The 55998-nt window shown below is 68.0% G+C and carries 51 protein-coding genes and 2 tRNA genes (1 of these 53 only partly in view); 3 read left to right on the top strand and 50 right to left on the bottom strand.

Going from position 1 to position 55998, the window contains the following annotated elements; all coding sequences use genetic code 11:
- The 6 genes from dnaE to TSB10P1A_RS10955 form a co-directional block, all read right to left on the bottom strand.
- On the bottom strand, positions 1-1110 hold the 5' portion of the coding sequence (dnaE, locus tag TSB10P1A_RS10980; RefSeq protein WP_186387965.1) for a DNA polymerase III subunit alpha. 2331 nt of this gene lie to the left of the window's left edge; the window shows 1110 of its 3441 coding nt (coding positions 1-1110); its start codon is at positions 1108-1110; the stop codon falls past the left edge of the window.
- A 1460-nt stretch (positions 1111-2570) separates the two neighbouring features.
- A complete protein-coding gene (locus TSB10P1A_RS10975) occupies positions 2571-4343 on the bottom strand; it encodes a tetratricopeptide repeat protein (protein ID WP_244293077.1) in 1773 nt (590 codons plus the stop codon).
- A 516-nt stretch (positions 4344-4859) separates the two neighbouring features.
- Entirely contained in the window at positions 4860-5585 is a 726-nt protein-coding gene (locus tag TSB10P1A_RS10970; protein ID WP_186387964.1) for an ABC transporter ATP-binding protein, read from the bottom strand.
- 2 nt (positions 5586-5587) lie between these two features.
- The gene (locus TSB10P1A_RS10965) at positions 5588-6886 is read right to left on the bottom strand and encodes a lipoprotein-releasing ABC transporter permease subunit (protein WP_208987075.1); all 1299 of its coding nucleotides are present in this window, start codon (positions 6884-6886) and stop codon (positions 5588-5590) included.
- Positions 6887-6976: 90 nt separating this feature from the next.
- Positions 6977-8305 carry a proline--tRNA ligase gene (proS, locus tag TSB10P1A_RS10960; RefSeq protein ID WP_186387963.1) on the bottom strand — a complete coding sequence of 443 codons (1329 nt, stop codon included), beginning with the start codon at positions 8303-8305 and terminating at the stop codon, positions 6977-6979.
- A gap of 948 nt (positions 8306-9253) precedes the next feature.
- Complete coding sequence (locus TSB10P1A_RS10955; protein WP_244293076.1) at positions 9254-9901, bottom strand: hypothetical protein; 648 nt, start codon at positions 9899-9901, stop codon at positions 9254-9256.
- 141 nt (positions 9902-10042) lie between these two features.
- Here TSB10P1A_RS10955 and trmFO point away from each other — a divergent pair, with 141 nt between their 5' ends.
- The gene (gene trmFO, locus TSB10P1A_RS10950) at positions 10043-11455 is read left to right on the top strand and encodes a methylenetetrahydrofolate--tRNA-(uracil(54)-C(5))-methyltransferase (FADH(2)-oxidizing) TrmFO (RefSeq protein ID WP_186387962.1); all 1413 of its coding nucleotides are present in this window, start codon (positions 10043-10045) and stop codon (positions 11453-11455) included.
- A gap of 21 nt (positions 11456-11476) precedes the next feature.
- Here trmFO and TSB10P1A_RS10945 read toward each other — a convergent pair whose 3' ends face one another.
- The 5 genes from TSB10P1A_RS10945 to yajC all read right to left on the bottom strand — a co-directional run bounded on the left by TSB10P1A_RS10945 (position 11477) and on the right by yajC (position 15859).
- Complete coding sequence (locus TSB10P1A_RS10945; RefSeq protein WP_371515091.1) at positions 11477-12355, bottom strand: phytoene/squalene synthase family protein; 879 nt, start codon at positions 12353-12355, stop codon at positions 11477-11479.
- Positions 12356-12427: 72 nt separating this feature from the next.
- Positions 12428-12826 (bottom strand): Mth938-like domain-containing protein, encoded by a 399-nt coding sequence (locus TSB10P1A_RS10940; protein WP_186387961.1) that lies wholly within the window; start codon positions 12824-12826, stop codon positions 12428-12430.
- Positions 12827-12846: 20 nt separating this feature from the next.
- Complete coding sequence (gene secF, locus TSB10P1A_RS23735; protein WP_186387960.1) at positions 12847-13818, bottom strand: protein translocase subunit SecF; 972 nt, start codon at positions 13816-13818, stop codon at positions 12847-12849.
- An 18-nt stretch (positions 13819-13836) separates the two neighbouring features.
- Positions 13837-15447 (bottom strand): protein translocase subunit SecD, encoded by a 1611-nt coding sequence (secD, locus tag TSB10P1A_RS23730; protein ID WP_186387959.1) that lies wholly within the window; start codon positions 15445-15447, stop codon positions 13837-13839.
- Positions 15448-15523: 76 nt separating this feature from the next.
- Positions 15524-15859, bottom strand: a complete 336-nt coding sequence (gene yajC / locus TSB10P1A_RS10925; RefSeq protein ID WP_186387958.1) for a preprotein translocase subunit YajC — start codon at positions 15857-15859, stop codon at positions 15524-15526.
- A 254-nt stretch (positions 15860-16113) separates the two neighbouring features.
- On the opposite strand from yajC, the gene TSB10P1A_RS10920 reads away from it, so the two are divergent.
- Positions 16114-17010: an ATP-binding protein gene (locus TSB10P1A_RS10920; RefSeq protein ID WP_186387957.1), complete on the top strand. Its 897-nt coding sequence runs from the start codon at positions 16114-16116 to the stop codon at positions 17008-17010.
- Positions 17011-17028: 18 nt separating this feature from the next.
- Here TSB10P1A_RS10920 and TSB10P1A_RS10915 read toward each other — a convergent pair whose 3' ends face one another.
- The 5 genes from TSB10P1A_RS10915 to TSB10P1A_RS10895 form a co-directional block, all read right to left on the bottom strand.
- Entirely contained in the window at positions 17029-17562 is a 534-nt protein-coding gene (locus TSB10P1A_RS10915) for a DUF2155 domain-containing protein (protein WP_186387956.1), read from the bottom strand.
- A gap of 28 nt (positions 17563-17590) precedes the next feature.
- Complete coding sequence (locus TSB10P1A_RS10910) at positions 17591-20440, bottom strand: valine--tRNA ligase (RefSeq protein ID WP_186387955.1); 2850 nt, start codon at positions 20438-20440, stop codon at positions 17591-17593.
- 143 nt (positions 20441-20583) lie between these two features.
- The gene (locus TSB10P1A_RS10905; RefSeq protein ID WP_371515090.1) at positions 20584-21120 is read right to left on the bottom strand and encodes a PopZ family protein; all 537 of its coding nucleotides are present in this window, start codon (positions 21118-21120) and stop codon (positions 20584-20586) included.
- 397 nt (positions 21121-21517) lie between these two features.
- Complete coding sequence (locus tag TSB10P1A_RS10900) at positions 21518-22900, bottom strand: TolC family outer membrane protein (protein WP_371515089.1); 1383 nt, start codon at positions 22898-22900, stop codon at positions 21518-21520.
- A 585-nt stretch (positions 22901-23485) separates the two neighbouring features.
- Positions 23486-24151 (bottom strand): protein-L-isoaspartate O-methyltransferase, encoded by a 666-nt coding sequence (locus TSB10P1A_RS10895; RefSeq protein WP_186387953.1) that lies wholly within the window; start codon positions 24149-24151, stop codon positions 23486-23488.
- 413 nt (positions 24152-24564) lie between these two features.
- On the opposite strand from TSB10P1A_RS10895, the gene TSB10P1A_RS10890 reads away from it, so the two are divergent.
- Complete coding sequence (locus tag TSB10P1A_RS10890; protein WP_186387952.1) at positions 24565-24906, top strand: hypothetical protein; 342 nt, start codon at positions 24565-24567, stop codon at positions 24904-24906.
- Here TSB10P1A_RS10890 and TSB10P1A_RS10885 read toward each other — a convergent pair.
- From TSB10P1A_RS10885 to TSB10P1A_RS10720, 34 genes are all read right to left on the bottom strand, one after another.
- Complete coding sequence (locus tag TSB10P1A_RS10885; RefSeq protein ID WP_186387951.1) at positions 24852-25121, bottom strand: DUF1467 family protein; 270 nt, start codon at positions 25119-25121, stop codon at positions 24852-24854. The genes TSB10P1A_RS10890 and TSB10P1A_RS10885 overlap by 55 nt on opposite strands.
- 48 nt (positions 25122-25169) lie before the next feature.
- Entirely contained in the window at positions 25170-25574 is a 405-nt protein-coding gene (gene mce / locus TSB10P1A_RS10880) for a methylmalonyl-CoA epimerase (RefSeq protein WP_186387950.1), read from the bottom strand.
- 91 nt (positions 25575-25665) lie between these two features.
- Entirely contained in the window at positions 25666-27348 is a 1683-nt protein-coding gene (locus TSB10P1A_RS10875; RefSeq protein WP_186387949.1) for a ribonuclease J, read from the bottom strand.
- A 169-nt stretch (positions 27349-27517) separates the two neighbouring features.
- Positions 27518-28324, bottom strand: a complete 807-nt coding sequence (locus TSB10P1A_RS10870; protein WP_186387948.1) for a biotin--[acetyl-CoA-carboxylase] ligase — start codon at positions 28322-28324, stop codon at positions 27518-27520.
- Positions 28325-28326: 2 nt separating this feature from the next.
- Positions 28327-29781, bottom strand: coding sequence for an NADH-quinone oxidoreductase subunit NuoN (gene nuoN / locus TSB10P1A_RS10865; protein WP_186387947.1), 1455 nt, complete (start codon positions 29779-29781; stop codon positions 28327-28329).
- Positions 29782-29803: 22 nt separating this feature from the next.
- On the bottom strand, positions 29804-31315 hold the full coding sequence (locus TSB10P1A_RS10860; RefSeq protein WP_186387946.1) for an NADH-quinone oxidoreductase subunit M: 1512 nt from the start codon (positions 31313-31315) through the stop codon (positions 29804-29806).
- Positions 31315-33276 (bottom strand): NADH-quinone oxidoreductase subunit L, encoded by a 1962-nt coding sequence (gene nuoL, locus TSB10P1A_RS10855; protein WP_186387945.1) that lies wholly within the window; start codon positions 33274-33276, stop codon positions 31315-31317. The genes TSB10P1A_RS10860 and nuoL overlap by 1 nt, the downstream gene beginning before the upstream one ends.
- Before the next feature lie 7 nt (positions 33277-33283).
- Positions 33284-33592, bottom strand: coding sequence for an NADH-quinone oxidoreductase subunit NuoK (nuoK, locus tag TSB10P1A_RS10850; RefSeq protein WP_067215325.1), 309 nt, complete (start codon positions 33590-33592; stop codon positions 33284-33286).
- An 84-nt stretch (positions 33593-33676) separates the two neighbouring features.
- Entirely contained in the window at positions 33677-34291 is a 615-nt protein-coding gene (locus TSB10P1A_RS10845; protein WP_186387944.1) for an NADH-quinone oxidoreductase subunit J, read from the bottom strand.
- Positions 34292-34417: 126 nt separating this feature from the next.
- Entirely contained in the window at positions 34418-34906 is a 489-nt protein-coding gene (gene nuoI / locus TSB10P1A_RS10840; protein WP_158192388.1) for an NADH-quinone oxidoreductase subunit NuoI, read from the bottom strand.
- Between the two features lie 144 nt (positions 34907-35050).
- Positions 35051-35290 (bottom strand): hypothetical protein, encoded by a 240-nt coding sequence (locus TSB10P1A_RS10835; RefSeq protein ID WP_186387943.1) that lies wholly within the window; start codon positions 35288-35290, stop codon positions 35051-35053.
- Positions 35291-35324: 34 nt separating this feature from the next.
- On the bottom strand, positions 35325-36383 hold the full coding sequence (gene nuoH, locus TSB10P1A_RS10830; RefSeq protein WP_186388036.1) for an NADH-quinone oxidoreductase subunit NuoH: 1059 nt from the start codon (positions 36381-36383) through the stop codon (positions 35325-35327).
- Positions 36384-36395: 12 nt separating this feature from the next.
- Positions 36396-38495: an NADH-quinone oxidoreductase subunit NuoG gene (nuoG, locus tag TSB10P1A_RS10825; RefSeq protein ID WP_186387942.1), complete on the bottom strand. Its 2100-nt coding sequence runs from the start codon at positions 38493-38495 to the stop codon at positions 36396-36398.
- An 87-nt stretch (positions 38496-38582) separates the two neighbouring features.
- Entirely contained in the window at positions 38583-39887 is a 1305-nt protein-coding gene (nuoF, locus tag TSB10P1A_RS10820) for an NADH-quinone oxidoreductase subunit NuoF (protein ID WP_186387941.1), read from the bottom strand.
- 15 nt (positions 39888-39902) lie between these two features.
- Positions 39903-41147, bottom strand: coding sequence for an NADH-quinone oxidoreductase subunit NuoE (nuoE, locus tag TSB10P1A_RS10815; RefSeq protein ID WP_186387940.1), 1245 nt, complete (start codon positions 41145-41147; stop codon positions 39903-39905).
- On the bottom strand, positions 41147-42331 hold the full coding sequence (locus TSB10P1A_RS10810) for an NADH-quinone oxidoreductase subunit D (protein ID WP_186387939.1): 1185 nt from the start codon (positions 42329-42331) through the stop codon (positions 41147-41149). Before TSB10P1A_RS10810 ends, nuoE begins: the two co-directional genes overlap by 1 nt.
- 8 nt (positions 42332-42339) lie before the next feature.
- Positions 42340-42945, bottom strand: coding sequence for an NADH-quinone oxidoreductase subunit C (locus TSB10P1A_RS10805; protein WP_371515088.1), 606 nt, complete (start codon positions 42943-42945; stop codon positions 42340-42342).
- A gap of 65 nt (positions 42946-43010) precedes the next feature.
- Entirely contained in the window at positions 43011-43589 is a 579-nt protein-coding gene (locus tag TSB10P1A_RS10800) for an NADH-quinone oxidoreductase subunit B family protein (protein ID WP_186387938.1), read from the bottom strand.
- Positions 43580-43945 carry an NADH-quinone oxidoreductase subunit A gene (locus tag TSB10P1A_RS10795; RefSeq protein ID WP_186387937.1) on the bottom strand — a complete coding sequence of 122 codons (366 nt, stop codon included), beginning with the start codon at positions 43943-43945 and terminating at the stop codon, positions 43580-43582. The genes TSB10P1A_RS10800 and TSB10P1A_RS10795 overlap by 10 nt, the downstream gene beginning before the upstream one ends.
- Positions 43946-44177: 232 nt before the next feature.
- Entirely contained in the window at positions 44178-45059 is an 882-nt protein-coding gene (locus tag TSB10P1A_RS10790; RefSeq protein ID WP_186387936.1) for a class D beta-lactamase, read from the bottom strand.
- A 224-nt stretch (positions 45060-45283) separates the two neighbouring features.
- Positions 45284-45360 (bottom strand) — tRNA-Asp (locus TSB10P1A_RS10785).
- Positions 45361-45404: 44 nt separating this feature from the next.
- Positions 45405-45481: transfer RNA gene (locus TSB10P1A_RS10780), tRNA-Asp, on the bottom strand.
- 214 nt (positions 45482-45695) lie between these two features.
- On the bottom strand, positions 45696-46925 hold the full coding sequence (locus TSB10P1A_RS10775; protein WP_208987074.1) for a M23 family metallopeptidase: 1230 nt from the start codon (positions 46923-46925) through the stop codon (positions 45696-45698).
- A gap of 209 nt (positions 46926-47134) precedes the next feature.
- Positions 47135-47857 carry a protein-L-isoaspartate(D-aspartate) O-methyltransferase gene (locus TSB10P1A_RS10770; protein ID WP_186387935.1) on the bottom strand — a complete coding sequence of 241 codons (723 nt, stop codon included), beginning with the start codon at positions 47855-47857 and terminating at the stop codon, positions 47135-47137.
- A 49-nt stretch (positions 47858-47906) separates the two neighbouring features.
- Positions 47907-48668, bottom strand: coding sequence for a 5'/3'-nucleotidase SurE (surE, locus tag TSB10P1A_RS10765; protein WP_186387934.1), 762 nt, complete (start codon positions 48666-48668; stop codon positions 47907-47909).
- On the bottom strand, positions 48668-49948 hold the full coding sequence (gene serS / locus TSB10P1A_RS10760; protein WP_186387933.1) for a serine--tRNA ligase: 1281 nt from the start codon (positions 49946-49948) through the stop codon (positions 48668-48670). The genes surE and serS overlap by 1 nt, the downstream gene beginning before the upstream one ends.
- A 61-nt stretch (positions 49949-50009) precedes the next feature.
- A complete protein-coding gene (gene tatC / locus TSB10P1A_RS10755) occupies positions 50010-50795 on the bottom strand; it encodes a twin-arginine translocase subunit TatC (RefSeq protein WP_186387932.1) in 786 nt (261 codons plus the stop codon).
- On the bottom strand, positions 50792-51286 hold the full coding sequence (tatB, locus tag TSB10P1A_RS10750) for a Sec-independent protein translocase protein TatB (RefSeq protein ID WP_186387931.1): 495 nt from the start codon (positions 51284-51286) through the stop codon (positions 50792-50794). The genes tatC and tatB overlap by 4 nt, the downstream gene beginning before the upstream one ends.
- Before the next feature lie 96 nt (positions 51287-51382).
- Positions 51383-51613: a twin-arginine translocase TatA/TatE family subunit gene (locus TSB10P1A_RS10745; RefSeq protein WP_186387930.1), complete on the bottom strand. Its 231-nt coding sequence runs from the start codon at positions 51611-51613 to the stop codon at positions 51383-51385.
- Between the two features lie 88 nt (positions 51614-51701).
- Positions 51702-52829 carry an ABC transporter ATP-binding protein gene (locus tag TSB10P1A_RS10740; RefSeq protein ID WP_186387929.1) on the bottom strand — a complete coding sequence of 376 codons (1128 nt, stop codon included), beginning with the start codon at positions 52827-52829 and terminating at the stop codon, positions 51702-51704.
- Positions 52813-53481 carry an SMC-Scp complex subunit ScpB gene (scpB, locus tag TSB10P1A_RS10735; RefSeq protein WP_186388033.1) on the bottom strand — a complete coding sequence of 223 codons (669 nt, stop codon included), beginning with the start codon at positions 53479-53481 and terminating at the stop codon, positions 52813-52815. The genes TSB10P1A_RS10740 and scpB overlap by 17 nt, the downstream gene beginning before the upstream one ends.
- Positions 53482-53572: 91 nt before the next feature.
- Entirely contained in the window at positions 53573-54442 is an 870-nt protein-coding gene (locus TSB10P1A_RS10730) for a ScpA family protein (protein WP_186387928.1), read from the bottom strand.
- A 27-nt stretch (positions 54443-54469) separates the two neighbouring features.
- The gene (gene nagZ, locus TSB10P1A_RS10725) at positions 54470-55492 is read right to left on the bottom strand and encodes a beta-N-acetylhexosaminidase (protein WP_186387927.1); all 1023 of its coding nucleotides are present in this window, start codon (positions 55490-55492) and stop codon (positions 54470-54472) included.
- A 139-nt stretch (positions 55493-55631) separates the two neighbouring features.
- Positions 55632-55998, bottom strand: a 367-nt coding sequence (locus tag TSB10P1A_RS10720) for an SPOR domain-containing protein (protein ID WP_186387926.1), incomplete at its 5' end; no start/stop codon positions are given.

The raw sequence follows: 55998 nt of genomic DNA, 5'->3' as shown, positions 1-55998 counted from the left end.
CGGCCCGACCGGAATGTCCTGCGCCTTCGCCCACTTGATGAAGTCGGCGACGATCAGGAAGTAGCCGGGAAAGCGCATGCGCTCGATGACGCCGAGCTCGTAGTCGAGCCGGTCCCAGTAGTCCTGCTCGCCGACGCCGTCGGCAAGCCCATGCGCCTCCAGCCGGCTGGCAAGGCCCTCGCGCGCCTGCCGGCGCAGCTCCTCGACCTCGGCGACGAAGGCGGCCTCCGGATCGACCGAGGCGGCGGCGAATTGCGGCAGGATTGGCGAGCGCTTCATCGGCCGGGCGTGACAGCGCCGGGCGATCTCGACGGTATTGGCGGTCGCCTCCGGCAGATCCGCAAAGAGATCAAGCATTTCCGCGCGGGTCTTGAAGCGGTGCTCGGGCGTCAGGCGGCGGCGGTCGTCCTCGGCGATCACCCGCCCCTCGGCAATCGCGATCAGCGCGTCATGCGCCTCGTAATCGTCGGCGGACGCGAAGAACGGCTCGTTGGTGGCAACCAGCGGCAGGCCGAGATCATAGGCGAGCGCGAGGGTCTCGGCCTCGCTGGCGATCTCCTCGGCCATGTCGTGGCGCTGCAGCTCGACATAGAGACGGTCGCCGAACGCCGCGGCCAGCCGCGTCAGCCGCGCCCGCGCCTTGTCGGGCTCGCCCGCGACCAGCGCCTGGCCGATGGGCCCGAGCACACCGCCGGTGAGCAGGATGACGCCGGCCGAGCGCTCCTCCAGCCGGGTGATCGGCACATGCGCGCGCATCGAGGGGTCGGTGTCGAGATAGGCGCGGCTGACCACGTCCATCAGGTTGCCATAGCCCTCGTCGGTCGCCGCGAGCAGCACCACGTCGCCGAGATGCTCGCTGCCCCGCCCCTTGCGCACGCCGCCATCGCCGAAATCGACGGCAAGCTGCACGCCGGTGATCGGCTGGATGCCGACGCCCCAGGCCTTGTCGGAGAATTCCAGCGCGCCGAAGAGATTGGCCGTGTCGGTGATGGCGAGCGCCGGCTGGCCGTCGGCGCTGGCGAGCCCGACAAGCTTGCCGATCGGCAGCGCGCCCTCCAGCAGCGAATAGGCCGAATGCACCCTGAGATGGACGAAGCCCGGATCGCTCATCGTCTGCCCTGTCGCTCCTGCCGGTGTTGGGGGCCGGGCCGCCCGCGCGGAAGGCTCAAGCCTCGCGCAGGATCGGGTCGGGCCGCCGGTGAGCCGGCAGTGTTCCGCGTCCGCCGGTCAATGTCGACCCGCCCTGCCCGCCGATCCCCAGATATGGGCGCATCCTGCACAGAAGACTGGCGCGCGCCGCGCCGGCGGGTCGCCGCGCCGGCGGGAGACGCCGCGCGTCAGGAGGTCAGCAGCTCGGCGATGGCGCTGCTCCACAGCAGCATGGTGGTGCCGAACAGGGTCAGCGCCGCCAGCGCGGCCAGATCCTGAAAGTGATCGTGAAATTCGTCGAACATGGGTCCCTCCCTTGCTCAGATCCTCTCGATAATCCAAGTATGTTCATGTTTTGTTCTTTTTGCAACCCCCGTCATTCTGACGGCACGCCCCATGGTTAGCGCAGGGTTAAACCGGGGGCAGCGCAAGGTCGGGAGCGAAGGCGCAGAGGAGCACCGGCGGGCATGAGGCGGGATGCCTTTGCCTGGCGTCGTCCCGGACGAGGCCGAAGGCCGAAGATCCGGGAACCATTGGCACCCTCGACAGGTGTTTGTCGCTCCAGCCTTTCCTCGGCGTCTTCCCGGACGGCGCGTGAGCGCCGAGCCGGGACCGGGGAGCCACGGCGGTGTTGTTCTGGAGCGTTTCCGACAGGCCCTCGGCTCGCCGATCCCGGATCTCCGGCTTCGACTCCGTCCGGGAGGACGAAGGAGAGGCTGCGTCCGGGAGGACGAAAGAGAGGGCGGAGCGCGGGAGGACGCGGGGAGAGGTGAGTGCCGGATGCAACCGGGGTAGGCGCGGGAGAGGCTCGGCCGGCGCGTCCTCGCAACCGCTCTGGAAACCAATAGCCCCCGGATCTCGCGATGCTCGTCCGGGGTGACCTCGGAGGGTTGGGCAAGGCCGTGCCACTCTCTCAGGCTGTCGTCCCGGACGAGGCCGAAGGCCGAAGATCCGGGAACCACTGGCACCCTCGGCGGGTGTTTGTCGCTCCAGCCTTTCCTCGGCGTCTTCCCGGACGGCGCGCGAGCGCCGAGCCGGGACCGGGGAGCCACGGCGGTGTTGTTCTGGAGCGTTTCCGACAGGCCCTCGGCTCGCCGATCCCGGATCTGCGGCTTCGGCTCCGTCCGGGAGGACGAAGGAGAGGCTGCGTCCGGGAGGACGAAAGAGAGGGCGTAGCGCGGGAGGACGCGGGGAGAGGTGAGCGCGAGAGGCAACCGGCATAGGCGCGCGAGAGGCTCGGCCAGCGCGTCCTCGCAACCGCTCTGGAAACCAATAGCCCCCGGATCTCGCGATGCTCGTCCGGGGTGACCTCGGAGGGTTGGGCAAGGCCGTGCCACTCTCTCGAGGGTCGTCCCGGACGAGGCCGAAGGCCGAAGATCCGGGAACCATTGGCACCCTCGGCGGGTGTTTCGTCGTCGGCCTCAAGGCTCCCTTTGCCGCTCGTCCAGCAGTGTTTGGGCGATAGCAAGGTTTTGCGTCGTTCCGTCGTGATAATACGGCGCGGTCTCGGGGGTGAATTCCTCCAGCGCCAGCCGGTAGGCCTCGACCGCTTCCTCCAGCCGCTCGGTGCCGGCCTCGCGCGTGCCCAAGACTTGCAGCGCGTTGCCGAGATTGTTCTGCGTCGCGGCCCAGTCGAGCGGCGCGCGCTTGCGCGTCCGCTCCTCCAGCGCCAGCCGAAAGGCCGCGACCGCCTCCTCCAGCCGCGACGTGCCGGCCTCGCGCCTGCCCAACTCGGCAAGTGCGGCGCCGAGATTGTTCTGCATCATCGCCCATTGGAGCGGCACGCGCTCTCGCGTCCATTCCTCCAGCGCCAGCCGGTAGGCAGTGGCCGCCTGCTCCAGCCGCGCCGGGTCACCCTCGCGCGTGCCCAACTCTTGCAGCGCGTTGCCGAGATTGTTCTGCGTCATCGCCCAGTCGAGCGGCACGCGCTCCCGCGTCCGCTCCTCCAGCGCCAGCCGGAAGGCCTCGACCGCCTGTTCCAGCCGCGACGTGCCGGCCTCGCGCGTGCCCAACACGGCAAGGGCGATCGCGACCCCGAGATCGAGATTGAGCTCCTTGTCGCGGCCGCGTTCGTACCAGTCGTCCTGGACGGCGCGCAGATGATCGAACAGGCTCGCGCCCTCGGGACGCTCGATCTCCGCCTTGCGGACAAGGCGGGCGGCGGCGCTGTCGGCATCGCGGCGCAGCAGATCCTGTTCGATGGCAGCGTCGAGCAGGCGCAGGCTGCGGGCGCGGGACTCCTGCCGGCGCTCCTCCAGACGGCGGGCTTCCTCCGCTTCCCTGGCGAGAGCGGCGTCGATTTCGGCCGTCGCCTCGTCATAAGCGCCGGTGGCGGCGAGCGTCGCGACGCGGGCCAGCACCTCGTCGACAAAGGCGCCGAGATTGGAGCCCTGCCGCCCTTCCTGCTGGACGCGAATGGCGATCTCGACGGCGTTTTCCAGCTCGCGGAAGGCCTGTTGCGGGTCGGAAACGTCGGCGGAGACGCGGCGGGCCAGTTCGATCAAGGCTGCGTCGGTGATGCCGCTGGCAAGGGCGGTCGCGGCCTTGTCGCCCATGGCGGCGAGCAGGGCCTTGATGTGGTTCAACTGCTCGTCCTGCGCGCGCTGGCCGGCGAGCAGCTTTTCCGTGTTGCCCTCGATCCGGCCGGTGCGCTCCAGGAGTTCGCGCCACAGCGACGGGCGCAGGTCGTCGATGAACTCGGCATCGGCGAGCAGACGCGCGCAGGCGCGTTCGATCGCCTGAAGCAGAAAGCGGCGGGCAAGCTGATTGGCCGGGTCCTTCGCGCCCTTGTCCTTGTAGATGTGGGGTCGGGCCGCTTCGGCACGCTCCAGCACCAGCACCGCGATCCCGTCTGGCTGCAGGTTCCTGCCGACGAGATCGGCTGGCGCCGGCATCGCCTGCGGCAGCACGTCGATGAAGGAGGCCTTCGCATGAGCGAGGTCGCCCATGTCGGTTTGGGAGGATCGAGGCACCCAGGCCGCCATCTCGGCCTCGACCTCAAGGGCCGTGCGCTCGATAACGCGCTCAAGATCGCGGCGACGGGCGCTCGACAGCGCGCCGAACCATGCGCCGCCGGCAAAGATCGCCTCGACCGCGCCGGGAGGAACAGGGAGCAGGTTAATGGCTCCGCCCGTCGCGATGAGACAGCCGGCGGCCATCTTCACCGCTTCGCGGATCGCGGATGTTTCCCCCAATGCAGCCCCCAACTCTCATCCCCTGCCCGCCATCCTAGCAAGGCGGGAGGCAATCACAAGCGGGATGCAACCGAGGTAGGCGCGCGAGAGGCTCGGCCAGCGCGTCCTCGCCGCCGCTCTGGCAACCAATGGACACCGGGTCGCGGCTGCGCCTTGCCCGGTGTGACGGCAGAGAGGATGCAAGGCCGTGCCACCCTCTCGAGGGTCGTCCCGGACGAGGCCGAAGGCCGAAGATCCGGGAACCAGAGGTGCCCTCAGCGGGTGTTTGTCGCTCCGGCCTCTCCTCGGCGTCCTCCCGGACGGCGCGCGAGCGCCGAGCCGGGACCGGGGAGCCGAGAGCCTGTCGGCGGCGTTGTCGGGTGTACCCGTAGACGCCCTGGCTCGCCGATCCCGGATCTGCGGCCTTCGGCCTCGTCCGGGAGGACGAAGGAGAGGTGCGTCCGGGGGGACGAAAGAGACGCTGTGTCTGGGAGGAGGAGCGAAGACGCCGCGCCCTGCCGAGCCCCCGTGGCAGCATCAGAGCTCGATGATCTGCTGGTCGCGCAGGGTGATGCGGCGGTCCATGCGGCCCGCCAGCTCCATGTTGTGGGTGGCGATCAGCGCGGCAAGGCCGGAGGCCCGCACCAGCGCCACCAGCGCGTCGAACACATAGCTGGAAGTGCCGGGATCGAGATTGCCGGTCGGCTCGTCGGCCAGCAGGATGCGCGGCGCATTGGCGACGGCGCGGGCAATCGCCACGCGCTGCTGCTCGCCGCCCGACAGTTCCGAGGGGCGGTGGCTCGCCCGGTTGCCGAGGCGCATATAGTCGAGCAACTGGCTCGCCCGCTCCTCCGCCTCGCGCTTGTCGAGGCCGCGAATGAGCTGCGGGATCACCAGGTTCTCAAGGGCGGTGAACTCGGGCAGCAGATGGTGGAACTGATAGACGAAGCCGAGTTCGGTGCGGCGGATGCGCGTGCGGTCGGCATCGTCCATGCTGCCGCAGGCGAGCCCCCCGACATAGACCTCGCCGCTGTCGGGGCGCTCCAGCAGCCCGGCAATGTGCAGCAGGGTCGACTTGCCGGCCCCGGACGGGGCGACCAGCGCCACGAGTTCGCCCGGATGCAGCGCCAGATTGGCATCGACCAGAATGTCGAGACGGCCCTCGCCCTCGCGAAAGCCGCGATTGATGCCGGCAAGCACCAGGGGCAGGTTCTCCAGCCCTTCGAGATGCGGCGGCGGCTGCTGCTGTTGTTTCCGGGCCATGGTCATTCGTATCTGAGCGCCTCGACCGGATCGAGCCTGGCCGCCCGCCAGGCGGGATAGACCGTTGCCAGCAGCGACAGCACCATCGCCATCGCCACGACGGTGATGGTCTCGCCGGTGTCCATGTCGGCCGGCAGGCGGCTGAGGAAATAGAGCTCCGGCGAGAACAGCTCGGTGCTGGTCAGCCAGGAAATGCCCTGGCGGATGCTCTCGACATTGAGGCAGACGACGAAGCCGAGGGCAAAGCCGGCCAGCGTGCCGACGATGCCGATGCTGGCGCCGGTGATCAGGAACACGCGCAGGATGGTGCCGCGCGTCGCGCCCATCGTCCGCAGGATGGCGATGTCGCGGCCCTTGTCCTTCACCAGCATGGTCATGCCGGAAATGATGTTGAGCGCCGCCACCAGCACGATCAGCGTGAGAATCAGGAACATCACGTTGCGCTCGACCTCGAGCGCGGAGAAGAAGGTCATGTTGCGCGCCCGCCAGTCGCTGACGAAGGCGGGCCGCCCGGCCCCCTCCTCGATGGCGGTGCGCATGGGGCCGACCCTGTCCGGATCGGTGGTGAAGACCTCGATGCCGGTGACGATGCCCTCCTGGTTGAAGAAGAGCTGCGCCTCGTCCAGCGGCATGAAGGCGATGGTACCGTCATATTCCGACATGCCGATCTCGAAGATCGCCCGCACCGGATAGCCCTTGACCCGGGGCGTGACGCCGAGCGCGGTGACATTGCCGCGCGGCACGACGAGGGTGACCATGTCGCCGACGGTGACGCCGAGCTGGCGGGCCATGCGCGTGCCGATGGCCAGTCCCTCGCTCTCGTCGAAGCCCTCCAGCGTGCCGACGCTGACCGTGCTGGCGACCAGCGGCAGGCGCACCAGATCGCTCTCGCGCACGCCGCGCACCAGGGCGCCGAACGCCCCCGAGGGACCGGAAATCAGCGCCTGCCCCTCGACGAAGGGCAGCGTGAAGGTGACCCCGGTCAGGTTCTCGATGCGCGCGGCGACGGCGTCGTAGTCGTCGAGCTCGCTGCCGATGGGCTGGACCAGCAGATGGCCGTTGATGCCGAGGATCTTGGTCAGCAGCTCGCCGCGAAAGCCGTTCATCACCGCCATGACGATGATCAGCGTGGCGACGCCCAGCATGATGCCGAGGAAGGAGAAGCCGGCGATGACGGAGATGAACGCCTCGCGGCGGCGCGAGCGCAGATAGCGCCCGGCCAGCATCCACTCGAACCGGGCGAAGGCCGGCGTGTCGGACGACTTCGCCGGTCTTGTCCCTGGCTTTGCGGCTGCGCTCATTCCAATACCCCGTGCCGATCGTTTCCCTGCGCCACTCGCCCCTGCGCCACTCGTCCCTCCGCCGCTCCGTTCCCGGTCAGCCGGACCGCCTCAGGATGCCAGTTCGCCGATCAGACGCGTGACAGCCTCTTGTGGCGAAACCGTGCTGCGCTCGCCGCTCGCCCGGTGCTTGAGCTCCACGACCCCCTCCTTGAGGCCGCGCGGACCGACGATAAGCTGCCACGGCAGGCCGATCAGGTCCATTGTCGCGAACTTGGCGCCCGCCCGCGTGTCGACGTCATCCACAAGCACCTCGACCCCGGCGGCCGCGAGCTGGCGCTCCAGGTCGGCGCAGGCCGCATCCGCGTCCGCATCGCCAGGCTTCAGGTTGATAAGGCCGACATGATACGGGGCGACCGAGGCCGGCCACTTGATTCCTGCCTCATCGTGATGCGCCTCGATGATCGCGCCGAGCAGTCGCGACACGCCGACGCCGTAGGAGCCCATGTGCACCGGCACCTCGACACCGTCCGGGCCGGCGACCTTCGCCCCCATCGGCTCGGAATACTTGGTGCCGAAATAGAAGATGTGGCCGACCTCGATGCCGCGCGCCGACATGCGCGCCTCCTCCGCGATCGCCTCGTAGGCGCTGGCGTCATGCATCTCGTCGGTCGCCGCGTAAGGCGTCGTCCAGGCGTCGATGACCGGGGTCAGGTCGGCGTCGAAATCGGTGTCCTCGCCCGGGATCGGCAGGTCGAGAATCGCCTTGTCGCAGAACACCTCGCTCTCGCCGGTGGAAGCGAGAATGATGAATTCGTGGCTCATGTCGCCGCCGATCGGGCCGGTGTCGGCGCGCATCGGGATCGCCTGCAGGCCCATGCGGGCGAAGGTGCGCAGATAGGCGACGAACATGCGGTTGTAGGCATGGCGCGCGCCTTCCTTGTCGAGGTCGAAGGAATAGGCGTCCTTCATCAGGAACTCGCGGCCGCGCATGATGCCGAAGCGCGGGCGCACCTCGTCGCGGAACTTCCATTGGATGTGGTAGAGGTTGAGCGGCAGGTCCTTGTAGGAGCGCACCGAGGCGCGGAAGATGTCGGTGATCATCTCCTCGTTGGTCGGCCCGTACAGCATCTCGCGCTCGTGCCGGTCGGCGATGCGCAGCATCTCCTTGCCATAGGCATCGTAGCGCCCGCTTTCGCGCCACAGGTCGGCCGGCTGGATCGTCGGCATCAGGAGTTCCTGGGCGCCGGCCCGGTTCTGCTCCTCGCGCACGATCTGCTCGATCTTGCGCAGCACCCGCAGGCCCATCGGCAGCCAGGCATAGATGCCGGCCGCCTCCTGACGGATCAGCCCCGCACGCAGCATCAGCCGGTGCGAGACGATTTCCGCCTCCTTCGGCGTTTCCTTGAGAATGGGGAGAAAGGTGCGGGACAGACGCATCGGCTGGCTTCTCGGACTTGCATGGCTGGCGGGAACGGCGCGCGAATTGCGACGCCTGAAGTTTGCGCAGTGAAAGCGCATGCGCCGGAAAAACACAAGTCCCGCCGGCGAGCGGGATGGCGCGAAACCGCGAATTTCGCGCGGGATGTCGGCGGGCGTCCGACTTCAACCCCCTGCCCGCAAAAATTTTGGGCTGCGCTTGCACAAAATGGTGACAAGGGGATAACGATGCGCTATGGTCCGTTCTCATAACAAGGCAAGAAGCCGCAAGGCTTACTTTGTCAAAAAACAGACATCGCGGTCTGAGTCTTGGGAGGAAGAGCCTTCTGGCGCGTCGTAACTGACTGCTGCCCGCCGAAACAGATCTTTTTTGCCTTTGGCGAACGAAGGTGTGATACGCGAAACCTAGTAAGCAAGGCCTTGTGCCTTGCTTTTTTCTTTTCTGCGGCCACGTTTGCTCGCGGAAGCTTGCCGACAACGCAGGCTTGGCCGGACAATATCCGGTTTCGCTTTCGAAAAATCGAAAGCCGGACATGCCGACTGCTTTGACGGTGCTTTGCCGGCGACAGCCCGCCTCCCCGGCTGCCGCGTCGCCCCGCTGCCGCCGTCCCACACTCCGAGGTCACCCCGGCCGCAGGCGAAGCCGGAGAGCCGGGGGCTATTCGTTGCCAGAGCGGCGGCGAGGACCCTCCGAACAGGCCTCCGGCACGGCCCGCAACGCCTCCCGCCTCACGCCCGCCGAGGGTGCCAATGGGTCCCGGCTCGGCGCTGCGCTTGGCCGGGATGACCTCCGAGGAGAAGGCCCGACCTCGCATCCCCTCAGCCGTCACACCGGGCAAGCGTAAGCGCGACCCGGTGCCCATTGGCTGCCAGAGCGGCGACGAGGACTGCCTTCGATGCCAACCACCTCTCAAAAGCCGCTTGCTAAAGGATGGGAGTCCCCCCGTCTCAGCCGGATGCGGCGAACCAGGCCTCCAGCGGCATGATCTCCGGCGCAATGCCGTTCGCATGCGGCCAGGAATCGACCGCGAAGGCCGCACCGCTCTTGGTCTCGCGCACCACGGCGGTGGCATGCGGATAGCGCCCGTCGAGGAAGAAGCCGCGCGCCACGGGGCTTGCGACCTTGTGATGGGCGAGATAGCCGGCGCGGGCCGCGACGCTCAGCACGCTGGTGGTGTTGGTCGCCTCGTCGATGCAGTCCATCTGCCCCGGCACGCCGGCATTGTGCAGGTCGAGGCCGCCGACATCCTTGTCCGAGCCGACCACCGGGCCGATGGTCCGCTCCGACCAGGCGATGGCCTCGGCGATCGCCGCGCGTTCGGCCTCCGGCGAGGCGCGCCCCTTCGCCAGGATCGCCTTGAGCCGGCGCATCTGCGCGGGCGTGAAATCGAACGGCGTCTTCAGCGCGCAGCCGAAGGCATGGCAGACATAGATGCGGGTGCCAGCCGGCGCGACGCCGTTGTGCTCGGCATACCAGCTTGCCGCCGGGCCGGCGGCCTGTCCGGCGCAGCCGGCCAGCAGCAGGCCGCCGAGGGCCAGCCAGACCTTGCCGCGCGGCGCGATGCGCCGCTCTCCCGCCCTTGCATCGCGAATCATGCACTCTCCCGGCCGTTGTCCCCTCTGTTATCCTCCCCGCGTTTGCCTGATGGAAGGGGACGCGCTAAGTCAGCGCCTTGAAACGGACACGCCCGGACGGCATCTGCCGCCGGGAACCACAAGCGCGGAGAGTGAAGCGAGATGCAGCCAGTACATGTGATCGGCGGCGGCCTTGCCGGCTCGGAGGCCGCCTGGCAGCTTGCCCGGCGCGGCGTGCCGGTGGTGCTGCACGAGATGCGCCCGGTGCGCGGCACCGACGCGCACAAGACGCAGGACCTTGCCGAACTGGTCTGCTCCAACTCCTTCCGCTCGGACGATGCCGAACAGAACGCTGTCGGCCTGCTGCATGCGGAGCTGCGCGACGCCGGCTCGCTGATCATGGCCAGCGCCGATGCGCATCAGGTGCCGGCCGGCGGGGCGCTCGCCGTCGACCGCGACGGCTTTGCCGCCGCCGTCACCGCGGCGCTGGAGGCGCATCCGCTGGTGACGATCCTGCGCGAGGAGATCGCCGGCCTGCCGCCGGCGGACTGGGACAGCGTCATCATCGCCACCGGGCCGCTGACCTCGCCCGCCCTGTCGCAGGCGATTCTCGAGGCGACCGGCGAGGATGCCCTCGCCTTCTTCGACGCCATCGCGCCGATCCTGCATTTCGACAGCGTCGACCTCGACACCTGCTGGTTCCAGTCGCGCTACGACAAGCCCGGCCCCGGCGGCTCGGGCAAGGATTATATCAACTGCCCGATGGACAAGGCGCAATACGAGGCCTTCATCGACGCCCTGATCGCCGCCCCCAAGACGGAGTTCAAGGAGTGGGAGGAGACGACGCCCTATTTCGACGGCTGCCTGCCGATCGAGGTGATGGCCGAGCGCGGCCGCGAGACCCTGCGCCACGGGCCGATGAAGCCGATGGGCCTGACCAACGCGCACAAGCCGGACGAGAAGCCCTATGCGGTGGTGCAACTGCGCCAGGACAATGCGCTCGGCACGCTCTACAACATCGTCGGCTTCCAGACCAAGCTGAAGCACGGGGCGCAGCTCGAGGTGTTCCGGATGATTCCGGGGCTCGAGGACGCGGTGTTCGCGCGGCTCGGCGGGCTGCATCGCAACACGTTCCTCAACTCGCCGAAGCTGCTCGACGGCACGCTGCGCCTCAAGGCGCGCCCCGAACTGCGCTTCGCCGGCCAGGTCACCGGCTGCGAGGGCTATGTCGAATCGGCCAGCGTCGGCTGCATGGCGGGCCTGTTCGCGGCGGCCGAGCGGCTGGGCGAAGCCTGCCCGCCGCCGCCGGAAACGACGGCGATGGGCGCGCTGCTCGGCCACATCACCGGCGGCCATATCCTGCGCGACGAGCCGGGCCCGCGCTCGTTCCAGCCGATGAACGTGAATTTCGGCCTGTTCCCGCCGATCGAGGCGCCGAAGACCGACGCGGACGGTCGTCGCCTCAAGGGCAAGGACAAGACACGCGCGAAGAAGCTCGCCATGACCGGCCGGGCGCGCGAGGATTTCGCTCGCTGGATCGCCGCCGCCGTGCCCATCCGCGACGCCGCCGAATAGGCGGGTGCGGCGCGCACCAGCTCAGCCGAGACTGTTGCGGCAGCCCTTGCAGGCGCGCCGCCAGGAGCGCCAGGTGATCCAGTGCTTGGCGAGCGGCGACAGGTCGACGACGGAGTTGAGCGGATCCTCGCTCCGCCGCTCGATGCGCGCGAGCAGCGGTCCGGTCAGGCAGACCGGCAGGAAGGCGGGGATCGCCTCGCGCGGCACGTCGCCGATGCGCCGGCGCAAGGCGTCGAGATGGCGGCGGGCGATGGCGACGAGATCGGCGACAGCGGCCTTCAGCGCCGGCGTCGTCTCGCCCGCGAAAATGCGCTCCCGGTCGACGCCATGGGCATCCAGCAGATCGGCCGGCAGATAGAGCTGGCGCCGGCGCGCATGCCAGGGCAGCGCGCGCAGCAGCCCGGTGATGGCATAGGCAACGCCCGCATGGCCGGCCGCCTCCGCCGTGCCCGGATCGCGCCCCCGGCACAGGACCATCGCGGCAAGCTGGATCAGCACCGAGGAGGTCTCGCCGGCATAGCCTTCCAGATCGCCGAGCGTCGGCATCGGGTCGTCGTAAAGGTCGAAGACGCGGGCATCGATCAGGTTGACGAAGGGCGCGAGCGGCAGGGCATTGGCGGCAATGGTCCGCCGGATCGCGCCGGCGACCGGATGCTGGTCGACATCGGCGCCCGCCGGCGCCTCCAGCGTGTCGCGCCACCACTGGAAGCGGATCTCGCCGGGCATCGGGTCGGAGACGATCTCGCGCGCCCGCGCGATCTCCATGTTGAAGGCATAGAGCGCGGCAAGCCCGTCCCGCGCCGCTCCACCGGTGTAGAGCAGCGACAGGTAGCGGTCGAAGTCGAGCTTGCGCACGAGCGAGAGGCAGTGATCCGCTCCCGTGCCGTCCCTGGTCATCATCCCGAGACACCTAGCGCGGCAAGCGCAAATGGGGAGGCCGGGCGCCCGCCGATGCGGGCAGAAACCGGCATCTCAGCCGACCGCGAGCAGGACGGCCGCAATGGCGCGGCCCTCCGAAAGAAGCACATTGTAGGTCCTGACTGCCGCGCCGGTGGACATCGGGTCGGCCATGATGCCGGCCTCGCGCGCCGCCGCCCGCAGATCGGCGGTCAGCGGCACGAGCTCCGCTCCGGTGCCGACCAGCAGCACCTCGATCTCCGCCGCCTCCTCGAACACCCGCTCCAGCGCCTGGCGGTCGAGCTGCTTCGGCGTCAGATCGGCAAAGCCGTAGATGCCGCTCGGCACGCACAGGATCGAGCCGCGATGCGACATGCCGGCAAAGCGGAAGCCTCCCTCGCCATAGGCCTCGATCGGCGCGCGGCCGGGAAAATGCGCGTTGCGGATCACGATCCCCTGACCACGGCCGGCCATTGCTGCGCGCCCCGAACCGCTCAGGCGGCGGCGGCGGAACCGCCGGCGGACGCCTTGCCCTCGCCCCCGTCCGGCGTATCCCCGTCCTCGCCGACGATGTTGGACGGACGCAGGTTGAGCAGGATCAGGAAGGGCGCGGCCAGGAAGATCGACGAATAGGTGCCGATCACCACGCCGAAGATCATCGCCAGGGTGAAGGACCGGATCACCTCGCCGCCGAAGAAGTAGAGCGCGCCGAGCGCCAGCAGCGTCGTCAGCGAGGTCATCACCGTGCGCGACAGCATCTCGTTGATCGAGCGGTCGAGCAGGTCCGGCAGCGGCTGCTTCTTGTATTTGCGCAGGTTCTCGCGCACCCGGTCATAGACGACGACCGTGTCGTTCAGCGAATAGCCGATGATCGTCAGGATCGCGGCGATGCTCGACAGCGAGAAGTCGAGCTGCAGCACCACGAACAGGCCTATGGTGACGACGATGTCGTTGATCGTCGTCAGGATCGCGCCGACGGCGAAATGCCACTCGAAGCGGAACCAGATGTAGAACAGGATGACGACCAGCGAGGCGACGACGGCGATCAGGCCGGCCTGGGCAAGCTCGCCCGAGACGCGCGGCCCCACCACCTCGACGCGGCGGAACTCGACGCTTTCGGCAAAGCTCTCGCGCACCAGCGACACCACCGCCTGCTGGGCAAGCTCGCCGCCTTCCGGCTGCTGCACGCGCACCAGCACCTCGTCCGGGCCGCCGAACTGCTGCACCTGGACGTCGCCGAGGTTGAGCGTGCCGAGTTGGGCGCGGATCGAGGCGACGTCCGCCGGCGATTCCATCGTCTTCATCTCGAACACGGTGCCGCCACGGAAGTCGATGCCGAAATTCAGCCCGACCGAGAAGAACAGCGCGATAGAGGCGAGGAACATCACCGCCGACAGCGGATAGGAAATGGTCCTGTACCGCATGAACTGGATGCGGGTGCCTTCCGGGATCAGTTTCAAGAGCATGGTCTTATCTCCCGGCGCTCAGAGCGTCAGTTTGCTCGGGCGCTTCCAGCGCACCCACAGCGACACGAGCAGGCGCGACACCGTGAAGGCCGAGAACACCGTCGTGAAGATGCCGATGGCCAGCGTCACCGCGAAGCCGCGGATCGGGCCGGAGCCGAGCTGGAACAGGATGAGCGCCGCGATGAGCGTCGTGATATTGGCGTCGAGGATGGTCCCGAGCGCCCGCGAATAGCCTGCGTCGATGGCACTGATCGCCGAGCGCCCGGCCCGCAACTCCTCGCGGATGCGCTCGAAGATCAGCACGTTGGCATCGACCGCCATGCCGACGGTGAGCACGATGCCGGCGATGCCGGGCAAGGTCAGCGTCGCCTGCAGCGTCGTCAGCGCCCCGAAGATCAGCAGGATGTTGGTCGCCAGCGCCAGATCGGCGATGACGCCGAAGCGGCCATAGGCCAGCACCATGAAGATCACCACCAGCGCGGCGGCGATCACCGCGGCGATACGGCCGGCATCGACCGAATCCTGGCCGAGGCCCGGACCGATCGAGCGCTCCTCGACGACGGAGAGCTTGGCCGGCAGCGCGCCGGCGCGCAGCAGCACCGCGAGGTCGTTGGCGCTTTCCACCGTGAAGCTGCCGGAGATCTGGCCCGAGCCGCCGGTGATCGGCTCGCGGATGACCGGCGCCGAGATCACCTCGTTGTCGAGGACGATGGCGAAGGGCCGCCCGACATTGCGCTGGGTGACGACCGAGAAGGTGCGCGCGCCCGAGGTGTTGAAGCGGAAGTTGACCACCGGCTCGTTGCTGCGCGAATCGAAGGAGACCTGCGCGTCGACGAGATCCTCGCCCGACAGCAGCGGCGCCTCTTCCAGCAGATAGGGATAGGGCGGATCGTCCATCGAATAGAGCACGATCGTCCCGGCCGGCGGCCGGCTCTGCAGCGCCTGCTCCGGCGACATCGACTGGTCGACCATGTGGAAGGTGAGCTGCGCCGTCTGGCCGATCAGCTCCTTCAGGCGCTGCGGATCGCCCTCGCCCGGCGCCTCCACCAGGATGCGGTCCTCGCCCTGGCGCTGGATGCTGGGCTCGGTCGTGCCGAATTCGTCGAGGCGCAGTCGAATCACCTCGATCGACTGCTGGACGATGGTACCGATGCGCTGCGCCAGGCCCTGCTCGGTATAGGCGAAGCGGACCAGCCCGTCATCGGCGACGGTCATCGAGAATTCGTTGACGGTCTGGCCGCCGAAGAGATTGGTGACCAGCGGGTTGGTCAGCTCGTTCAGCCGCGTGCGCGCGTCCTGTAGCCGCTCCAGATCGCGGATGCGCACCTGCACGCCCTCGCCCTGCACGCCAAGGCCGGTATAGCCGATGCGCGGCTCTTCCCGCAGCTTCTGGCGGATGTCGCCTTCCAGCGTCTTCAGCCGCTTCTGCACATAGTCGGTGCGGTCGACCTCGTAGAGCAGATAGGCGCCGCCCTGCAGGTCGAGACCCAGCACGATCTGGCGGGAGGGCAACCAGTCCGGCAACGCGCGCAAGGCCGCAGGCGACAGGAAGTTCGGCAGGGTGGTGATCGCCCCGGCGAGAATGACGAGGACGATCAGCGCGATCTTCCAGCGTGCGAAATAGAGCATGACGGTGCCGCTTCTGGTGTTCCGGCAGGCCGCCTGCTGGCGCCCCGCCGGACTGGGAAAGAGTTCGACCCTCGGGTCAGCCGTTGTCCTTGACGGGCTCGGACTTCGAGCGGACTTCCGTGATCATGCTGCGCACCGCGCGCACCTTCAGCCCCTCGGCGAGTTCGAGCTGCACCTCGCCCTCGTCCACCACCTTGGAGACCTTGCCGATCAGCCCGCCGGCGGTGACGACCGTGTCGCCGCGGCGCAGGTTCGCCACCAGCTCCTGGTGCTGCTTCATCCGCTGGCGCTGCGGCCGGATGATCAGGAAGTACATGATCACGAAGATCAGCACGAAGGGCAGCAGCGACATCAGCAGGTCGGGCGTGCCGGAGCCACCGGCTCCCTGGGCATAGGCGGGTGAAATCAGCATGTACATCTCCCTTGCCGCCCCGGAGGCCGCGCGCATTCGCGGACAATCCCCTAGGCTGGCGACTGAACGAAAGTCGCGCGGACTATACAAGTCGCGCCGGTCTTTGCAAGACGAACCGCGCGGTTCGCGGCCTGCTTCCGCCGGTGTTTCCCGGCTTTGGCGCGGCCCTGCCCCGTGCTAGGAAACTCCCCCGCACCTGCGCTGCCGGCCGTCTCGACCCGGCAGGCCCCATCACAAACACCAATGGCACAGATATGGATCCCGCTCAGCAGTACAAGACCCAGGTCGACGAACTCGCCAGCCGCCTCGACACGCTCATCGAGCTGATCTCGCGCGCGGTGCCGCCGGCCCGCCCCGCCCCCGACTTCGCCGCCGCCGACGCCTTCGTCTGGCAGGCCGACACGAGCTCCCTGGAGCCGGTGGAGAAGGTCAACCGGGTCGATATCGACCTGCTGCAGGGCGTCGACCGGGCCCGCGACCAGCTCGTCGACAACACGATGCGCTTCGCCAGCGGCTTTGCCGCCAACAACGTGCTGCTGTGGGGCGCGCGCGGCATGGGCAAGTCGTCGCTGGTCAAGGCGAGCCACGCCCATGTCAACGCCGAGCTGGCGAGCCGCGGCCTGCCCGACCGGCTGAAGCTGATCGAGATCCACCGCGAGGACATCGAGAGCCTGCCGGCCCTGATGAAGCTGGTGAAGGCCGGCGGCCACCGCACCATCGTCTTTTGCGACGATCTCAGCTTCGACAGCGGCGATGCCTCCTACAAGTCGCTGAAGGCCGCGCTCGACGGCGGCATCGAGGGCCGGCCCGAGACGGTGCTGTTCTACGCCACCTCCAACCGACGCCACCTGCTGCCGCGCGACATGATCGAGAACGAGCGCTCGACCGCGATCAATCCGAGCGAGGCGGTGGAGGAGAAAGTGTCGCTGTCGGATCGCTTCGGCCTGTGGCTCGGCTTCCACAAATGCAGCCAGGACGAGTTCCTGGCGATGATCGAGGGCTATGTCCGGCACTACGGCCTCGACTACGACCCCGCGAGCTTGCGCGCCGAGGCGCTGGAATGGGCGACGACCCGCGGCAGCCGCTCGGGCCGCGTCGCCTTCCAGTTCATCCAGGACCTCGCCGGCCGGCTGGGCCGCAGCCTCGCCTGACGGAGATCCGGCCCGCCCTCACATCGGCGGCTTGAGCCGGGGAAGCACCTCGCCGGGGCCGAGCTCCGGCTTGGTTCCGGCGAGCGGATCCTCGCCGGCCGCCGCTTCCGCCGAGATCGGCGGGCCGCTGTAATTGGCCGGCGGGGCAACGGTGGACGACTGCTTGCAGTCGGTCAGCCACACGTCATAGACCGCGTGCTCGACCGCGTGCAGGCCGGGGCTCGCCGCGAACATCCACCCGGTGAAGATCCGCCGCACCTCGTTGTTCAGCGTGATCTCGTCGACCTCGACGAAGGCGGTGGTCTGCGGCGCCTCGGTCTCGGGCCGGGTGTTGCACTGGCGCGGCGTCACCTGCAGCGCGCCGAACTGCACCGTCTCGCCGATATAGACGTCGAAGCTGATGATGCGGCCGGTGATCTTGTCGAGGCCGGAGAACACCGCCACCGGATTCTCGATCTTGTCGGCAGCAGCCGGCGACAGGCCCGCCACCAGCACCATCGCCGCGCCCGCCATACCGGGCAGAAGGCTCCGCAACTCCGCAGCCAGCTTCATCCGCACGTTCCCCGCTCAGCTTGCCCGATCACGCGTGCGACAGGTCGGCCAGCCGCTTGCGCGCCTCGACCACCTTGTCGCGCAACTCCACGAGTTCCGCCCGCTTTTCCTGTTCCGCGACGACGATCTCTTCCGGCGCCTTGGCGACGAAAGCCGGATTGCCGAGCTTCTTGTCGATCCGGGCGACCTCGCCGTCCAGCCTGGCTTCCTCCTTGGCAAGCCGGGCCGCCTCGGCACCAAGATCGATGAAATCGGCGAGAGGAAGGCAGAACACCGCCTCTCCACTGACAATCTGCACGGAGCCGCGCGGCGGCGCATCGGCGAGCGTGACGCTCTCGGCCCGCGCCAGCCGCAGGATCGCCGCCTCGTGGGTGGCAAGCCGCTGCCGCGTCACCTCGCTGGCGCCGGTGACGACCAGCGGCACACGGGCGCCGGCCGGCACGTTCATCTCCGCCCGCACCGAGCGGATCGAGGTGATGAGGTCGACCAGCCAGTTGATCTCGGCCGCCGACGTCTGGTCGCCGCCGGGCGACACCGGCCAGCGGGTGTGGACCAGCAGCCGCGCCCGCGCGGCCCCCGCCTCGCCCTCGCCTTCGACGGCGCGCGCCCACAACTCCTCGGTCATGAACGGCATGAACGGATGCAGCACCTTGAGGATCTCGTCGAGAACCCAGGCGGCGGTCGCCCGCGCCTCGTCCCGCGCCTCCGCGCTGCCCTCGCCGAAGATCGGCTTGGCCAGCTCCAGATACCAGTCGCAATAGGTGTTCCAGACGAAGCGATAGGCCGCGCCCGCCGCCTCGTTGAAGCGGAAGCCCTCCAGCGCCTCGGTGACCTCGGTGATGCAGCGCCCGGTCTCGGTGACGATCCAGCGGTTGACGGTCTCGCGCACCCCGGCCGGATCGAAGCCGGCGGGCCGCGTGCCGCCGTTCATCTCGACGAAGCGGGCGGCGTTCCACAGCTTGGTGACGAAGTTGCGATAGCCGGCAACGCGCCCGGTGGCGAGCTTGATGTCGCGCCCCTGCGCCGCCATCGCCGCCAGCGTGAAGCGCAGCGCGTCGGCGCCGTACTCGTCGATCAGCGCCAGCGGGTCGATGACGTTGCCCTTCGACTTCGACATCTTCTGGCCCTTCTCGTCGCGGACCAGGGCGTGGATATAGACCGTGTGGAAGGGCTCGGTCTTCATGTAGTGGTCGCCGAGCATCATCATCCGGGCGACCCAGAAGAAGATGATGTCGAAGCCGGTGATCAGGACGCTCGTCGGGTAGTAGTTGGCGAGCTCCGGCGTCTTGTCCGGCCAGCCGAGCGTCGAGAACGGCCACAGCGCCGAGGAGAACCAGGTGTCGAGCACGTCCTCGTCGCGGTAGAGCGCGACGGTGCCCTCCCCGCCGGCCTCCCAGCGGGCGAGCGCGGCCTCCATCTCGAGGATCTCGACGTCGCGGGCATAATGGGCGCGCGCGGCCGCCAGCGCCTCGTCCTCGCTGCGCTCGACGAAGATCTTGCCGTCCGGGCCGTACCAGGCCGGGATGCGGTGGCCCCACCAGAGCTGGCGCGAGATGCACCAGGGCTGGATGTTCTCCATCCACTCGTAATAGGTCTTGTCCCAGTTGCGCGGGACGAAATTGGTCCGCCCCTCGCGCACGCTGGCGATCGCCGGCTGGGCCAGCGTCTTGGCATCGACATACCACTGGTCGGTCAGGAGCGGCTCGATCGGCACGCCGCCGCGGTCGCCATGCGGCACCATGTGGGTGTGCGGCTCGACCCGGTCGAGCAGGCCGAGCTCCTCCATCCGCGCGACGAGACGCTTGCGCACGTCGAACCGGTCGCAGCCCTCATAGGCCGAGATCGTCTCGGAGAGCTCCGCGCTCTCGGCAACGCCCGCCAGGAACTCCGGATTCTCGGCGAGACGCACCTTCGCCTCGCGGTCGAGCACGGAGATCATCGGCAGGTCGTGCCGGCGGCCGACCTCGAAGTCGTTGAAATCATGCGCCGGGGTGATCTTGACCGCGCCCGAGCCCGCATCCGGATCGGCATAATCGTCGGCGACGATGGGGATGCGCCGGCCGACCAGCGGCAGCACCACATGCTTGCCGATCAGGCCCTTGTAGCGCGGATCCTCCGGGTTCACCGCGACCGCCGTATCGCCGAGCATCGTCTCGGGCCGGGTGGTGGCGACGGTGATGTAGTCGCGCGTCTCGAAGTCGGTCGCGTTGCCGTCCTCGTCCCATGCGACCGGCGCCTGGAACGTCTCGCCGCCGTCCAGGGAATAGCGGAAGTGCCAGAGATTGCCCTTGATCTCGATCTGCTCGACCTCAAGGTCGGAGATCGCGGTGAGCAGCTTCGGGTCCCAGTTGACCAGCCGCTTGTCCTTGTAGATCAGCCCTTCCCGGAAGAGGCCGACAAAGACCTCCAGCACGGCGCGGGACAGACCCTCGTCCATGGTGAAGCGCTCGCGCGACCAGTCGCAGGAGGCGCCCAGCCGCTTGAGCTGGTTGATGATCATGCCGCCGGATTCGGCCTTCCACTCCCACACCCGCTCGACGAAAGCCTCGCGGCCCATGTCGCGGCGGCCCGGCTGCTGCCGCTCGGCCAGTTGCCGCTCGACCACCATCTGCGTGGCGATGCCGGCATGGTCCATGCCCGGCTGCCACAGCACGTCGCGCCCGCGCATGCGCTCGAAACGGATGAGAATGTCCTGCAGCGTGTTGTTGAGCGCGTGGCCCATATGCAGGGAGCCGGTGACGTTGGGCGGCGGGATGACGATCGAATAGGACGCCGCGCCCGGCTCGGCGCCGGCCCCCGCCTTGAAGGCCTCCGCCTCGTCCCAGGTCCTGGCGATCCTGGGTTCGACTGTGGCAGCGTCATAGGTCTTGTCGAGCATCGGTTTTCCCGGGGATTTGTGAACTGATCGCGTGGTTACTCGCTGGCGCGCCGCCAAGTCAACACTCGCGCGGCGGCGGGCCGGCGGCGCAAACGAAAACGCCGCCCGGGGGGCGGCGCATCGAGCGGAAGAAGCGCGAGGCGTCAGCGCCCGCGCGAGACCCGCTCGATTTCCTGGCGTACGAGCCGCTCGACCAGCGGCGGCAGGTTCTCGTCCAGCCAGCCCTTCAGCATCGGGCGGAGCATCTCCTTGACCAGATCTTCCAGCGTGCGGGCATTGTTGGACAGGATCGTGCCGGCGAGATTGTGGAACGCCGCCTGAACCGCCTGGTTGGCATCCGGCGACAGAAGATCCTCGCCGGAGGGCTCGGCCGAAGCGCGCGGCGCGGGCCTCGGGGCCGGCTCGGGCTCGGGCGCCTGATCGACGAAGGCGACATCGCCGGCGATATCGTCGCCGGTGGCGAGTCCCTCGACGAGATCGAAACCGTCGGCATCGGCCTCCTCGACCGCCTGGTCCTCGGTCAGCTGCAGGACATCGTCGGCCGTATCCTCGTCCTCGGCCTCAGCCTCGGCCTCGGCGACGGCAGGTGCCTCGATTTCCACCTCGACCTCGTCGTCGCCGGCGGAATCAAACAGTTTGTCGAGATCGTCCTGGGACATTTCCTCGCCGGCAGCGGGCATGTCATTCTCCGGTTCGGCCCCCGCCTTCCCCCCTGCGGGTGTGTCTTCATCGGAAATGATCCGGCGAATGGACGCCAGGATTTCCTCCATTGAAGGTTCTTGAGCTTGACTGGCGTTGGCCATATCGATCCCCGCACTCGACAACGCTGAGCCCGGCCCCCGGGACCAAGCAACTCCTGATCGGCTCGCAGCCCTTGACGGAACTGCCGAGTCGATCACGAAAAACTATAACCTGTTAAACCGCGAGGGGAAACGGACGAGCGTGCCGCGCGGCCCCCGCTGCGAACCTGTGCGGGCCAACAATTCCCCGATTCGGCCGGCTTTGCACGAAAAACCGCCCCCGCGATGCGAGGGCGGCGTCCCGTTTCGCCTCATCCGGTCGACCGGCCGACGCCGGTCAGCGGCCGTCCGGGGTCGTCAGCCCGTACCAGCTATTGCGCACCTTCTTGTAATGCGCGGTCTCGTCATAGCGGGCAACGCCAAGGCCGATCTGGTCGGAGGTCAGCCGGCCGATCGACGAAATCAACGCATAGGCGGCGACCGTGCGGTTGCGCTGCGCGCTGATCAGGCTGACCCGGCTGTTGACCAGATCGAACTGCGCGTTCAGCACGTCGAGCGTCGTGCGCTGGCCGACGCGCTGCTCTTCGATCACGCCTTCGAGCGCGAGCTGGTTGGCCGCCACCGCGTCCTCGCCCGCCTGGATCGAGGCCTGGGCCGCCTGATACTGGCCCCAGGCCGAGACCACATTGGCACGGATCCGGTCGCGGGCGACATCGAGCTGGATCTGGGTCTGGCCGAGATCCTCCTTCGCCTGCCGCACGCGGGAGGAGACGGCGCCGCCCTGATAGAGCGGGATCGACACCCGGCCGAAGATGCTGGCGCTGTCGACCGTATCGGTCGTCGGCGAGGACGGCGGACGCCACTGCCGCTGCAGGTCGGCCTCGACCGTCACCGTCGGCAGCAACTCGCCCTCGATGGTCTTGACGCCGAAGGTGCCGGCATCGACCAGATGCTGCGCCGCGAGAATCGAAGGGTGATTGCTGTCGCTGAGTTTCAGCCCCTCGTCGAGCGTGCGCGGCAGGCGGCCATAGATCGAGGTGCGGGCGGACAGCGACTTGGGGTCGGAGCCGACCACCTGGCGATAGATGGCGCGGGCGCTGTTGACATTGGCCAGCGCCAGGTTGAGGTCGGACTGCGCCTCCGAATAGCGGGCGCGGGCCTGCGACACGTCGGTGCGGGTGCCCTCGCCCACTTCGAAGCGATCCTGCGCCGCGCGCACCTGTTCGGACAGGAAGGCAAGGCTGCTGCGCCGCAGCGAGACGATGGCGGTGGTGCTGATCACATCCATATAGGCGGTGGCCGCATCCAGCAGCACCGCCTGCTCGGTCGCCCGCAGGCTCTCGCGCTCGGCCCGCACCACGGCCTCGGCCTGGCGAACCGAATTCACCGTGCGGAAGCCGCGAAACAGCGCCTGCGACAGCGATATGCCGGCCGATGCGGTGTTCCTGTAGCGCGAGCCGCCCGGATCGGTGTGGGAATATTGCGAGCCGACGTCGATCCGGCCGAAGATCTGCGGCCGCCAACCGGACAGTGCCTGCGGCACCGACTCATTGACCGAACGCAGCGCCGCCCGCGCCGCGTTCAGTGTCGGATTGTCGGAATAAGCCTGCGCCAGCGCCTGGTCGATCGACTGCGCCTGCGCCGTCGCGGGAACGCCAGCGACTGCCGCCGCAAGCGCGGCCGCGAAGAGCCATGAACCCGTCCGCTTCACCTTGAACACCCCTGTACAACTCCGGAGCGGCCGCACCGGCACCAGTGCCGACGGCCGACTTCTGTTTGACGCCGGTTCCGCGATCCCTGCTCGCGGCCCATATGCCTCTGCCTGTCGGGATCCGCGACGTTCCGGCCCCATGGGCCTGCGTCGCTTATCGATCCCCGTTCGTTGCGGCCGCTGGTGTTCCGGCCTCAGTCATCTTCTGTTGTTGTTCTTGTTTTTATTGCCGTTTCTGTCGTCGGCCGTCGTGCCGCCGTCGCTTCCGGTCCTGCACCCGTCAGCCCCTCCCGCAGCAGGCGAGCCAAGGCAGACCGATCATCTGACCTTTCGCGCCAGTCGTCAGTCGGATGTGTACTGTTATCTCCAGTCCGGCGCGACACAACCGCCGAAAAGTAACGAAAGGCGCATTCGCGGCCGAATGCGACCTCTTGGCAACACATGTGCCGGAAAATCACGCAGGGGCAAGGGAAAAGGGGGCAAGGGAAAAGGCGGCAAGGGAAAAGGCGGCAAGGGAAAGCTGCAAACGAAAAGGCCGCGCGGACATCCGTCCGGCGCGGCCTCAGACTGCTCGCGAAGGTCGGTAGAACCCCGTCAGAACACGAAAGTCTTCTCCCGCGCGAAGCCGGGCAGCAGCCGGGCCGAGGCATTGAAGGCGAAGCGCCCGGAAACCGCATCGCCGGAGCGGACATGGAGCTCGGCCTGGCCCGCGCCGCCAAGGCCGCGCACCGCCACCAGCCGGCCGCCATCCTTGAGCTGCGCCGTCAGCGCCTCCGGCAGCACCTCGATGGCGCCGTCGACGAAGATCACGTCATAGGGCCCCTCGGAAGCGCCGCCCTTGACGAGGTCGCCCTCGATCACCGCGGCGTTCTCGATCCCGAGTTCGACCAGCAGTTCGGACGCGGCCGCCGCGACCGCGCCGTCCGATTCGAGGCCGACCACGGAGCCCGCCAGTTGCGCGAAGACCGCGACGCTGTAGCCGGTGCCGCAGCCGACGCACAACACGACTTCGCCAGGCTGGACGGCGGCGAGCTGCACCAGCTTGCCGAAGACATGCGGCTTCATCAGGTAGCGGCTTGCGCTCCCCTCGCCGGCAACGAGGACGTCCTGGTCGCTATAGGCGATGCAGCGCCGGGAGGCCGGCACGAAGCGTTCGCGCGGCACGCTCTCCATGGCGTCAAGAACCCGCAGGTCGGTGACGTCGTTGGTCCGTAGCTGGTTGTCCACCATATGGGTGCGGACCTGCTCGTAATCGCCCATTGCACGCCTCTTCGCATTGTCGGGCCGGCCCGCTTGCGGCACGCCAGCGGCCTCAACGCCCGTATCGCCGAGCCCGGAACTCCTCATGCGGTTCCTTACCGGGGTCCGGCGCGCCTGACAAGCCGCACGCGCGCCGCAGTCCGCCTTCCTCGTCCCCCGCGTCATAACGATGCGATCACGCCCTGCAACCGAAGATAGAAAATAGACAAGCCGGCGCACCGATCTCCGCAACACCCCCGCGGTATCGGCCGTCGAACATCGATATTCGAGGGCAAGAACAGGGCTCGAACTGAGAGCCTCGACAGTCAGGGCCCCGACAGTCAGGGCGCAGGCAGTCAGGGCGCGGAAAGGCAGCCGGTTCGCGGACCGGTTTCGCCTTACCCCTGGAGTCGCCGCCCCGAGGGAGCGCGTCAATGCTGTTTGGGGATCCGCACGACAAGACGCCCGCGCAGTCGGGCTGGTCGATCGACTGGCGTTTCGACCAGTTGCTGTTGAAGCTGGGGCGCCACGACCAGATCCGGCTCGCCAAGGGACTGGCCGCGCGCAGATTCGGCAACCGCGACCTCGCCCGCCTGACCCGCGAGCAGAAGGCCCTGCTGATTCCGGACTGCGAACGCGAACTCGTCGTCGCCATCGCGCTGAAGAGCCGCCGGCCCTATGGCCGGGATGGCCGCCTGCCGCGCCAGCGCCCGCGCCGCCGTCACCGGCTGCTTGGCGGCTTGAACGGAAGATCGTCCAGCGTCATGCCGGAATAGACCTTCAGCCAGTAGAAGGCGGCGAAGACCACCGCCGCCACGGCGGTGGTGATCAAGGCCTTGCGCAGAAGCTGCGGCCGCATCGGAGCGCTGGACACGGTGCCCGGCGACACCTCTCCGGCCTCCTCCTGCGTCACCACGCCGATCGGCAGGATCGCGAAGAGGATGATCCACCAGATGACGAAATAGATCGCGAGCGAGGATACCAGAGACACCGTCTTGCCTTTTCGAAGATCTGTTGCCGTCGCGGCGCCGGCCGGTCGTCAGACCTGCTCCAGCTCCACCAGCGTACCATTGAAATCCTTCGGATGCAGGAACAGCACCGGCTTGCCATGGGCGCCGATCTTCGGCTCGCCCGTGCCGAGCACCCGCGCCCCCTTTTCCACCAGCCGGTCGCGGGCGGCGAGAATGTCCTCCACCTCGTAGCAGACATGATGGATGCCGCCGGAGGGGTTGCGCTCCAGGAAGGCATTAATCGGCGAGTTGTCGCCGAGCGCTGCCAGCAGCTCGATCTTGGTGTTGGGCAGTTCGATGAACACCACCGTCACGCCGTGGTCCGGCTCGGCCTGCGGCTGCGACACCCGCGCGCCCAGCGTGTCGCGATAGGTGGCGGTCGCCGCCGCAAGGTCCGGCACGGCGATGGCCACATGGTTCAGGCGTCCGATCATCAGCTTCCCTCCACGACAGACGAGCGCCGGCCAACCGGCCGGCTGCGTCACTCATGACGCATGGCGGGCGCGCCCGCCACCCGTCAATTGGTCACACGCGCTGAACCAGCGCCTCGGTCAGCGGCTTCTTGCCCCAGCAGTCGCGCACCGCCGCGCGCGCCGCCCGCCGCGCCGCCTCGGCGACGAGATCGTCGTCCTTGCGCCGGTTCTTCGGAATGCTGTCCAGCGCCGACATCACCTCGTCGATGACGATGTCCTCAAGGTCGTCGCCGTCGCGGTCGGTCTCCGGCAGGCCGAACAGCGACACCATCGGCTCGCCGATCAGCGTGCCCTTGGCATCGATCACGACGCAGACGGTGACGGCGCCGGCGAAGGACAGCTTGCGCCGCTCGTTGACGCCCATCTCCTCCGGGTCGCCATAGAGCAGCCCGTCCTTGACCGTGATGCCGGTCGGCACCTCGTCCACCACCGTCAGCTTGCCCGGCGCCAGCCGGACAATGTCGCCGTTGCGGGCGATCAGCGTGTTCTTGATGCCGTGGCGCAACGCCAGGTCCCGGTGCGCCTTCAGGTGCACCGCCTCGCCATGGGCGGGAATCAGCGCCTTCGGCTTGACCAGGTCGTAGAGCTGGACCAGTTCGTCCTGGCGCGGATGGCCGGACACATGGACGAGCGCGTCGCGGTCGGTGACGATCTCCACCTCCGCCTCGGCCAGCCGGTTGGCGATCGCCCCCACCGCCTTCTCGTTGCCGGGGATCGTGCGCGAGGAGAAGATCACCGTGTCGCCCTTCGACAGCGCCACGTTGCGATGGTCGCCGGCGGCGATGCGGGCAAGCGCTGCCCGCTCCTCGCCCTGGCTGCCGGTCAGCAGCAGCACCACCCGCTCCGGCGGCAGGTAGCCATAGGCATCTTCCGAGAGAAAGGCTGGCAGGTCGTCGAGATAGCCGAGTTCGCGCGAGACCTCGATGGTCCTATGCATCGAGCGGCCCATCACGACGACGTCCCGCTCGGCCGCCTTCGCGGCGAGTGCCACCGAGCGGATGCGCGCGACGTTCGAGGCAAAGGTGGTCACCGCGACGCGGCGCTTGGCCTTGCGGATCACCCTGGCGAGGTCCTTGGCGACATCCGCCTCGCTCGGGCTCGATCCCTCGCGCGGCGCATTGGTGCTGTCGCAGATCAGTGCGACGACGCCCTCGCGGCCGATCTCGGCGAGCCGCTCGGTATCGATCGGCTTGCCGATGCCCGGTGTCGGGTCGATCTTCCAGTCGCCCGAATGCAGCACCGTGCCGGCCGGGCTGCGGATCGCCAGCGCGCAGGGCTCAGGGATCGAGTGCGACATGGCGACGAACTCGACCTCGAACGGGCCGATCTCCACCCGCGCGCCCTGCTCCACCACCGTCACCGGGATCTTGCCGGCGCCCGGCTCGCTTGCCGCCTTCGCCTCCAGCAGAGCCGCCGTGAAGGCGGTCATGTAGAGCGGCGCCTTCAGCCGCGGCCACAGATGCACGATGGCGCCGTAATGGTCCTCATGCGCGTGGGTGATGACGATGCCGTCGAGCCGGTCGAGCTCTTCCTCGATGAAGCGGATGTCCGGCACGACGATGTCGACGCCGGGAAGGTCCGGCCCGGCAAAGGTGACGCCGCAGTCGACCATCAGCCAGCGGCGATCATGGGCCGGCCCGAAGCCGTAAAGCGCCATGTTCATGCCGATCTCGCCGAGACCGCCGAGCGCGACAAAAACGAGTTCGTTGGGGTCTGCCGCCTTTTTGGCCGCCATTCCATACTCCTGTCCAGACCGGACAGGCAGCCGTCATCCTTGCGGATCCGCGCCTGCCGCCGGTCTTCCAAAATGCCGATATGGACCATCCGCCGGATGCGGACAGCCTGGTCTCGCGGGACAGTTCACCGGCAGGGCTTCCGCGACAGGCCCGCCTGCAATCTCGTCGTCAGCCGGCCGTTCTGCCGGCGGCGGAGGTGCGAAGCGCCGCGCCATCGAAGAAGACGTCGCCGGCGGCGATCGTCTGCCTCGTGTCGCCGGCTTCCAGCACCAGCCGCCCGTCCGGGTCGAGCCCGGCGAAAATCCCGTTGAGCTCCCGGTCCTCCAGCCGCACCCGGATCGGCGCGCCGATGCCGACAGCCCGGCGGCGCCAGTCGTCGAGGCACAGCGAGAACGGCTCCTCGCGCCAGCGCATCATGTAGCGCTCGACGCTCGCCGCGAGCGCGGCGAAGGCCCGCTCGAGGCGGACCGGAAAGCCGAGCCCGGCAAGGTTCGCCGCCTTGTAGTCCGGCAGCTCCGGATGATGCGCAAGGTTGAGCCCGAAGCCGCATACCACCGCACGCCGCCCGTCCGCAAGCAGTGTCGCCTCAAGCAGGATGCCGGAGATCTTGGCCCCGTCCACCAAAAGGTCGTTCGGCCACTTCAGCCGGACCAGCCCATAGGAGCCGGTCATCGCGTCGACCGCGTCGGCAAGCGCCAGCGCTGCGACCAGCGGAAACTGGCCGATGCGCTCCGCCGGCATCGGATCGATGGTCAGCAGCGAGGCATAGAGATTGCCCGGCTCGGACACCCAGGGCCGCGCCCGCCGGCCCCGGCCCGAGGTCTGGCGGCCGGCAAGGACCCAGAGGTTTCCCGGATCGCCCTCGCCTGCCGCGGCCAGGGCCGCGCTGTTGGTCGACCCAAGCTCCGCATGGGCGGCAACGCGGTATCCCGCGACGCCGGCAACCTCGCGAACCCGGCCGTCGAAGGCGAGCATGCTCAGAACAGCGTCCCCGCCGCCGCGCCGACCATCTCCACCACCGGTCCGGCAAAGACGATGAACAGCACCACGAAGGCGGTCGACAGGCCGAGGGTGAACTTCAGCTCCACCGGCATCGGCAGGAACTGGCGCGCCGGCTCGTCGAAGAACATCACCTTGAAGATGCGCAGGTAGTAATAGGCACCCACCACCGAGGCGAGAACACCGATCACCGCCAGCGGATAGAGCCCCGCCTCGACCGCCGCCAGGAACACGTAGAACTTGGCGAAGAAGCCGATGAACGGCGGAATGCCGGCCAGCGAGAACATCAGGATGCCGAGCAGCACCGCCATCGGCAGGTTGGTGCGCGACAGGCCGGCAAGGTCGGAAATCTCCTCGACCATGCCCTCCTTGCGCCGCATCGACAGGATGCAGGCGAAGGCGCCGAGCGTCATCACCAGATAGGCGGTCATGTAGATCATGACACCCTCGACGCCGGCCCGCGATCCGGCGGCAAGGCCGACCAGCGCGAAGCCCATATGGCTGATCGAGGAATAGGCCATCAGCCGCTTGATATTCTTCTGGCCGATCGCGGCGAAGGCGCCGAGCGCCATCGAGGCGATGGAGATGAAGACGACGATCTGCTGCCAGTCGCGGGTCACCGGCTCGAACGCCTCGATGACGACGCGGGTCAGGAGGCCCATGGCGGCGATCTTCGGCGCCGCCGCGAAGAAGGCGGTGACCGGCGTCGGCGCGCCCTCGTAGACGTCCGGCGTCCACATGTGGAACGGCACCGCCGAGATCTTGAAGGCAAGGCCGGCCAGGATGAAGACGAGGCCGAAGATCAGGCCGAGCGAGGAGCCGCCCTGCGCTGCGATGGCCGCGGCGATGGCGGCAAAGCCGGTCTGGCCGGTGAAGCCGTAGACCAGCGACATGCCGTAGAGCAGCATGCCGGAGGAGACCGAGCCGAGGACGAAATATTTCAGGCCCGCCTCGGTGGAGCGGACGCTGTCGCGGTTGAAGGCGGCGATCACATAGAGCGCCAGCGACGACAGTTCGAGGCCGAGATAGAGCGTGATCAGGTCGTTGGCCGACAGCATCAGCATCATGCCGAGCGTCGACAGCACGATCAGCACCGGATACTCGAAGCGCTCGAAATTCTCGTTGCGGGCGAAGGCCACCGACATGGCGATGGCGAAGCCCGAGCCGACCAGCGTCAGCAGCTTGAGATAGCGGGCGAAGCCGTCCAGCACGAAGGCGCCGTGGAAGGTGGTCGTCGCGGTGATGCCGAACTGCGCGGGCAGCAGCAGCGGCAGCGCCGCCACCGCCAGCAGCGCCACCGACAGCGCGGTCACGTAAGGCGTGATCCTGCGGCCACCGAACACGCCGATCATCAAGAGCGCCAGCGCACCTGCGGCGAGGAACAGCTCCGGCAGCGCGGGCGACAGATCCGGGAGTTGGGAATAGGCGGTCATGGCGTCTTTCGTCCTCGGGACCTTACTGCACCAGCATGGCGGTCGAGTGGGCCGCCTCGATCGCGGCGTGGTATTTCGTCACGAGCGCCCCCACCGAGGCGGCCGTGGCATCCAGGATCGGCGAGGGATAGAAGCCGAACAGGATGGTCAGGATGATCATCGGAACCAGGATCACCTTCTCGCGCAACGTCAGGTCGGTGATCGACTTCAGGCTCTCCTTGTCGAGCGCGCCGAACACCACGCGCCGGTAGAGGTAGAGCGCATAGGCGGCCGACAGGATGACGCCGGAGGTCGCCAGCAGCGCCACCCAGGTGTTGACCTGGAACGCGCCCATCAGCGTCAGGAACTCGCCGACGAAGCCGCTGGTGCCCGGCAGGCCGACATTGGCCATGGTGAAGATCAGGAAGGCCACCGCGTAGAACGGCATCCGGTTGACCAGGCCGCCATAGGCGGAGATGTCGCGGGTGTGCATGCGGTCATAGATGACGCCGACGCACAGGAACAGCGCGCCGGAGACGATGCCGTGCGACAGCATCTGGAACAGCGCGCCCTGCACGCCCTGCTCGGTCATGGTGAAGATGCCCATGGTGACATAGCCCATGTGCGCCACCGAGGAATAGGCGATCAGCTTCTTGATGTCCTCCTGGGCGAGCGCCACCAGCGAGGTGTAGACGATCGCCACGACGGACAGCGTGAACACCAGCGGCGCGAACATCTCGCTCGCCAGCGGGAACATCGGCAGCGAGAACCGCAGGAAGCCGTAGCCGCCCATCTTCAGCAGGATCGCCGCCAGGATGACCGAGCCGGCCGTCGGCGCCTCCACATGCGCATCCGGCAGCCAGGTGTGCACCGGCCACATCGGCATCTTCACCGCGAAGGAGGCGAAGAAGGCCAGCCACAGCCAGGTCTGCATGCTTCCGGGGAAGCCGTGCGCCATCAGCGTCGGGATATCGGTGGTGCCGGCATCCCAGTACATCGCCATCAGCGCGATCAGCATCAGCACCGAGCCGAGCAGCGTGTAGAGGAAGAACTTGTAGCTGGCATAGACGCGCCGCTTGCCGCCCCACACGCCGATGATCAGGAACATCGGGATCAGGCTGGCCTCGAAGAACACATAGAACATCACCAGGTCCAGCGCGCAGAACACGCCGATCATCAGCGTTTCCAGCACCAGGAAGGCGACCATGTATTCCTTCACGCGCAACTGCACGCTCTGCCAGCTCGCCAGGATGCAGAAGGGCATCAGGAAGGTGGTGAGGATGACGAACAGCATGGAAATGCCGTCGACGCCCATGCGGTAGCCGATGCTGCCGCCGAGCCACTCGCCGCTCTCCTGGAACTGGAAGCCCGGATTGCCCTTGTCGAAGCCGCCCCAGATGAACAGCGACACGATGAAGGTGAACACGGTGGTGATCAGCGCCACGCGGCGCATGTTCTCCTTCGCCCCCACGTCCTCGCCGCGGACCAGCAGGATGAAGAAGACGCCGACCAGCGGAAGGAAGGTCGTGATCGAAAGAAGCGGCCAGTTGCTCATCAGTGAGCGCCCCCGACGGAGAACATGGACCAGGTGATCAGCGCGGCGACGCCGATCAGCATGGCGAATGCGTAGTGATAGAGATACCCGGTCTGCAGGCGCACGGCCCAGGAACTGACATCCTGGACCCGGGCAGCGATGCCGTCCGGCCCGAGCCGGTCGATCGTCGCCTCGTCGCCCTTCTTCCAGAGCTGGCGACCGAGCCACATGGCGGGCCGGACGAAGATCACGTCATAGAGCTCGTCGAAGTACCACTTGTTCAAGAGGAAGCGGTACAGGCCGTCGTGACGCTCGGCGAGCCGCCGCGGGATCTCCGGCGAGCGGATGTAGAACAGCCAGGCGACGGCGAACCCGCCGACCATCATCACGAAGGGCGAAGCCTTCACCCACAGCGGCACCTCGTGGATGTCGTGCAGGATGTGGTTCTCCTCGGACGTGAACAGCGCCCCCTTCCAGAAGCCCTCGTAGCCATCGCCCATGAACACGCCGGCGAAGACAAGGCCCGCGAACACCGCGCCGACCGCGAGGATCATCAGGGGCACGGTCATCACCAGCGGGCTCTCGTGCACATGCTTCATCACGTCGACGGAGGCGCGCGGCTTGCCGTGGAAGGTCATGAAGGCCAGGCGCCAGGAGTAGAACGAGGTCAGGCCCGCCGCCACGACCGTCAGCCAGAAGCCGTACTGGGCGAAGGCGTTGTGGCCGACATAGGCCGCCTCGATGACGCCGTCCTTGGAGAAGAAGCCGGCGGTCAGCGGGAAGCCGGTCAGCGCCAGCGTGCCGATCACCATCATCCAGTAGGTCAGCGGGATGTGCTTGGCGAGGCCGCCCATCTTGCGCATGTCCTGCTCGTTCGACACGGCATGGATCACCGAGCCGGCGCCGAGGAACAGCAGCGCCTTGAAGAAGGCATGCGTGAACAGGTGGAAGATCGCGATCGAATAGGCCCCGACGCCGAGCGCGACGAACATATAGCCGAGCTGCGAGCAGGTCGAATAGGCGATCACCCGCTTGATGTCGTTCTGGACGAGGCCGACGGTCGCCGCGAAGAACGCCGTCGTCGCGCCGAAGAAGGTCACGACGGTCAGCGCGGTGTGCGACAGTTCGAACACCGGCGACAGGCGCGCCACCATGAACACGCCCGCCGTCACCATGGTGGCGGCGTGGATCAGCGCGGAGACCGGCGTCGGGCCCTCCATCGCGTCCGGCAGCCAGGTGTGCAGCAGGAACTGCGCCGACTTGCCCATGGCGCCCATGAACAGCAGCAGGCAGGTGACGGTCAGCGCCGTGTCCTGGGTGAGCTGATAGCCGAGGAAGCTCAGCACCACCTGCGGCTCGCCGGCGGCGAAGCCCTGGGCATTGGCGAAGATCGCGTCGTAATCGGTGGAATTGAACAGGACGAAGATGCCGAAGATGCCGAGGATGAAGCCGAAGTCGCCGACGCGGTTGACGATGAAGGCCTTCATCGCCGCCGCGTTCGCCGAGGGCTTCTGGTACCAGAAGCCGATCAGCAGATAGGAGGCAAGGCCGACGCCCTCCCAGCCGAAGAACATCTGCAGCAGGTTGTCGGAGGTCACCAGCGTCAGCATCGCGAAGGTGAACAGCGACAGATAGGCGAAGAAGCGCGGCCGGTGCGGATCGTGGTGCATGTAGCCGATGGAGTAGACATGCACGAGCGCCGACACCGTGTTGACCACCACCAGCATGACGGCGGTCAGGGTGTCGACGCGGATCGTCCACTCCACGTCCAGCGCGCCGGAGGTCATCCAGCGCATCACCGGTTCCTTGACCACGGCGGTGTCGCCGTAGCCGATGGAGATGAAGCCGATCCACGACAGGATCGCCGCGACGATCAGCAGGCCGGAGGTGATGTATTCGCTCGCCTTGGCGCCGATCATCCGGCCGAACAGGCCGGCGATCAGGAAGCCGATCAGGGGCAGAAAGACGATAAGCTGGTACATCCTGCCCTTACCCCTTCATCATGTTGACGTCTTCAACCGCGATCGAGCCGCGGTTGCGGTAGAACACCACCAGGATCGCAAGGCCGATGGCCGCCTCGGCGGCGGCGACGGTCAGCACCAGCAGCGCGAAGACCTGCCCGACCAGATCGCCGAGGAACGCCGAGAAGGCGACCAGGTTGATGTTGACGGAGAGCAGCAGGAGCTCCACCGACATCAGGATGACGATCACGTTCTTGCGGTTCAGGAAGATGCCGAAGATTCCGATGGTGAACAGAATCGCGGCGACCGCCAGATAGTGTGACAGACCGATTTCCATGGGCGCCTCGTGATGCTCCCCCGAGTGAGACCTTCGGCGCGCGGCCCGGGCGGGCGCGCACCGTGAATGCGAGTGGCGGGATCCTCAGATCCCCTTGCCGGTTTCGACCTTGCGCACCTCGACCGACGCCTCGCGCGTGCGGCCGACCTGCGCCGAGATGTCCTGCCGCTTGACGCCCTTCCTGTGGTGCAGCGTCAGCACGATGGCGCCGATCATCGCCACCAGCAGGATCAGGCCGGCCGTCTGGAAGAACAGGATGTAGCGGGTGTAGATCAGCTCGCCGAGGGCGCGGATGTTCGACATGTCGGCGGGCAGCGGCGCGGGCGCCGCCGCGGTGCCGGCGATCTCCGGCGAGATCACCCAGGCGCCGAGCACGAACAGCAGCTCGGCCAGCAGGATCAGCCCGATCAGCCCGCCCACCGGCATGTATTGCAGGAAGCCCTGGCGCATCTCGACGAAATCGACGTCGAGCATCATCACCACGAACAGGAACAGCACCATCACCGCGCCGACATAGACGACGATCAGCAGCATCGCCAGGAACTCGGCCCCGAGCAGGATGAACAGGCCGGCGGCGTTGAAGAAGGCGAGAATCAGGAACAGGACGGAGTGGACCGGATTGCGCGAGGCGATGACCATGAAGGCCGACGCCACGGCAACCGTGGCGAAGAGATAGAAGAAGATGGCTTGCAGGACCATGTCGCGGTGTGCCCCCGTCGTCCCCGTTTAAGTCGCAGCCGCTTCGCGGCTCCAGTTGAATGGCGTGTCCGGCGCGGGTCGGCCTCGTCTTAGACCACGGGCCGCGCGCCGTCCACTCCCCGCGCCTCAGCGATAAGGCGCGTCCATCGCGATGTTGCTGGCGATCTCCCGCTCCCAACGGTCGCCGTTCGCCAGCAGCTTGTCCTTGTCGTAGTAGAGTTCCTCGCGCGTCTCGGTGGCGAACTCGAAGTTCGGTCCCTCGACGATGGCATCCACCGGACAGGCCTCCTGGCAGAAGCCGCAATAGATGCACTTGACCATGTCGATATCGTAACGGGTCGTGCGCCGCGTGCCGTCGTTGCGGCGCGGGCCGGCCTCGATGGTGATCGCCTGCGCCGGGCAGATCGCCTCGCACAGCTTGCAGGCGATGCAGCGCTCCTCGCCGTTCGGATAGCGGCGCAGCGCGTGCTCGCCGCGGAAGCGCGGGCTCACCGGCCCCTTCTCGAACGGGTAGTTGATCGTCGGCTTCGGCTTGAAGAAGTAGCGCATCGCCAGGAAGAAGGCCGAGACGAACTCCTTCAGCAGAAGCGATTTTGCCGCCTGTTGCAGTGCCATGGCGTCGAGCCCCGTGGTTACGTTTTCCTCTGGCCCCGCATCGGTCCCGCGAGCCTTTCGCAAAGGCGCGGACCGCGAGCGGCCAAATCCTTGAACTGTGCCGGCATGCCGCCCATCGGCCGCCGGCTCGAAACTTTCGCCCGCCTATCCGGCGAGCGCGCTGCCGGCGAGGTATCCGACCACCGGAAACCCGACCAGCGAGAAGGCCATCACCAGGATCTGGATCTGGCCCATGTAGCGGCCGAGCAGGCTGTCGCGCCCGCCCTGCTGCCGCTTCTGTCGCTCCGCCGCCGCCCGCAACACGCCGACAACGATCTTGTAGTCGATCCAGCCCACATAGAGGCCGATGGCGGCACCGATCAGTCCGGCAATCGAGACCGACATCCCGCCCTCCCCCTACCTAGGCCGTGGCCGGCGCTTACGCGCCGGTCGGCGCCCAGCCCATCGCCATCAGCACCGCCGCGACGATGAACACCATGGCCAGCGACAGCGGCAGGAACACCTTCCAGCCAAGGCGCATCAACTGGTCGTAGCGGTAGCGCGGGACCATCGCCTTGACCATCGCGAACATGAAGAACACCAGCAGCGACTTCAGCAGGAACCAGACGAAGCCCGGCACCCAGGTGAACGGCGCGAAGTCCAGCGGCGGCAGCCAGCCGCCCATGAACAGGATGGTCGTCAGCGCGCACATCAGCGCGATCGACACATACTCGCCGAGCATGAACATCATGTAGGGCGTGGAGCCGTACTCGACCATGAAGCCGGCGACCAGCTCGGACTCGGCCTCGGCAAGGTCGAACGGCGGCCGGTTGGTCTCCGCCAGCGCCGAGATGAAGAAGATCACGAACATCGGGAACAGCGGCAGCCAGTACCAGTTCAGGAAGGCCAGCCACGGCACGCCGAGCGCGCTGGCAAGGCCGGTTTCCTGCGCCCGGACGATGTCCGAAAGGTTCAGCGAGCCGACGCACAGGAGCACCGTCACGATGACGAAGCCGATCGACACCTCGTAGGAGACCATCTGCGCCGCCGAGCGCAGCGCCGACAGGAACGGATATTTCGAGTTCGAGGCCCAGCCGCCGATGATGATGCCGTAGACGCCGAGCGAGGAGATCGCGAGGATGAACAGGATGCCGACATTGATGTCGGCGATCACCCAGCCTTCAGCGACCGGCACCACCGCCCAGGCGGTCAGCGCCAGCGTCACCGTGACCAGCGGCGCCAGCAGGAACAGGCCCTTGTTGGCGCCGGCCGGGATCACCGGCTCCTTCAGCACGAATTTCAAAAGGTCGGCGAAGGACTGCAGCAGGCCCCAGGGGCCGACCACGTTCGGGCCGCGCCGGATCTGCACCGCCGCCCAGATCTTGCGGTCGGCATACAGGATATAGGCCACGATCAGCAGCAGCGCGACCAAGAGCAGCAGGCTCTGTGCCACCATGATGATCAGCGGGAAGAGGTAATCCGCCCAGAAGTCCGCCATCATTGCCCCCGTTTACTCCGCGGCCTCTGCCGCGCGTGCCTTGGCGAGGGCCGAACACTCGGCCATCGTCGCGGAGGCCCGCGCGATCGGATTGGTAAGGTAGAAGTCGGTGACCGCCGGCTGGAACGCCTCGCCGGTCATCTTGCCGCCGAGCGCGGCCGCCTTCGCGGTGCCCTCGCCGCCATCGCTGTCGATGGCGTCGATGCCGGCCATCAGCGGATGCGCCGCATAGAGCGCCTTGCGCAGTTCCTCGAGCGAATCGAACGGCAGCGCCGCGCCAAGCTGGGCCGACAGCGCCCGCAGGATCGCCCAGTCCTCGCGCGCCTCGCCCGGCGGGAAGGCGGCACGCTCGCCGAGCTGCACGCGCCCTTCCGTGTTGACGAAGGTGCCCGACTTCTCGGTATAGGCCGCCCCCGGCAGGATCACGTCGGCGCGATGCGCGCCGCGGTCGCCATGGGTGCCGATATAGACGACGAAGGCCCCGCCAAAGGCGCCCATATCCATCTCGTCGGCGCCGAGCAGGACCACGACGTCCATCGCGCCCTCGCCGGCCGCCTGCTGGATCGCCGCCGTGCCCTTGCCGCCCTCGCCCGGCACGAAGCCGATGTCGAGGCCGCCGACGCGCGCCGCCGCCGTGTGCAGAACCGAGAAGCCGTTCCAGTCGGGCCCGACCGCGCCGACCGACTGCGCCAGCGCGGCCGCCGCCGACAGCACGGCAGCGCCATCGGCGCGCGACAGCGCGCCCTGGCCGACGATGATCAGCGGACGTTCGGCGTCCTTGAGAACCTTGGCAAAGCCGTGCTTGCCGGCCGCCAGATCCACCAGCGTCTCGGCGCCGGCGCCCAGATAGGTCGCCGGATAGGTCAGGTCGGCCGGCTGGCCGATGACGCCGACGGGCAGCGGGCCCATGCGCATGCGCTTGCGGATGCGCGAATTCAGCACCGGCGCCTCGAGCCGCGGGTTGGAGCCGATGATCAGCACCGCGTCCGCGTCCTCGATGCCCTCGATCGTCGCGTTGAACAGGTAGGAGGACCGGCCGAGCGCCGGATCCAGCGCCGCGCCGTCCTGGCGGCAGTCGAGATTGGCCGAGCCGAGCGCGCTCATCAGGCTCTTCAGCGCGAACATTTCCTCGACGCTGGCGAGATCCCCGGCGATCGCCGCAAGCTTGTCCGGGCTCGACGCCTTGACCTTGGCGGAGATGGCCGCGAAGGCCTCGCCCCAGCTTGCCGGCCGCAGCCGGCCGTCGACGCGCACATAGGGGCGGTCGAGGCGCTGGGTCTTCAGCCCGTCCCAGATGTAGCGGGTCTTGTCGGAGATCCACTCCTCGTTGACCGCCTCGTTGAGACGCGGCAGCACGCGCATGACCTCGCGGCCGCGGGTGTCGACGCGGATCGCCGAGCCGACCGCGTCCATCACGTCGATGCTCTCGGTCTTCTTCAGCTCCCAGGGCCGGGCCTGGAAGGCATAGGGCTTGTGGGTCAGCGCGCCGACCGGGCACAGGTCAACGACGTTGCCCTGCATCTCCGAGGACAGCGCCTGTTCCAGGTAGGAGGTGATCTCCGCGTCCTCGCCCCGGCCGATCAGGCCGAGATCGGCGACGCCGCAGACCTCCGTGGTGAAGCGGACGCAGCGCGTGCAATGGATGCAGCGCGTCATGATCGTCTTCACCAGCGGGCCGATATACTTGTCCTCGACGGCGCGCTTGTTCTCCGCATAGCGCGAGGAATCGACGCCATAGGCCATCGCCTGGTCCTGCAGGTCGCACTCGCCGCCCTGATCGCAGATCGGGCAGTCGAGCGGATGGTTGATCAGCAGGAACTCCATCACGCCCTCGCGGGCCTTCTTGACCATCGGGGTCTTGGTGAAGACCTCCGGCGGCTCGCCGTTCGGGCCCGGGCGCAGGTCGCGCACGTTCATGGCGCAGGAGGCGACCGGCTTCGGCGGCCCGCCCTTCACCTCGACCAGGCACATGCGACAGTTGCCGGCGATCGACAGCCGGTCGTGGAAACAGAAGCGCGGCACCTCGGCACCCGCCGCCTCGCAAGCCTGCAGCAGCGTGTAGTCCTGCGGAACCTCGATCTCCTTGCCGTCGACAAAGATCGTCTTGTTCATGCCTTGCTGCCCTCGCGGCTTGCCCGCAGCGCCCTTGATGCGCGCGAACGTGTCGTTCTGTTTTCCGCGGCCATCTCTACGGCCGCCTTACTGTGCCGCCGCCAGCGACTGCGCCGGCTTGCGGCTCTTGGCCACATACTGGTCGATGCGCTCTTCGATCACCGGGCGGAAGTTCTTGATCAATCCCTGGATCGGCCAGGCGGCCGCATCGCCGAGGGCACAGATCGTATGGCCTTCCACCTGCTTGGTGACGTCGAAGAGCATGTCGATCTCTTCCTTGGAGGCGTTGCCCGCCACCATCCGCTCCATCACCCGCCACATCCAGCCCGTGCCCTCGCGGCACGGGGTGCACTGGCCGCAGCTCTCGTGCTTGTAGAAATAGGAGAGCCGGGCAATCGCCTTGATGATGTCGGTGGAGCGGTCCATCACGATCACCGCCGCCGTGCCGAGGCCCGAACCGAGCCCGCGCAGGCTGTCGAAGTCCATCGGACAGTCGATGATGTTCTCGGCCGTCACGCAAGGCACCGACGAGCCGCCGGGGATCACTGCGAGCAGGTTGTCCCAGCCGCCGCGAATGCCGCCGCAATGGCGCTCGATCAGCTCGCGGAAGGGAATGCCCATCTCCTCCTCGACCGTGCAGGGACGGTTGACGTGGCCGGAGACGCAGAACAGCTTGGTGCCGGCATTGTTCGGCTTGCCGAGCCCGGCGAACCAGGCGGCACCCCGGCGCAGGATCGTCGGGGCAACGGCGATCGACTCGACATTGTTCACCGTCGTCGGGCAGCCGTAGAGGCCGACATTGGCCGGGAACGGCGGCTTCAGCCGCGGCTGGCCCTTCTTGCCCTCCAGGCTCTCCAGCAGCGCGGTTTCCTCGCCGCAGATATAGGCGCCGGCGCCGTGATGGACATAGATGTCGAAGTCGTAGCCGTTCTTGTTGTTCTTGCCGATCAGCCCGGCCTCATAGGCCTGGTCGATCGCCGCCTGCAGGCGCTCGCGCTCGCGGATGAACTCGCCGCGCACATAGATATAGGCGGCGATGGCGCCCATCGCGTAGCCGGCGATCAGACAGCCCTCGACCAGGGTGTGCGGGTCATGGCGCAGGATCTCGCGGTCCTTGCAGGTGCCCGGCTCCGACTCGTCCGCATTGACGACGAGATAGGCCGGACGCCCGTCCGACTCCTTCGGCATGAACGACCACTTGAGTCCGGTCGGGAAGCCGGCGCCGCCGCGCCCGCGCAGGCCCGACGTCTTCATCTCGTTGATGATCCAGTCGCGACCCTTGTCGATGAGGCCCTTGGTGCCGTCCCAGTGGCCGCGCTGGCGCGCGCCGTCGAGGCCCCAGTCGTGCAGCCCGTAGATATTGGTGAAGATCCGGTCCTGATCCTTCAGCATCGCGATCCCCTTCCCTTACGACTCGTTGGTCGGCGCATCGCCGTTGCCGGCGCGCCTGGAGAACTCGGTTTCGCCGCCGGCCGCCAGGATCTTGGCCTGGGCGATCCAGTCCTCGCGGTCGATACGCCCCTTGAACCTCAGCCGTGTGTCGACCCAGGCCTTGTTCTCCTCGGTCCAGGCGGCGATCTGGTCGAAATGATAGACGCCGAGCTCGTTGAGGATGCCCTCGATCTTCGGGCCGACGCCCTTGATCCGCTTCAGATTGTCGGCCGCGCCGCCGCGCGCGCCTTCCAGCAGTTCGGGCCGCGTCTCGCCGGCGGTGCCGCCGGCAAGGTCGAGGCTGGTCTGCGGGCTCTCGTGGTCCTTGACGGCGGAGACGGGCCGTCCCGCCTCCATCGGCTTGGGTCCCGGATCATCGGCCGGCACGCGCGGAAGCGTCGTCACGATCTCGGGCTTGGCCTCGGGCTTGGCGAGATCGGCGGGCTTGCCGGGCCGGGGAGCCGGCGCCTTGGTGCTGGGGCTGGTCGCCTCGGCCGCGCCCGGAACGCCGTTATAGTCGCTGCCGCCGGCATTGATCGAGGCGCCGGCAAAGGCATGCGAGGCCACCTCGGCGCCCTTGACCACATGCGGCAGCGGATCGCCGCCGCGGGTCGTGTCGGCAAGGCCGGTCAGCGTCGTCGCGCCGCCCTCCGGCGCGCCGAAGCGGCGGCCGTTCTGCGGACCCGGCGTCACCTCGCGCCCGGCGGAAATGTCGTCGATGAGCTGTTCCAGACTCTCCGGCGTCAGGTCCTCGTAGGTGTCCTTGAAGATCTGCACCATCGGCGCGTTGACGCAGGCGCCAAGGCACTCGACCTCTTCCCAGGAGAAATCGCCATCCGCCGACAGCTCATGCGCATGGGCGGCGATCTTCGACTTGCACACCCGGATCAGGTCTTCGGCGCCGCGCAACTGGCACGGCGTCGTGCCGCAGACCTGGATATGCGCCTTCTTGCCGACCGGGGCGAGCTGGAACATCGTGTAGAAGGTCGCAACCTCCAGCACGCGGATGTCCGGCATGCCGAGCATTTCGGCGACATAGCGGATCGCCGGCTCGGGCAACCAGCCGTCATGCTGTTCCTGCGCCCGCCACAGCAGCGGGATCACCGCCGAGGCCTGCCGGCCGTCGGGATAGCGCGCGATGATCTTCCTGGCCCATTCCAGATTGGCCGCCGTGAAGGCGAAGCTCGCGGGCTGCTCAGGGTGAAGGCGACGAACGGCCATTACCGGTCAACCTCTCCGAACACGATGTCGAGGGAGCCGAGCACCGCCGACACGTCGGCCAACTGGTGTCCACGGCACATGAAATCCATCGCCTGCAGATGGGCAAAGCCGGGGGCCTTGATCTTGCAGCGATAGGGCTTGTTGCTGCCGTCGGCGACGAGATAGACGCCGAACTCGCCCTTCGGCGCCTCGACGGCCGCATAGACCTCGCCTTCCGGCACGCGGTAACCTTCCGTGTAGAGCTTGAAGTGGTGGATCAGCGCTTCCATCGAGCGCTTCATCTCGCCGCGCTTGGGCGGAACCACCTTGCCGTCGACCGACGACACCGGCCCCTTTTCCACCGTCAGCTTCTCCAGGCACTGCTTCATCAGCCGCACCGACTGGCGCATCTCTTCCATGCGGATCAGATAGCGGTCGTAGCAGTCGCCGTTCTTGCCGATCGGGATGTCGAAATCGAGTTCGGCATAGCACTCATAGGGCTGCGCCTTGCGCAGGTCCCAGGCCGCGCCCGAGCCGCGCACCATGACGCCGGAAAAGCCCCGCGCCCAGGCGTCCTCAAGCGACACGACGCCGATATCGACGTTGCGCTGCTTGAAGATGCGGTTGTCGGTCAACAGGCCCTCGATATCGTCCAGCGACTGCAGGAACGGATCGCAGAAGTCCCAGATGTCGTCGAGCAGCTCCTTCGGCAGGTCCTGGTGCACGCCGCCCGGCCGCACATAGGCGGCATGCATGCGCGCGCCGCAGGCCCGCTCATAGAACACCATCAGCTCCTCGCGCGGCTCGAAGCCCCACAGCGGCGGGGTCAGCGCGCCGACGTCGAGCGCCTGCGTCGTCACGTTCAGCAGATGCGACAGGATCCGGCCGATCTCCGAATAGAGCACGCGGATGAGCTGGCCGCGCTTGGGCACGGTGATGCCGAGCATCTTCTCGACCGCCAGCGCGAAGGCATGCTCCTGGTTCATCGGCGCGACATAGTCGAGCCGGTCGAAATAGGGCACCGCCTGCAGGTAGGTCTTGTGCTCGATCAGCTTCTCGGTGCCGCGATGCAGCAGACCGATATGCGGATCGACGCGCGTCACCACCTCGCCGTCCAGCTCCAGCACCAGGCGCAGCACGCCGTGCGCCGCCGGATGCTGCGGACCGAAATTGATGTTGAAGTTGCGGACCTGAGCCTCTGCCATCGGCTGCCTCAATTGGTCTTGGCTTTTTCGTCGCCGGGCAGGATGTAGTCCGCACCCTCCCAAGGCGACATGAAGTCGAAGTCGCGGAATTCCTGGGTGAGCCGCACCGGCTCATACACCACCCGCTTCTTCTCGTCGTCGTAGCGAACCTCGACATAGCCCGTCAGCGGGAAATCCTTGCGCAGCGGGTGGCCGTCGAAGCCGTAGTCGGTCAGGATGCGGCGCAGGTCCGGATGGCCGGAGAACAGCACGCCATACATGTCATAGGCCTCGCGCTCGAACCATTCCGCGCCGGGGAACACGTCGACGATGGAGGGCACCGGCGTCTCCTCGTCGGCCATCACCTTGACGCGGATGCGCAGGTTCTGCTTCGGCGACAGGAAGTGGTAGACCACGTCGAAGCGGTTGTCCCGCTTCGGCCAGTCGACGCCGCACAGGTCCGTCAGGTTGACGAACTGGCAACTGGAATCGTCGCGCAGGAACCGCACCACCTGGACGATCTCGGAAGCCCGCGCGACGAGCGTCAGCTCCCCATACGCGACCTTGTAGCCGTCGAGGGCATCGCCCAGATGCGCCTGAATGTGTTCGCCAAGCTCGGCGAGCGTCTCGTCCATGATCCTGACCCGTCTAGTAGCTTGCGGGAGGTGCGCCGGCCGGGCCGGCGCTCCGCTGGCGGCGTTCAGCGTTCGATCGTTCCGGTGCGGCGGATCTTCTTCTGCAGCAGAAGAACGCCGTAGAGCAGCGCCTCGGCGGTCGGGGGACAGCCGGGAACATAGATGTCCACCGGCACCACCCGGTCGCAGCCGCGCACCACCGAATAGGAGTAGTGGTAATAGCCGCCGCCATTGGCGCAGGAGCCCATGGAAATGACATAGCGCGGCTCCGGCATCTGGTCATAGACCTTGCGCAGGGCCGGAGCCATCTTGTTGGTCAGCGTGCCGGCGACGATCATCACGTCCGACTGGCGCGGCGAGGCGCGCGGCGCGAAGCCGAAGCGCTCGGCGTCGTAGCGCGGCATCGACATCTGCATCATCTCGACCGCGCAGCAGGCGAGACCGAAGGTCATCCACATCAGCGAGCCGGTGCGCGCCCACTGGATCAGATTGTCGGTGGCGGTGACGACGAAGCCCTTGTCGGCCAGTTCGTCGTTGATCTCCATGAAGAACGGATCGTTCGCCCCGACAGGCTTGCCGGTGGCCGGGTCCAGGACGCCCTTCGGGGCCTGGGCGATGAGCGGCTGCTGCGAGGTCAGTCCCATTCCAGGGCCCCCTTCTTCCATTCGTAGATGAAGCCGACGGTCAGCACGCCGAGGAAGGCCATCATCGACCAGAAGCCGTACCAGCCGAGATCGCCGAACGCGACCGCCCAGGGGAACAGGAACGCCACTTCGAGATCGAAAATGATGAACAGCAGCGCGACCAGATAGAAGCGGATGTCGAACTTCATGCGCGCGTCGTCGAAGGCGTTGAAGCCGCACTCGTAGGCCGACAGCTTTTCCGAATCGGGATTCTTGTAGGCGAGCACGAACGGCGAAATCAAAAGCGCGAGGCCGATGACGAGCGCAACCCCGATGAAGACGAGGATCGGAACGTAATCTCTCAGGAGCTCTTCCATGTCCTAATGTCCTTCCGCCGGGCCTTTTGCGCCGCGACAGCCTGCGCTGCCTGCGACATTCCCGGCCGCGCATAGCGCAGCCGGTCCCTCTCCCGGCGATTGCGGCGGATGCGCGTGGAGGCACGCTCCCGCCTGTGCCCATGGGGCACGCTTAGCCCACGCTCAATCGCAACGCAAGTCCGACGACGGTGTAATCGAAAGCGGTTTTTTTCGGGCGCGAAAGGCTCCTGCGTCAGTCTTTGCCGGAAAGCGGCGGACCATCGGCAGGCAGGCGCTTTGCGATGGCCGGCCATTCCTCCAGGAAGGCCGCGCGGGCGCGCCGCCCCGGCGAGCCGCGCTCGCGCGTCTCGTCCTGCACCAGCCGCACGAAGACCAGCCGCCGCCCGTTCTCCTCGCCCTTCGCCTCGGCCCAGCCGACGAACCAGCCAAAGCCGCGCGAACGGTCGAAGCTGCCGTCGGCGCGCTGCGGATAGGCTCCGCCGGGCTTGCCCGTCAGCGTCCAGCCCTCGCCCGCATCATGCGCCGGCAGCAGGGCTTCGGCCTGCGCCTGCGCGCCCTCCGACAGCGGCAGCGTGCGGTTCAGGAGCCCGGTGAGAAACAGCGCCTGCTCGCGCGCCGAGATCGTCAGCGAGGAGGCGATCCAGGCACGCTCCAGCCCGTTGTCCTGCCCCGGATCGCCTGAGAAGTCGGCATTGCCGAAGCCGAGCGCGCGCGTGCGCTGTTCCAGCACCGCATGGCCGAGCTGCCGCGCCATGCGCTGGGAGTACCAGACGACGGAATAGTCCATCCAATGCATGGGATCGACGTCGCCGCGCCAAGGATCGCCGCCCCAGTCGACCTCGCCCTTGGCCCAGGTCCACACCGGCGCATGCGCATCGCTCAGCACGCCTTCCTCGTAGCCGATGGCGGCGAGCGGCACCTTGAAGGTGGAGGCCGGCGTGACGCGAACGGCGCAGTCGCCCTCTTCCAGCAGCACCGCGCGGCTCGCCGATTCGATCACCATCGTGCAAAGGGCGCCCGCCTGCGCCGGCGCTGCAGCCCCTGGAGCGAGAGCCCCCAGAGCCAGAACCGTCAGAACCAGAACCGCCGGTGCCGTGCCCGTGATCCGCGCCATCGCTCTCCCCTCCCCACGTGGTCCGCTTGCACCCGGCCTTGCAACCGCACGCAAGCAGCGAAGCGGCCATGCAATTGTTGCGACAATGTGTCCGGGCGCGGCTTGCGCACAGGAGACGCACGAACGTCCGCACGCAAAGTGACGACGCGGCCCGAAGGCCTGTCGGTCGCCCGTGCGTCCGGTCTGGATAAGTCTGGACTGTCAGGAGAAAGAAAAAGGGCGAGTGGCGCGAGTGACGGGGCTCGAACCCGCGACCTCCGGCGTGACAGGCCGGCACTCTAACCAACTGAGCTACACCCGCTCGCCCGCTTCGCAGTGCTGCGAAAGGCTCCCGTAAAAGGTGAGTGGCGCGAGTGACGGGGCTCGAACCCGCGACCTCCGGCGTGACAGGCCGGCACTCTAACCAACTGAGCTACACCCGCTCACCTCTTGGCGACGCTTGGCCGCCGGGAGTGGCGGTGATGTACGGCGCCCCGCGCGCCAAGTCAAGCGCAAGCGGCCCCGCATGTGACGATTGTGCGAAGTGGCTTGGCCCGCGCCCTCCCCGCTTGTGGAAAACGAAACGGACGCGCCCGGCAAGGCGCGTCCGTTGCAGCGTTCCGTCGCGCTCCGCGCGTGACCGGCGGGCGAAAACCGTTACAGGCTCGCGAGATACTTCATCGGGTCGACCGGCTTGTTGCCCCGGCGCAGCTCGAAGTGGAGCTGCGGCTGGCTGACCGATCCGGTGGACCCGGCCCGGGCGATGGTCTGGCCGCGCTGGACGCTGTCGCCCCGCTTCACCAGCAGCGCGCTGTTATGGGCATAGGCGGAGACCCAGCCGTCGTCGTGACGGATCAGCACCAGGTTGCCGAAGCCTTTCAGCTCGTTGCCCGAGTAGATCACCGTGCCGTTTTCCACCGATTTGATCTCGGTGCCCTCCGGCAGGGCGAGGTTGATGCCGTCATTATGCGCCCCGCCCGGCTTCGGGCCGAACTCGGAGATGATCCGCCCCCGCGCCGGCCAGCGGAACCGCCGCTCGCCATTGGCGGCCGGCGCCGGCTCGCTGTCCTGGGTGACCGCGACCGGCGCCACCGGAGCCGGTTCGCTGCGGGCGACCGCCGGGGTGACCGGCGTCGTCGGCGCGGCGGCGACCGGCTGGGTCGGCCGGCTGGACAGGGCGGAGGGCTTGCTCTTGGGCTGGCTGCCACTGGCCTTGCCAGGCTGCGCCGAGGTCGCGGCGGCGACCCGTGCGCCGGGCTTTGCCTGCGGCCGCGGCGCACTGGCAAGCGTGCCGTTGCCGGAAATCGATCCGGTGACGCCCGGCGAGCCGCCGGCCGTCGGCAGGCGCGTCGGCTGCGCCGGGGCGGCGGCCGCGACATTCGGGGCGCCGTGCACATAGGTCGGGATGGTCACCCGCTGGCCGGCGGCGAAACCGTCGTTCGGCCCGACGCCGTTGATGTCGGCCAGCACGTTCTGGGGAATGCCGTAGCGCCGCGACAGGCCGGAGACCGTATCGCCCTGGCGGGCCGTCACCTGGGTGGCGCCCGCCGTCGTCCAGCCGCGCACCGTGCGCACCGGCGCGCCCGCCGGCGCCGCCGTGGCGCTGGCCGGCAACGAGGCCTGCGCGGGCGCCGGGGCCGTGCTGCGCATCGGAGTGATCGAGCCGGTCGAGACCTGCTGGTTGGCGCCTGGCGGCGGCGGCAGCGTCGACCGCTGCACCGCGCTGGCGCTCTGGCTGGGACCGGCCACCACGCTGTCGTAGCTCGGCTGGGATTTGCTGCCCAGCATCGCGCGCTGATTGTCGGTATTGCCGGTGAAGATCGGCTCCGCGAACCGCTCGACGCCGCCGCTGCAGGCTCCCGCGAGCGCGGCAAGCACGAGCACCACGGCAGTCTGCGCAAGCAGTCGGGATCTGGGGCGAAGAACCTGCATTGTCATGGCGCTACTCGGACTGAAGACACCTGAGTTCATGATGTCGATTAAATGCCGGTAACGTTGATAAAGACTTAAAGTCGCAGCTTCGCCGTAAACCAATTTGCGTTTTGTGCCGGAACTCTCGCACGCGCCCTGCCGCCCCTCGCAGCGCCCAAGCGCGATTACAGCCGGCTGGCGACCCCTTCGACCAGCGGCACGAAGCGCACGTCCGCCAGCACCTTTTCCGACAGCCGGCCGCCCTGCTTCTCCGCCAGCACCAGCCGCTGGATGCTGCCGCTCGGTCCGCGCGGCATGATCAGCTTGCCGCCCTCGGCCAGTTGCTCGACCAGCGCGGCGGGGAACTCGGGGCCGGCGGCGGTGACGATGATGCGGTCGAACGGCGCCTGCTCCGCAAGGCCCTCCATGCCGTCGCCGTGATGCACCCGCACCGTGTCGATGCGCAGCGAGGCCAGCCGCTCGCGCGCCAGGTCGACCAGGGTGCGGTAGCGTTCGATACTGTGCACCTCGCCCGCCATCAGGCCGAGGATCGCCGCCTGGAAGCCGGAGCCGGTGCCGATCTCCAGCACCTTGTGGCCGGGCTGAACGTCCAGCGCATCGGTCATCCGCGCGACGAGGCTCGGCTGCGAGATGGTCTGGCCGCATTCGATGGGAAGCGCGGTGTCCTCGCCCGCGTGGCGCTGCAGCTCGGCCGACAGGAACAGCCGGCGCGGCACCCGCTCCATCGCCGAGAGCAGCCGCGTGTTGCGGATGCCCTGCGAGCGCAGGCGCAGGATCAGCGCGGCGGTCGCCTCGCGGTCGGCCTCCGCCTGCCGCTCGGCCGCGCTGCGCGGGTCCTCGCCATCGGCGGGCCAGCCGTTCTCCCGGCCGTCTCCCGTATCGCTCAACAGCCTCTCCTCCCTCGGCCATCGCCGGCCGGGGGCGCGAGACGCGCCGTCAGCCGAGCAGGTCCTTCAGTTCGCCGAGCAGGTCGTGCGCCGTCAAGTCCAGCTTCAGCGGCGTCACCGAAATCCGGTTGTGCGCCATCGCCGAAAGGTCGGTGTCGCGCGGCGGATCCTCCTGGGCGCTGCGGAAGCCGAGCCAGTAATAGGGCACGCCGCGCGCGTCGGTGCGCGCATCGACGCCGAGTTCGCTGACCTTGCGCTTGCCCTGGCGGGTCACCTCGATGCCCTCGACCTCCTCCGCGCGACAGGCCGGGAAGTTGACGTTGAGCAGCGTGTCTGGCGGAAAGCTGAAGCCCAGCAGCCGGTCGATCAGCGCCGGCCCGTGGGCGAGAGCGCAGGAATAGTCGGCCGGCGCGCCCTTCGCCCAGGCGACGCCCTGCGACAGGGCGATGGAGCGCACGCCCATCAGCGTGCCTTCCATGGCACCGGCAATGGTGCCGGAATAGGTCACGTCGTCGGCCGCGTTCTGCCCGCGGTTGACGCCGGACAGGATCAGGTCCGGCCGCTTGTCGGTCAGGATCTCGCGCACGCCCATGATGACGCAATCGGTCGGCGTGCCGCGCACGGAGTAGCGGCGATCGCCCATTTCCCGCAGGCGCAGCGGATCATGCAGGGTCAGCGAATGGGCGACGCCCGACTGGTCGGTCTCCGGCGCCACCACCCACACGTCGTCGGTCAGCTCCCGGGCGATCTGTTCCAGCGCGGCGAAGCCGGCCGCGTGGATGCCGTCGTCATTGGTCAGCAGGATACGCATCACAGCCCCTCGATCATGTCGATGCCGCCCATATACGGCCGCAGCGCCTCGGGCACCGTGATGCTGCCGTCGGCGTTCTGGTAGTTTTCGAGCACGGCGATCAGCGCGCGGCCGACGGCAAGGCCGGAGCCGTTCAGCGTGTGGACGAACCTCAGGCCCTTCTCGCCCTGCGGGCGATAGCGCGCGTTCATCCGCCGGGCCTGGAAGTCGCCGCAGACCGAGCAGCTCGAAATCTCGCGATAGGCGTCCTGCCCCGGCAGCCAGACCTCGATGTCATAGGTCTTGCGCGCGCCGAAGCCCATGTCGCCGGCCGACAGCGCCATCACCCGGTAGGGCAGCCCGAGCCGCTTCAGCACCTCTTCGGCGCAGCCGGTCATCCGCTCCAGTTCGTCGAGCGAGTCTTCCGCGCGGGTCACCGACACCAGCTCGCATTTCCAGAACTGGTGCTGGCGCAGCATGCCGCGCACGTCGCGCCCGGCCGAGCCGGCTTCCGAGCGGAAGCACGGGGTCAGCGCGGTGACGCGCAAGGGCAGTTCCGCCTCGTCCAGCGTCTCGCCGGCCACCATGTTGGTCAGCGGCACCTCGGCGGTCGGGATCAGCCAGCGCCCGTCGGTGGTCTTGAAAAGGTCCTCGGCGAATTTCGGAAGCTGCGAGGTGCCGTAGAGTGCCTCGTCGCGCACCAGCAGCGGCGGCGACACTTCCATATAGCCGTGCTCGCCGGTCTGCAGGTCCATCATGAACTGGCCGAGCGCCCGCTCCAGCCGGGCAAGCCGGCCCTGCAGCAGCACGAAGCGCGCGCCGGACATGCGCGCCGCCCGCTCGAAGGCAAGGCCCGGCAGCGCGCCGGCGATCTCGAAATGCTCTTTCGGCTGGAAGTCGAAGGCCCGCGGCGTGCCGACGCGGCGCACTTCCACGTTGTCGCTCTCGTCCTTGCCGTCCGGCACGTCGTCATGCGGCATGTTGGGCAGCACCGACAGGGCATCCTGCAGTTCGGCATCGATCTGCCGCTCCTGCTCCTCGCCCTGCTGGATCTTCGCCTTGAGGCTCGCCACCTCGTCGATCACCGCCTGGGCGGCGGCCTCGTCGCCGGAGGCCTTCGCCTTGCCGATCTCGCGCGAGGCGGCATTGCGCCGCTCCTGCGCCTGCTGCAGCTCGGCGACGAGCGCCCGCCGCCGGTCGTCGATGGCGATCAGCCGCGCCGCCTGCGGCTCCAGCCCGCGCCGGTCCATGGCGCGGTCGAAGGCCGCCGCATTGTCGCGGATCCACTTGATGTCGAACATGAGAAACCCCGGGATAGCTGCCGGCGCGCCGTGATGGCGGATCGTCCGTCGCAGCCCCGGGTCAGGCCTCCGCCTCGGCGGCGGCCTCCCGCTCGGCCCGCTTCTTCTCGACCAGCCTGACGCAGATGATGGACACTTCGTAGAGAAGCAGGGTGGGAAGTGCAAGGCCGATCTGGCTGATCGGGTCCGGCGGGGTCAGCACCGCCGCCGCGACGAAGGCGACGACGATGGCGTATTTGCGCTTGGTCTTCAGCCCGTCGGCGCTGACCAGGCCGACACGGCCGAGCAGGGTCAGCAGCACCGGCAACTGGAACACCAGGCCGAAGGCGAAGATCAGCGTCATGATCAGGCCGAGATACTCGCTCACCCGCGCCATGAGCTGGATCTTGGCGGTGCCGCCCGAGCCGTCCTGCTCCATCGACAGGAAGAAGCCCATGGCGAGCGGCATCACCAGGAAGAACACCAGCGAGGCGCCGATGGCGAACAGGATCGGCGTCGCCACCAGGAAGGGCAGGAAGGCGCCGCGCTCGTGCTTGTAGAGGCCGGGGGCGACGAACATGTAGAGCTGGCCGGCGATCACCGGGAAGGCGACGAACAGCGCGCCGAAGAAGGCGAGCTTCAACTGGGTGAAGAACAGCTCCTGCGGCGCGGTATAGATCATCTCCACCGGATGGCCGGCGGCATTCTCGTACGGGATGACGAGGATGTTGTAGATGTCCTTGGCGAAATAGAAGCACACGATGAACGCGAGCAGCGTCGCCACCACCGACTTCAGCAGCCGGCTGCGCAGTTCGATCAAGTGCTCGATGAGCGGCGCCTTGGAGGCGTCGATGTCTTCCTGGCTCATGCCGTCCTGTCACTCGCCGTGTTGGCCGCCGCCGTATTGGCTGTCGTCGTGTTGGCCGCCGCCGTATTGGCCGTGTCGCTGTCGGACGGCGTCGCGGCGTCCGGCGCGCTCTCCGAGGCTGCCTCGCCCGAAGCCGCGTTTCCCGGCTTGGCGGTTTCCGCAGCCGGCACCGCTGGCGCGGCGGTCTCCGCCGGCTTCTTCGGCGCCGGTTTCGGCGTCTTGAAATCCGCCTCGATGGACTTCTTGATGTCGCCGAGCGGGTCGAAATTCGCGGCCTTCTCGACCTGCTTCTTCATGTCGGCGATGTCGGCCTGCTGCTCGGCCTCGCGCAAGGCCTCGTTGAAGGTCGACTGGAACTCGCCGGCCATCCGCCGCACCTTGCCGATCGTCTGGCCGAACGTGCGCAGCATGCGCGGCAGGTCCTTCGGTCCCACGACAAGGATCATGACGACCGCGACAACAATCAGTTCCGTCCAGCCGATGTCGAACATCTCGGTCCGTTTTCCGCGCTCGAAAGGTCAGTGTCCGCGTCCGCGCGCCGCCCGTTGCGGGCGGACTGCGGGCCGGTCCCCGGGTGCCGCTGGTGCTCAGCCGGCCTGGGACTTGTCCTCGGACTTGCTGGTGACCACGGTCTCGTCGGCCTTGTGATCGATCGTCTTGCGGCTGGCGGTCTCCGCCTCGTCGTCCTCGTTGAGCCCCTTCTTGAAGCTCTTGATGCCCTTGGCGACGTCGCCCATGAGCTCGGAGATCTTGCCGCGGCCGAACAGCAGAACAACGATCACCGCGATGATCAGGATCTGCCAAATGCTGATACCCATACGCCCAACTCCCTGGTCTTCCGGTGCACGCGCCCCGGCGCGGCACTATTGCAACAAAGCGGTCGCCACCGCAACCGAACCCTCGGCCCTATTCCGCGCGCTCGCGCGGGAAGGCGATCACGTCCCTGGCATCGAGGCGCACCCCGACATCCATGCCGACTGCGAAGCGTCCGCCGTCGCGGATCCTGGCGTGGAGCGGCAGGTCGAGCCCTTCCACCGCCACTTCCACCAGGTCCACCTCGCCGATGAAGCGCCGGCGCGTGATGCGCCCGCGCAGGCCCTCGCCCGGCTCGCCCAGCAGAATACCTTGCGGACGCACGCAGACATCGGCCGCCATGCCCTTGGCAAGGCCGGGCGCGGCGAAGCGGCCGAAGGCGGTCTCCACCTCGCCGTCGCCGGCGACCGCCTCCAGCTCGTTCAGCTCGGAGAAGAAGCGCGCGGCGAACATGTCGACCGGCCGGTTGTAGATGTCGTCGGCGCTGCCGACCTGCACCAGGCGGCCCTTGCGCATCAGGGCGATCCGGTCGCCCATGCGCATCGCCTCCTCCGGATCGTGGGTGACCATCACGCAGGTCGCCCGCGTCTCGCGCAGCACCGCCAGCGTCTCGTCGCGCACCGTGTCGCGCAGGCGCCGGTCGAGGCCGGAGAACGGCTCGTCCATCAGCAGCACGCCCGGCCGCGGGGCAATCGCCCTCGCCAGCGCCACGCGCTGCTGCTCGCCGCCCGACAGCGCATGCGGATAATCGTTGGCATGCGCGGCAAGGCCGACCCTGGTCAGCGCCGTCAGTGCGGTTTGCCGCGCCTCCGTCCGCGCCAGATGGGTCAGGCCGAAAGCGACGTTCTCGGCAATCGTCAGATGCGGGAACAGCGCATAGTCCTGGAACATCAGCCCGACGCCGCGCCGCTCCGGCGGCAGGAACGCCTGCGGCCCCGCCACTTCCCGCTCGTTGATCAGCACCCGGCCGGCCGACTGGCGCTCGACCCCGGCGGCGATCCGCAGCAAGGTGGTCTTGCCGCAGCCGGAATGGCCGAGCAGGCACAGCACCTCGCCCGGCTCCACCGTCAGCGACACCGAGCGCACCGCGGCCAGATGGCCATAGGCGTGGCTCACCGCCTCGAAGGCGAGCCGCGCGGCGATCGTCGCGCCGGCGGTGCCACGGGTGCCCCAGCGCGGTGCCGGGGTCTCGGCGGGAAGGGCTTTAGCCGTTGCGGTCATCTGTCGGGTCATCCTCCTGTCGGATCAGGTCGAACAGTTCGTTCTCGTCGATCGGGTCTTCCTCCTCGCGCAGGTCGGAGGAATCGTCGGGCACCGGCACGAGGAAACTGGCCGGCACGGCGCTGTCGAGCAGGCCCGATCCCTTCAGCTCCTCCAGCCCCGGCAGATCGCCGACCGATGTCAGCATGAAATGCTCCAGGAACGCCTCCGTGGTGCCGTAGGTCACCGGCCGTCCCGGCGTCCTGCGCCGCCCGCGCATGCGGATCCAGCCGGTTTCCAGCAGCACGTCGAGCGTGCCCTTGGAGGTCGAAACGCCCCGGATCTCCTCGATCTCCGCCCGCGTCACCGGCTGGTGATAGGCGATGATGGCGAGCGTCTCCAGCGCCGCGCGGGAGAGCTTGCGCTCCTCCACCTGCTCGCGCGACAGCAGATAGGCGAGATCCTCCGCCGTGCGAAAGCCGAACTTGCCGCCGATTTCCACAACATTCACGCCGCGCGTGGCATAGGCGCGGCGCAGCACCTCTATCAGCGCGGGAACATTGGCACCTAGCGGCAACCTTGCCGCGATCTCCTCGACGCTGAGCAGGTCGCGCGAGGCGAAGAGCAGGGCCTCCACCATGCGCAGTCCGCTGTCGGGCGAGGGATCCGGCATCGCCTGCAGGTCGCCGAGCGGCAGCGCGCCGCCCTCCCCCGCCAGCAATGCGCTCTCGCCCTGTGCTGCCTGCTCCTGGCCGCTCGTCACGTCACGCCTCGTTCTCTCCGCCCTCGCCGGCCGCCGCCCCGCCGTCTCCCGGTTCCCGGTAGCCTGGCTCGCGGTCGCCCGGATCGGGCCGGCGCCGCAGGTAGAGCGGGGCGAAGGGCTCTGCCTGGCGCAATTCCAGCTCGCCCTCGCGCACGAGTTCGAGACTTGCCGAAAAGGTGCTGGCCAGCACCGTGCTCGCCTGGCTGCCGTCACCCATGTATCTTGACAGATAGGCGTCCAGCGGCACCCAGTCCATATGCAATCCGACAATCCGTGTCAGCAGGTCGCGGGCCTCCTGCAGCGACCAGACGGTGCGGCGGAGCACCTGAACGGAGGTGACGGAGGTGCGCTGGCGCTGCGCCGCATAGGCGGTCAGCAGGTCGTAGAGCGTCGCCGACCAGGCGCCGCGCCGGGAAATCGACACCGCCTCGGGCAGGCCGCGGGCGAAGATATCCCGCCCCAGCCGGTTGCGGTTCATCAGCTTTGCCGCCGCCTGGCGCATCGCCTCCAGCCGGCGCAGGCGGAAGGCGAGCGCGGCCGCCATCTCCTCGCCCGAGAGCTGGTCCTCGTGCTTCTGCTCGGGGATCAGCAGGCGCGACTTGAGATAGGCGAGCCAGGCCGCCATCACCAGATAGTCGGCCGCCAGTTCCAGCCGCAGCCGCCGCGCCTCGGCGACGAAGTCGAGATATTGCTCGACCAAGGCCAGGATCGAGATGCGGGCGAGATCCACCTTCTGCTTGCGGGCGAGCGTCAGCAGCAGGTCGAGCGGCCCTTCGAAGCCGTCGACATCCACCACCAGCGCCGGATCGCTCAACGCGCGGTCTGCCGCGACGCTTGCCGGATCCGGATCCTCGAAAAAGGTGTCCTGCACCCCTGCCCCCAATCGGTTTCCAACCTTTTAGGACACAGCGCGCGCCTCCGCCAGCAAGGCGTCGAATTCGGCGCGCGCCAGCACCCGGTCGAGCGGCGCCGGCTGCGGCCTTGCCCGCAGCGCCGCCTGCGCCCGCCGCAGGGGCTCGCCGGTCAATTCCGGGCTGGCATCGGCCACCGCCGTCATCTCGGCCATTTCGCCGTTGCAGTGGAGCGCCATGTCGCAGCCGGCGGCAAACAGCCGCCGCACCCGCTCGCCCACCTCGCCGCCGAGCGCCTTCATCGACAGATCGTCGCTCATCAGCAGCCCGTCGAAGCCGATGGTCCCGCGAATGATCCGCTCGATCACCGGCGCCGACTGGGTCGCCGGGCGCTCGGGATCGACGGCGGTGAAGATCACATGCGCGGTCATGCCGAGCGGCAGGTCGGCCAGCGCCCGGAACGGCGCGAAGTCCGCGGCCTCCAGTTCAGCCAGCCCCGCCTCCACCACCGGCAACTCGTAATGGCTGTCGACGCTCGCCCGGCCATGACCGGGCATGTGCTTGATCACCGGCAGCACCCCGGCGGCCAGCAGCCCGTCGGCGAAGGCCCGGCCGAGCGCCGCGACGTCGTCCGGGTGGGCGGCATAGGCGCGGTCGCCGATCGCCTGGCTGGTTTCCGCCACTGGCACGTCGAGGATCGGCGCGCAGTCGACGGTGATGCCCATGCCGATCAGGTCGTCGCCGATCAGCCGGCCGCCCAGGAACGCGGCCCTGAGGCCCGCCTCGCGGTCGCGGGCGAGCAGTTGCCCATAGACCGCGCCGGCCGGATAGTCGCCGACCAGCGGCGGGCGCAGCCGGCGCACCCGCCCGCCCTCCTGGTCGATCAGCACCGGCGCGTCGGCCCGCCCGACGCTCTCGCGGAAATCCGCGCACAGCGCGGCGATCTGCTCGGCCGAGTGGCAGTTGCGGCCGAACAGGATCAGGCCCCAGGGCTGCTCGCGGGCCAGGAACGCCCGCTCCTCCTCGCTTAAGCCCTGGCCGGCGCATCCGGTGATGAAGGCCTTGGTCATCGGCTGCAAATCCCGTTGTCGTCCGGCCGCCTCAAGGCGCCGGTCATGGGGTGGAAGGCTTGGGCTCGCGAAAACGGGCGGGCCGTTCCCCGGTCCGCCCGCCTGCAATTCTATCCTCTCGCCGCAAGGGCGCGCGCCGTCAGTTGCGGCGCACGAAACAGTCGCCGCCGGCCGATTTCAGCCGCTCGCACAGCGAGATGGCGTCGTCGCGCGACGAGGTCGGGATGCGCACCCGGTAGAAGGTGCCGCGATCGCCGAGATCGGCCTGCTCGATCACCGGCGAGACGCCGCCGAGCACGGAGCCGTAGCGCCGCTGCAGGTCGTTGAAGGCGGTCTGCGCCTGTTCCCGGGTCCGCTGCGACGAGACCTGGACGATATAGGTGCCGGCCGGGATCGTGCCGCCGCTTGCCGCCGGCGCGGAGGCCTGTGTCGCGGGGGCCTGCGTCGCGGGGGCCTGCGTTGCCGCCGGCTGCGGCTGGGCGGGCGCCGGCGTGGTCGGCACGCGC

It is taken from the genome of Stappia sp. TSB10P1A (genome assembly GCF_900185725.1).
Lineage (GTDB): Bacteria > Pseudomonadota > Alphaproteobacteria > Rhizobiales > Stappiaceae > Stappia.
Note: the sequence above shows the minus strand (reverse complement) of the source record. Positions and strands in the feature narration are given on the sequence as shown.

What these genes read in the sequence shown, in the direction of transcription:
- trmFO (WP_186387962.1), top strand. Translation starts at nt 10,043, where the DNA reads ATGCAGCCAGTACATGTGATCGGCGGCGGCCTTGCCGGCTCGGAGGCC.
- nuoK (WP_067215325.1), bottom strand. Translation starts at nt 33,592, where the DNA reads ATGGAAATCGGTCTGTCACACTATCTGGCGGTCGCCGCGATTCTGTTC.
- TSB10P1A_RS10845 (WP_186387944.1), bottom strand. Translation starts at nt 34,291, where the DNA reads ATGGTCCTGCAAGCCATCTTCTTCTATCTCTTCGCCACGGTTGCCGTG.
- proS (WP_186387963.1), bottom strand. Translation starts at nt 8,305, where the DNA reads ATGCGTCTGTCCCGCACCTTTCTCCCCATTCTCAAGGAAACGCCGAAG.
- tatC (WP_186387932.1), bottom strand. Translation starts at nt 50,795, where the DNA reads ATGAGCCAGGAAGACATCGACGCCTCCAAGGCGCCGCTCATCGAGCAC.
- nuoN (WP_186387947.1), bottom strand. Translation starts at nt 29,781, where the DNA reads ATGACCGCCTATTCCCAACTCCCGGATCTGTCGCCCGCGCTGCCGGAG.
- yajC (WP_186387958.1), bottom strand. Translation starts at nt 15,859, where the DNA reads ATGCTGATTTCACCCGCCTATGCCCAGGGAGCCGGTGGCTCCGGCACG.
- TSB10P1A_RS10965 (WP_208987075.1), bottom strand. Translation starts at nt 6,886, where the DNA reads ATGAGCGCAGCCGCAAAGCCAGGGACAAGACCGGCGAAGTCGTCCGAC.
- nuoG (WP_186387942.1), bottom strand. Translation starts at nt 38,495, where the DNA reads ATGAACAAGACGATCTTTGTCGACGGCAAGGAGATCGAGGTTCCGCAG.
- TSB10P1A_RS10890 (WP_186387952.1), top strand. Translation starts at nt 24,565, where the DNA reads ATGCTGTTTGGGGATCCGCACGACAAGACGCCCGCGCAGTCGGGCTGG.
- TSB10P1A_RS10910 (WP_186387955.1), bottom strand. Translation starts at nt 20,440, where the DNA reads ATGCTCGACAAGACCTATGACGCTGCCACAGTCGAACCCAGGATCGCC.
- nuoI (WP_158192388.1), bottom strand. Translation starts at nt 34,906, where the DNA reads ATGGCACTGCAACAGGCGGCAAAATCGCTTCTGCTGAAGGAGTTCGTC.
- secD (WP_186387959.1), bottom strand. Translation starts at nt 15,447, where the DNA reads ATGCTCTATTTCGCACGCTGGAAGATCGCGCTGATCGTCCTCGTCATT.
- secF (WP_186387960.1), bottom strand. Translation starts at nt 13,818, where the DNA reads ATGCTCTTGAAACTGATCCCGGAAGGCACCCGCATCCAGTTCATGCGG.
- TSB10P1A_RS10895 (WP_186387953.1), bottom strand. Translation starts at nt 24,151, where the DNA reads ATGGGCGATTACGAGCAGGTCCGCACCCATATGGTGGACAACCAGCTA.
- TSB10P1A_RS10835 (WP_186387943.1), bottom strand. Translation starts at nt 35,290, where the DNA reads ATGTCGGTCTCGATTGCCGGACTGATCGGTGCCGCCATCGGCCTCTAT.
- nuoH (WP_186388036.1), bottom strand. Translation starts at nt 36,383, where the DNA reads ATGGCGGACTTCTGGGCGGATTACCTCTTCCCGCTGATCATCATGGTG.
- TSB10P1A_RS10940 (WP_186387961.1), bottom strand. Translation starts at nt 12,826, where the DNA reads ATGGCCGGCCGTGGTCAGGGGATCGTGATCCGCAACGCGCATTTTCCC.
- nagZ (WP_186387927.1), bottom strand. Translation starts at nt 55,492, where the DNA reads ATGACCAAGGCCTTCATCACCGGATGCGCCGGCCAGGGCTTAAGCGAG.
- TSB10P1A_RS10915 (WP_186387956.1), bottom strand. Translation starts at nt 17,562, where the DNA reads ATGAAGCTGGCTGCGGAGTTGCGGAGCCTTCTGCCCGGTATGGCGGGC.
- TSB10P1A_RS10790 (WP_186387936.1), bottom strand. Translation starts at nt 45,059, where the DNA reads ATGGCGCGGATCACGGGCACGGCACCGGCGGTTCTGGTTCTGACGGTT.
- TSB10P1A_RS10945 (WP_371515091.1), bottom strand. Translation starts at nt 12,355, where the DNA reads ATGATGACCAGGGACGGCACGGGAGCGGATCACTGCCTCTCGCTCGTG.
- surE (WP_186387934.1), bottom strand. Translation starts at nt 48,668, where the DNA reads ATGCGTATCCTGCTGACCAATGACGACGGCATCCACGCGGCCGGCTTC.
- tatB (WP_186387931.1), bottom strand. Translation starts at nt 51,286, where the DNA reads ATGTTCGACATCGGCTGGACGGAACTGATTGTTGTCGCGGTCGTCATG.
- TSB10P1A_RS10800 (WP_186387938.1), bottom strand. Translation starts at nt 43,589, where the DNA reads ATGGGACTGACCTCGCAGCAGCCGCTCATCGCCCAGGCCCCGAAGGGC.
- TSB10P1A_RS10810 (WP_186387939.1), bottom strand. Translation starts at nt 42,331, where the DNA reads ATGGCAGAGGCTCAGGTCCGCAACTTCAACATCAATTTCGGTCCGCAG.
- mce (WP_186387950.1), bottom strand. Translation starts at nt 25,574, where the DNA reads ATGATCGGACGCCTGAACCATGTGGCCATCGCCGTGCCGGACCTTGCG.
- scpB (WP_186388033.1), bottom strand. Translation starts at nt 53,481, where the DNA reads ATGCCGGATCCCTCGCCCGACAGCGGACTGCGCATGGTGGAGGCCCTG.
- TSB10P1A_RS10740 (WP_186387929.1), bottom strand. Translation starts at nt 52,829, where the DNA reads ATGACCGCAACGGCTAAAGCCCTTCCCGCCGAGACCCCGGCACCGCGC.
- nuoE (WP_186387940.1), bottom strand. Translation starts at nt 41,147, where the DNA reads ATGGCCGTTCGTCGCCTTCACCCTGAGCAGCCCGCGAGCTTCGCCTTC.
- TSB10P1A_RS10970 (WP_186387964.1), bottom strand. Translation starts at nt 5,585, where the DNA reads ATGGCCCGGAAACAACAGCAGCAGCCGCCGCCGCATCTCGAAGGGCTG.
- TSB10P1A_RS10870 (WP_186387948.1), bottom strand. Translation starts at nt 28,324, where the DNA reads ATGCTCGCCTTCGACGGCCGGGTTCGCGAGGTTGCCGGCGTCGCGGGA.
- TSB10P1A_RS10920 (WP_186387957.1), top strand. Translation starts at nt 16,114, where the DNA reads ATGGATCCCGCTCAGCAGTACAAGACCCAGGTCGACGAACTCGCCAGC.
- TSB10P1A_RS10745 (WP_186387930.1), bottom strand. Translation starts at nt 51,613, where the DNA reads ATGGGTATCAGCATTTGGCAGATCCTGATCATCGCGGTGATCGTTGTT.
- TSB10P1A_RS10805 (WP_371515088.1), bottom strand. Translation starts at nt 42,945, where the DNA reads ATGGACGAGACGCTCGCCGAGCTTGGCGAACACATTCAGGCGCATCTG.
- TSB10P1A_RS10795 (WP_186387937.1), bottom strand. Translation starts at nt 43,945, where the DNA reads ATGGAAGAGCTCCTGAGAGATTACGTTCCGATCCTCGTCTTCATCGGG.
- serS (WP_186387933.1), bottom strand. Translation starts at nt 49,948, where the DNA reads ATGTTCGACATCAAGTGGATCCGCGACAATGCGGCGGCCTTCGACCGC.
- nuoL (WP_186387945.1), bottom strand. Translation starts at nt 33,276, where the DNA reads ATGTACCAGCTTATCGTCTTTCTGCCCCTGATCGGCTTCCTGATCGCC.
- nuoF (WP_186387941.1), bottom strand. Translation starts at nt 39,887, where the DNA reads ATGCTGAAGGATCAGGACCGGATCTTCACCAATATCTACGGGCTGCAC.
- TSB10P1A_RS10955 (WP_244293076.1), bottom strand. Translation starts at nt 9,901, where the DNA reads ATGATTCGCGATGCAAGGGCGGGAGAGCGGCGCATCGCGCCGCGCGGC.
- TSB10P1A_RS10905 (WP_371515090.1), bottom strand. Translation starts at nt 21,120, where the DNA reads ATGCCCGCTGCCGGCGAGGAAATGTCCCAGGACGATCTCGACAAACTG.
- TSB10P1A_RS10860 (WP_186387946.1), bottom strand. Translation starts at nt 31,315, where the DNA reads ATGAGCAACTGGCCGCTTCTTTCGATCACGACCTTCCTTCCGCTGGTC.
- TSB10P1A_RS10875 (WP_186387949.1), bottom strand. Translation starts at nt 27,348, where the DNA reads ATGGCGGCCAAAAAGGCGGCAGACCCCAACGAACTCGTTTTTGTCGCG.